Source organism: Protofrankia symbiont of Coriaria ruscifolia (assembly GCF_900634745.1).
In the GTDB taxonomy this organism is placed as follows: domain Bacteria; phylum Actinomycetota; class Actinomycetes; order Frankiales; family Frankiaceae; genus Protofrankia; species Protofrankia californiensis.
The window spans coordinates 1-57,671 of sequence record NZ_CAAAFR010000115.1 but is presented as its reverse complement, the minus strand read 5'-3'; the positions used below and the strand labels follow the sequence as shown (position 1 = coordinate 57,671).

43 protein-coding genes and 1 tRNA gene (1 of these 44 running past the window's edge) are annotated in these 57,671 nt (G+C 68.6%); 32 read left to right on the top strand and 12 right to left on the bottom strand.

Annotated features, from left to right (window positions below; translation table 11 throughout):
* The 3 genes in view from pdxS to CV1CTNOD_RS14110 are tightly spaced (at most 11 nt apart) and all read left to right on the top strand, a layout consistent with a single transcriptional unit that may run on beyond the window.
* Positions 1-872 carry the 3' portion of a pyridoxal 5'-phosphate synthase lyase subunit PdxS gene (pdxS, locus tag CV1CTNOD_RS14120; protein ID WP_131786557.1) on the top strand. Its footprint begins 106 nt before the window's first position, so 872 of the gene's 978 nt are visible here — the last part of the coding sequence; its start codon lies off the left edge, out of view; its stop codon occupies positions 870-872.
* Positions 873-883: 11 nt separating this feature from the next.
* On the top strand, positions 884-1,576 hold the full coding sequence (pdxT, locus tag CV1CTNOD_RS14115; RefSeq protein ID WP_242606680.1) for a pyridoxal 5'-phosphate synthase glutaminase subunit PdxT: 693 nt from the start codon (positions 884-886) through the stop codon (positions 1,574-1,576).
* On the top strand, positions 1,573-2,328 hold the full coding sequence (locus CV1CTNOD_RS14110; protein WP_131786556.1) for a YebC/PmpR family DNA-binding transcriptional regulator: 756 nt from the start codon (positions 1,573-1,575) through the stop codon (positions 2,326-2,328). The genes pdxT and CV1CTNOD_RS14110 overlap by 4 nt, the downstream gene beginning before the upstream one ends.
* A gap of 71 nt (positions 2,329-2,399) precedes the next feature.
* On the opposite strand, the gene CV1CTNOD_RS14105 is transcribed toward CV1CTNOD_RS14110, so the two are convergent.
* The gene (locus CV1CTNOD_RS14105) at positions 2,400-3,386 is read right to left on the bottom strand and encodes an alpha/beta hydrolase (RefSeq protein WP_207386435.1); all 987 of its coding nucleotides are present in this window, start codon (positions 3,384-3,386) and stop codon (positions 2,400-2,402) included.
* Between the two features lie 366 nt (positions 3,387-3,752).
* Here CV1CTNOD_RS14105 and ruvC point away from each other — a divergent pair, with 366 nt between their 5' ends.
* The 17 genes from ruvC (at position 3,753) to CV1CTNOD_RS14020 (ending at position 28,597) form a co-directional block, all read left to right on the top strand.
* Positions 3,753-4,286 (top strand): crossover junction endodeoxyribonuclease RuvC, encoded by a 534-nt coding sequence (gene ruvC, locus CV1CTNOD_RS14100; protein WP_131786555.1) that lies wholly within the window; start codon positions 3,753-3,755, stop codon positions 4,284-4,286.
* Positions 4,286-5,032 (top strand): Holliday junction branch migration protein RuvA, encoded by a 747-nt coding sequence (gene ruvA, locus CV1CTNOD_RS14095; protein ID WP_131786554.1) that lies wholly within the window; start codon positions 4,286-4,288, stop codon positions 5,030-5,032. The genes ruvC and ruvA overlap by 1 nt, the downstream gene beginning before the upstream one ends.
* A 9-nt stretch (positions 5,033-5,041) precedes the next feature.
* Positions 5,042-6,091, top strand: a complete 1,050-nt coding sequence (gene ruvB / locus CV1CTNOD_RS14090) for a Holliday junction branch migration DNA helicase RuvB (protein ID WP_131786553.1) — start codon at positions 5,042-5,044, stop codon at positions 6,089-6,091.
* A 73-nt stretch (positions 6,092-6,164) separates the two neighbouring features.
* A complete protein-coding gene (gene yajC, locus CV1CTNOD_RS14085) occupies positions 6,165-6,734 on the top strand; it encodes a preprotein translocase subunit YajC (RefSeq protein ID WP_131786552.1) in 570 nt (189 codons plus the stop codon).
* A gap of 248 nt (positions 6,735-6,982) precedes the next feature.
* A complete protein-coding gene (secD, locus tag CV1CTNOD_RS14080; RefSeq protein WP_431607115.1) occupies positions 6,983-8,968 on the top strand; it encodes a protein translocase subunit SecD in 1,986 nt (661 codons plus the stop codon).
* Between the two features lie 2 nt (positions 8,969-8,970).
* The gene (gene secF, locus CV1CTNOD_RS14075; protein ID WP_131786550.1) at positions 8,971-10,215 is read left to right on the top strand and encodes a protein translocase subunit SecF; all 1,245 of its coding nucleotides are present in this window, start codon (positions 8,971-8,973) and stop codon (positions 10,213-10,215) included.
* The gene (locus tag CV1CTNOD_RS14070; protein WP_431607114.1) at positions 10,212-10,820 is read left to right on the top strand and encodes an adenine phosphoribosyltransferase; all 609 of its coding nucleotides are present in this window, start codon (positions 10,212-10,214) and stop codon (positions 10,818-10,820) included. The genes secF and CV1CTNOD_RS14070 overlap by 4 nt, the downstream gene beginning before the upstream one ends.
* A gap of 141 nt (positions 10,821-10,961) precedes the next feature.
* Positions 10,962-13,754: a RelA/SpoT family protein gene (locus CV1CTNOD_RS14065; RefSeq protein WP_242606679.1), complete on the top strand. Its 2,793-nt coding sequence runs from the start codon at positions 10,962-10,964 to the stop codon at positions 13,752-13,754.
* 172 nt (positions 13,755-13,926) lie between these two features.
* Positions 13,927-16,299 carry a RelA/SpoT family protein gene (locus tag CV1CTNOD_RS14060; RefSeq protein ID WP_131786549.1) on the top strand — a complete coding sequence of 791 codons (2,373 nt, stop codon included), beginning with the start codon at positions 13,927-13,929 and terminating at the stop codon, positions 16,297-16,299.
* Positions 16,300-16,803: 504 nt separating this feature from the next.
* Complete coding sequence (locus tag CV1CTNOD_RS14055; protein WP_131786548.1) at positions 16,804-17,778, top strand: TauD/TfdA dioxygenase family protein; 975 nt, start codon at positions 16,804-16,806, stop codon at positions 17,776-17,778.
* Between the two features lie 349 nt (positions 17,779-18,127).
* Positions 18,128-19,366, top strand: a complete 1,239-nt coding sequence (locus tag CV1CTNOD_RS14050) for an ROK family protein (protein ID WP_131786547.1) — start codon at positions 18,128-18,130, stop codon at positions 19,364-19,366.
* A 341-nt stretch (positions 19,367-19,707) separates the two neighbouring features.
* Positions 19,708-20,781 (top strand): ABC transporter substrate-binding protein, encoded by a 1,074-nt coding sequence (locus CV1CTNOD_RS14045; protein ID WP_131786546.1) that lies wholly within the window; start codon positions 19,708-19,710, stop codon positions 20,779-20,781.
* Positions 20,778-21,656, top strand: a complete 879-nt coding sequence (locus tag CV1CTNOD_RS14040) for an ABC transporter permease (RefSeq protein ID WP_131786545.1) — start codon at positions 20,778-20,780, stop codon at positions 21,654-21,656. The genes CV1CTNOD_RS14045 and CV1CTNOD_RS14040 overlap by 4 nt, the downstream gene beginning before the upstream one ends.
* On the top strand, positions 21,632-22,393 hold the full coding sequence (locus CV1CTNOD_RS14035; protein ID WP_131786544.1) for an ABC transporter ATP-binding protein: 762 nt from the start codon (positions 21,632-21,634) through the stop codon (positions 22,391-22,393). The genes CV1CTNOD_RS14040 and CV1CTNOD_RS14035 overlap by 25 nt, the downstream gene beginning before the upstream one ends.
* Entirely contained in the window at positions 22,390-23,748 is a 1,359-nt protein-coding gene (locus tag CV1CTNOD_RS14030; protein ID WP_131786543.1) for an LLM class flavin-dependent oxidoreductase, read from the top strand. Before CV1CTNOD_RS14035 ends, CV1CTNOD_RS14030 begins: the two co-directional genes overlap by 4 nt.
* The gene (locus tag CV1CTNOD_RS14025; protein WP_207386432.1) at positions 23,745-27,572 is read left to right on the top strand and encodes an ABC transporter ATP-binding protein; all 3,828 of its coding nucleotides are present in this window, start codon (positions 23,745-23,747) and stop codon (positions 27,570-27,572) included. Before CV1CTNOD_RS14030 ends, CV1CTNOD_RS14025 begins: the two co-directional genes overlap by 4 nt.
* Entirely contained in the window at positions 27,569-28,597 is a 1,029-nt protein-coding gene (locus CV1CTNOD_RS14020; protein WP_131786542.1) for an aldo/keto reductase, read from the top strand. The genes CV1CTNOD_RS14025 and CV1CTNOD_RS14020 overlap by 4 nt, the downstream gene beginning before the upstream one ends.
* Positions 28,598-28,762: 165 nt before the next feature.
* Here CV1CTNOD_RS14020 and CV1CTNOD_RS14015 read toward each other — a convergent pair whose 3' ends face one another.
* Positions 28,763-30,118, bottom strand: coding sequence for a helix-turn-helix domain-containing protein (locus tag CV1CTNOD_RS14015; RefSeq protein WP_242606678.1), 1,356 nt, complete (start codon positions 30,116-30,118; stop codon positions 28,763-28,765).
* 360 nt (positions 30,119-30,478) lie between these two features.
* Between CV1CTNOD_RS14015 and CV1CTNOD_RS14010 the strand changes: the two genes are divergently transcribed.
* Complete coding sequence (locus CV1CTNOD_RS14010) at positions 30,479-32,320, top strand: DEAD/DEAH box helicase (protein ID WP_131786540.1); 1,842 nt, start codon at positions 30,479-30,481, stop codon at positions 32,318-32,320.
* Between the two features lie 121 nt (positions 32,321-32,441).
* On the opposite strand, the gene CV1CTNOD_RS14005 is transcribed toward CV1CTNOD_RS14010, so the two are convergent.
* The 3 genes from CV1CTNOD_RS14005 to CV1CTNOD_RS25755 all read right to left on the bottom strand — a co-directional run bounded on the left by CV1CTNOD_RS14005 (position 32,442) and on the right by CV1CTNOD_RS25755 (position 34,940).
* Entirely contained in the window at positions 32,442-33,275 is an 834-nt protein-coding gene (locus tag CV1CTNOD_RS14005; protein ID WP_131786539.1) for a peptidylprolyl isomerase, read from the bottom strand.
* A 194-nt stretch (positions 33,276-33,469) separates the two neighbouring features.
* Entirely contained in the window at positions 33,470-33,775 is a 306-nt protein-coding gene (locus tag CV1CTNOD_RS14000) for a hypothetical protein (protein WP_131786538.1), read from the bottom strand.
* Between the two features lie 670 nt (positions 33,776-34,445).
* Complete coding sequence (locus CV1CTNOD_RS25755) at positions 34,446-34,940, bottom strand: hypothetical protein (protein WP_207386431.1); 495 nt, start codon at positions 34,938-34,940, stop codon at positions 34,446-34,448.
* Between the two features lie 390 nt (positions 34,941-35,330).
* Between CV1CTNOD_RS25755 and CV1CTNOD_RS13990 the strand changes: the two genes are divergently transcribed.
* The 3 genes from CV1CTNOD_RS13990 to CV1CTNOD_RS13980 all read left to right on the top strand — a co-directional run bounded on the left by CV1CTNOD_RS13990 (position 35,331) and on the right by CV1CTNOD_RS13980 (position 41,739).
* The gene (locus CV1CTNOD_RS13990; RefSeq protein ID WP_131786537.1) at positions 35,331-39,842 is read left to right on the top strand and encodes a cation-translocating P-type ATPase; all 4,512 of its coding nucleotides are present in this window, start codon (positions 35,331-35,333) and stop codon (positions 39,840-39,842) included.
* Between the two features lie 102 nt (positions 39,843-39,944).
* Complete coding sequence (locus CV1CTNOD_RS13985) at positions 39,945-41,054, top strand: hypothetical protein (RefSeq protein WP_131786536.1); 1,110 nt, start codon at positions 39,945-39,947, stop codon at positions 41,052-41,054.
* Positions 41,055-41,157: 103 nt separating this feature from the next.
* Positions 41,158-41,739 (top strand): TerD family protein, encoded by a 582-nt coding sequence (locus CV1CTNOD_RS13980; RefSeq protein WP_131786535.1) that lies wholly within the window; start codon positions 41,158-41,160, stop codon positions 41,737-41,739.
* 143 nt (positions 41,740-41,882) lie between these two features.
* Here CV1CTNOD_RS13980 and CV1CTNOD_RS13975 read toward each other — a convergent pair whose 3' ends face one another.
* The 3 genes from CV1CTNOD_RS13975 to CV1CTNOD_RS13965 form a co-directional block, all read right to left on the bottom strand.
* Positions 41,883-43,685, bottom strand: a complete 1,803-nt coding sequence (locus tag CV1CTNOD_RS13975; RefSeq protein WP_131786534.1) for an enoyl-CoA hydratase-related protein — start codon at positions 43,683-43,685, stop codon at positions 41,883-41,885.
* A gap of 150 nt (positions 43,686-43,835) precedes the next feature.
* Positions 43,836-44,816: an MHYT domain-containing protein gene (locus CV1CTNOD_RS13970; protein ID WP_131786533.1), complete on the bottom strand. Its 981-nt coding sequence runs from the start codon at positions 44,814-44,816 to the stop codon at positions 43,836-43,838.
* Between the two features lie 338 nt (positions 44,817-45,154).
* Positions 45,155-45,430 (bottom strand): type II toxin-antitoxin system RelE family toxin, encoded by a 276-nt coding sequence (locus CV1CTNOD_RS13965; RefSeq protein ID WP_165485508.1) that lies wholly within the window; start codon positions 45,428-45,430, stop codon positions 45,155-45,157.
* Between the two features lie 326 nt (positions 45,431-45,756).
* Between CV1CTNOD_RS13965 and CV1CTNOD_RS13960 the strand changes: the two genes are divergently transcribed.
* A complete protein-coding gene (locus CV1CTNOD_RS13960; RefSeq protein WP_131767231.1) occupies positions 45,757-46,143 on the top strand; it encodes a CoA-binding protein in 387 nt (128 codons plus the stop codon).
* Positions 46,144-46,193: 50 nt separating this feature from the next.
* On the opposite strand, the gene CV1CTNOD_RS13955 is transcribed toward CV1CTNOD_RS13960, so the two are convergent.
* A complete protein-coding gene (locus CV1CTNOD_RS13955) occupies positions 46,194-47,699 on the bottom strand; it encodes a hypothetical protein (protein ID WP_131786531.1) in 1,506 nt (501 codons plus the stop codon).
* A 332-nt stretch (positions 47,700-48,031) separates the two neighbouring features.
* Here CV1CTNOD_RS13955 and CV1CTNOD_RS27380 point away from each other — a divergent pair, with 332 nt between their 5' ends.
* Complete coding sequence (locus tag CV1CTNOD_RS27380) at positions 48,032-48,391, top strand: DUF5999 family protein (protein WP_131786530.1); 360 nt, start codon at positions 48,032-48,034, stop codon at positions 48,389-48,391.
* Positions 48,392-48,618: 227 nt separating this feature from the next.
* Here the strand turns inward: CV1CTNOD_RS27380 and CV1CTNOD_RS13945 are convergent, their stop codons facing one another.
* Positions 48,619-49,488 (bottom strand): hypothetical protein, encoded by an 870-nt coding sequence (locus CV1CTNOD_RS13945; protein ID WP_131786529.1) that lies wholly within the window; start codon positions 49,486-49,488, stop codon positions 48,619-48,621.
* A 351-nt stretch (positions 49,489-49,839) separates the two neighbouring features.
* Here CV1CTNOD_RS13945 and CV1CTNOD_RS13940 point away from each other — a divergent pair, with 351 nt between their 5' ends.
* Entirely contained in the window at positions 49,840-50,643 is an 804-nt protein-coding gene (locus tag CV1CTNOD_RS13940; RefSeq protein ID WP_131786528.1) for a pirin family protein, read from the top strand.
* A 168-nt stretch (positions 50,644-50,811) separates the two neighbouring features.
* Here CV1CTNOD_RS13940 and aceE read toward each other — a convergent pair whose 3' ends face one another.
* Positions 50,812-53,568 carry a pyruvate dehydrogenase (acetyl-transferring), homodimeric type gene (gene aceE / locus CV1CTNOD_RS13935; RefSeq protein WP_131786527.1) on the bottom strand — a complete coding sequence of 919 codons (2,757 nt, stop codon included), beginning with the start codon at positions 53,566-53,568 and terminating at the stop codon, positions 50,812-50,814.
* A gap of 382 nt (positions 53,569-53,950) precedes the next feature.
* Here aceE and CV1CTNOD_RS13930 point away from each other — a divergent pair, with 382 nt between their 5' ends.
* A complete protein-coding gene (locus tag CV1CTNOD_RS13930) occupies positions 53,951-54,355 on the top strand; it encodes a YjbQ family protein (protein ID WP_131786526.1) in 405 nt (134 codons plus the stop codon).
* 187 nt (positions 54,356-54,542) lie between these two features.
* Complete coding sequence (locus CV1CTNOD_RS13925) at positions 54,543-54,980, top strand: DUF3052 domain-containing protein (protein ID WP_131767176.1); 438 nt, start codon at positions 54,543-54,545, stop codon at positions 54,978-54,980.
* A 149-nt stretch (positions 54,981-55,129) separates the two neighbouring features.
* Here CV1CTNOD_RS13925 and CV1CTNOD_RS13920 read toward each other — a convergent pair whose 3' ends face one another.
* Positions 55,130-55,723: a DUF4234 domain-containing protein gene (locus CV1CTNOD_RS13920; RefSeq protein WP_131786525.1), complete on the bottom strand. Its 594-nt coding sequence runs from the start codon at positions 55,721-55,723 to the stop codon at positions 55,130-55,132.
* Between the two features lie 528 nt (positions 55,724-56,251).
* Between CV1CTNOD_RS13920 and CV1CTNOD_RS13915 the strand changes: the two genes are divergently transcribed.
* The 3 genes from CV1CTNOD_RS13915 to CV1CTNOD_RS13905 all read left to right on the top strand — a co-directional run bounded on the left by CV1CTNOD_RS13915 (position 56,252) and on the right by CV1CTNOD_RS13905 (position 57,381).
* The gene (locus CV1CTNOD_RS13915; RefSeq protein ID WP_131786524.1) at positions 56,252-56,710 is read left to right on the top strand and encodes a peroxiredoxin; all 459 of its coding nucleotides are present in this window, start codon (positions 56,252-56,254) and stop codon (positions 56,708-56,710) included.
* Positions 56,711-56,747: 37 nt separating this feature from the next.
* Entirely contained in the window at positions 56,748-57,116 is a 369-nt protein-coding gene (locus CV1CTNOD_RS13910) for a hypothetical protein (protein ID WP_131786523.1), read from the top strand.
* 193 nt (positions 57,117-57,309) lie between these two features.
* Positions 57,310-57,381 (top strand) — tRNA-Val (locus tag CV1CTNOD_RS13905).
* The last annotated feature ends 290 nt before the right edge of the window (positions 57,382-57,671 follow it).

The window sequence follows — 57,671 nt, the reverse complement described above, 5'->3', positions numbered from 1 at the left end:
GAACGGCCCGTGTCAAGCGGGGCATGGCGGAGATGCTCAAGGGTGGTGTGATCATGGATGTGGTCACGGCCGACCAGGCGCGGATCGCCGAGGACGCCGGCGCGGTCGCCGTGATGGCCCTGGAGCGGGTTCCCGCCGACATCCGCGCCCAGGGCGGGGTTGCCCGGATGAGCGACCCGGAGATGATCACATCGATCATCGAGGCGGTATCGATCCCGGTGATGGCCAAGGCGCGCATCGGCCACTTCGTCGAGGCCCAGGTGCTCCAGGAGCTGGGGGTCGACTACGTCGACGAGTCCGAGGTCCTCACTCCGGCCGACCCGCACCACCACATCGACAAGTGGCGGTTCACCGTCCCGTTCGTATGCGGCGCGACCAACCTGGGGGAGGCGCTGCGCCGGATCGGCGAGGGCGCAGCCATGATCCGGTCGAAGGGTGAGGCGGGCACCGGCGAGGTGTCCAACGCGGTCGTGCACATGCGCACGATCAGGGCGGAGATCGCACGCTTGTCCGTACTGGCCCCCGACGAGCTCTTCGCGGCGGCCAAGGAGCTGCGCGCCCCGTACGAGCTGGTTGCCGAGGTGGCGCGGCTCGGCGCGCTCCCGGTCGTGCTGTTCACCGCCGGCGGCATCGCCACCCCCGCGGACGCCGCCCTGATGATGCAACTGGGAGCGGACGGGGTGTTCGTCGGCTCGGGCATCTTCAAATCCGGTGATCCGGCGCGGCGCGCCCGAGCGATCGTCGAGGCCACCACCATGTACACCCACGCCGACGTCATCGCGAAGGTCTCCCGCGGCCTCGGCGAGGCCATGGTCGGTATCAACGTCGGCGAGCTCGCGCCCACGGACCGCTTCGCCGACCGCGGATGGTGAACGACCCCGGGATGGCTCTGTCACAGGCCGAGGCGCCGGCACAGGTTGCCGCCTCGGTACAGGCGTCGGCAGCGACAGCCGGCACGGTGCGGCTGGGTGTGCTGGCTCTGCAGGGCGACGTCCGCGAGCATTCCCGGGCACTGGCCGCGGCCGGTGCCCGGGTTGTCGAGGTGCGCCGGGTGTGCGATCTGGACGCCGTGGACGGGCTGGTGCTGCCCGGCGGCGAATCCACTACGATCGGCCGGTTGCTGCGGGTGTTCGAGCTCCTGGAGCCGCTGCGTGACGCGATCGCGGCCGGGCTGCCGGTGTTCGGTTCGTGCGCTGGCATGATCCTGCTGGCCAGGGACGTCCTGGACGGCCGGCCCGGTCAGCCGCTGCTGGGCGGGCTGGACGTGGTCGTGCGGCGCAACGCCTTCGGTCGCCAGGTCGACTCGTTCGAGGCGGAGATCGACGTCACCGGTGTCGCCGGCGGTCCGGTCCGGGCGGTCTTCATCCGGGCGCCGTGGGTGGAGAAGATCGGGGACGAGGTCGAGGTGCTCGGTAGGGTCGGTGACAGGATTGTCGCGGTCCGCCAGGACAATGTGCTGGCAACCGCGTTCCATCCGGAGCTCACCGGCGATACGCGTATACACCAGCTGTTCGTCAGCATGGTGGAGGGCATCCGTGGAAGGCAGGGGCTGGGACAGGTGAGGGGCACGGCATGAGCGGTCACTCCAAGTGGGCGACCACCAAACACAAGAAAGCTGTCATCGACGCGCGCCGCGGGAAGCTGTTCGCGAAATTGATCAAGACGGTCGAGGTGGCGGCCAAGACCGGTGGTGGGGACCCGGCCGGGAACCCGACGCTTGCGGACGCCATCGCCAAGGCGAAGTCGCAGTCGGTTCCCAACGACAACATCGACCGCGCTGTGAAGCGGGGATCGGGCGAGCTTGCCGGCGGGGCCAACTACGAGGAGATCACCTACGAGGCGTACGCGCCGAACGGGGTGGCCGTGCTCGTCGAGTGCCTGACCGACAACCGCAACCGGGCCGCCTCCGACGTCCGTGTGGCCATCACCCGCAACGGCGGCAGCGTCGCCGATCCCGGCTCGGTGTCATACCTGTTCAACCGTAAGGGCGTCGTCCTCGTCGCAAAGACGCCTGGGCTCGGTGAGGACGACGTCCTGACCGCGGTTCTCGACGCCGGTGCGGAGGAGGTCGACGACCTGGGCGACGCCTTCGAGGTCGTCTCGGAGGCGACGGACCTCAACGCGGTGCGCCTCGCGGCTGCCGGGGCGGGGCTCACGGTGTCCTCAGCGGACCTTTCCTGGTTGCCCAGTGTCAGCGTGCCGCTGGAGGAGGAGACTGCGCGCAAGGTCCTCAAGCTCGTCGAGGCGCTCGAGGACCTCGACGACGTCCAGAACGTCTGGTTCAACGCTGACATCTCCGATGAGATCATGGAGCTGGTGTCGGCCTGACCGCGTTCTCGGCGCCGCTGTGGTTCTCGGTGGCCACGTGGTTCTCGGCATCACCGTGTTCTCGGGTGTGGTCAGTCCGTGGCCCGGTCGCGGATGCATTCCTCGGCAAAGGACAGCGCCCGCAGATGGTAGGAGCGAGCCGCCCACCCCAGGCTGAGGTTATGGCCCGCTCCGCGCTGCCGGACCAGTTCGAAGTGGGGCGCGGCGCTGAACGCGGCACGGATCTCGGCCTCCATCGTCTCGCCGACATCCCACCAGTACTCGTGGTCGGCAAGCGTCCAGCGGACCGGCACCCGCACCCGTGGGCCCAGCAGGGGCAGCATCTGCGGCCACCTCGTGGCATCGGATGCCTCACCGACCGGCACGGGGACCGCCGGTGCCACGCCCAGGAGGAACGTGCCGGACGGGTAAAGGTGCTCCGGCCCCCAGAACAGCTTGCGGGCCGCGATGGCGCGCTGCCTGTGGGTCTCAGCCACGCTGCCGCCGGTGACGCTGAGCTGCAGCGACCACAGATCGTCACGGTATCGTGCCGCCACCCCGGAGACGTCGATTCCGAGCAGGCTGCTGCCGCGCTCGTCCGCGGCGAGTGACACCGACAGCATCGTGCCGAACGAATGGCCGATCAGGAACAGGCCCGCTCCCACGGCGTGGGACGCCGCGAAGGTCTCCAGCGCCCGCCAGGTGATGGCGGTCTGTGCGGCCAGCGTCTGCTGGGCTGGCTCCAGACCCGCCGAGGCGCCGTAGCCGGGACGGTCCAGCGCCAGCACGCTGAATCCCAGGGTCGCGCCGATGGTCAGCAGGGACAGGTCCGGGTGCGCGCGGCCGTGGAAGTAGGACGCGCGCATCCCCCCACCAGGCAGGCCGACGACGACGGCCCGCGGCTCACCGTCGGGTTCGGCCAGCAGCCCGGACAGCTCCACGTCGCCGGCATCGAGGCGGACGTGCCGCGCGCGGATCGGCCCGTGCGCACGCGGCGGTTGCCCGCTCCCATGTTCGGCTGCCGATCCGGCTGCCGATCCGGTCGCCGCTTCGGCGCCGGTCGCGGCATCGGAGCCCATGCGTGGACCTCTTTCCCGGCAGGGCGCCGACAGTCTCCTCAGTGCGCCAACGGTCACCTCACCATATGCCGATCTGTGCTGGGCCGATGGCCGGCTGTGGCATTCCGAAGCGCCGGTTGATTCCGCCCTTGAGCTGCGAGGGGTTTGCCGGGCGGGCGTGTCGCTACACTCGAACAGGCGTTCAGACGTGTCACAATCGTGGCGAACCGCCAGGAGGGCCAGTTCTTCGGGCCACTGGAGGGCCGAAGACTGCGCGATCATGTTTTTCGCGTCGCCGGGAGGCCTAAATCCTCAGGCCACTTGGCGGTCACGATGTCCGACGGATGGTCGGGCTGTTGGTCAACGAGCTGGTTGGGGAGGGTGCCGGTGTTGGTGCTGGGGGTCGATCCGGGGCTTACCCGTTGCGGTCTCGGGGTCGTCGACGGCGGGCCGGGCCGGCAGACGTCCCTGGTCGAGGTCGGTGTGCTGCGCACTCCTGCTACCGACGACGTCGCCTCCCGGTTGTGGGCGCTCGAACGCGGCCTCGGCGAGTGGATCGACCGGCACAACCCCGATGCGGTCGCGGTCGAGCGGGTGTTCAGCCAGGCCAACGTCCGGACGGTCATGGGTACCGCCCAGGCCGGGGCGGTGGCGATCGTCACTGCGGCACGCCGTGGTCTACCGGTCGCACTGTATACCCCTAGTGAGGTAAAAGCTGCGGTCAGTGGCAGCGGTCGGGCGGACAAGGCTCAGGTCACCTTCATGGTGAGCCGCCTGCTGAAGCTGTCCGACCCGCCGCGCCCGGCTGATGCCGCCGACGCCCTGGCCCTTGCTCTCTGTCACTTGTCGCGGGGGCCGGCGCTCGCCAGGATGCGGGCGGCCGTCAGGCAGGCCCCTGCGGTCCCCGGCGGGAGCCTCTGATGATCGCGTCCGTGTCCGGGACGGTTGCCGCCCTGTCCCCCGAAGCCGCCGTCGTCGAGGTGGGTGGGGTCGGTCTGCTCGTCCAGTGCACCCCTGCGACCCTCGCCCGGCTACGGGTCGGGCAGGACGCGCGGTTGGTCACCACGCTGGTCGTCCGGGAGACCGAGCTGACCCTCTACGGTTTTGCCGACGCCGACGAGCGCGACGTCTTCGAGACCCTGCAGGGAGCCTCTGGGGTCGGTCCCAGGCTTGCCCAGGCCGTGCTCGGCGTCCACAGCCCGGACGGCGTGCGCCGTGCGGTCGCGGGGGAGGACCTCACAGCCCTGACGAAGGTGCCTGGTATCGGTCGTAAGGGCGCGCAGCGCATCATCCTCGATCTCAAGGACCGGCTCGGGCCTCCCGCGCCCGCTGCGGGGGATGGCGGCCCTGCCACGGGCGGGGTTACCGGCGGCGATGGCGTCGTGCCGCCCGCGGGCGCCGGCGTCACCGTCGCCGAGCAGGTCCGCCTCGCGCTGCTCGGGCTCGGCTACACCGCGCGGGAGGCCGATGACGCCTTGGCCGCGGTCTGGACCGGTAACGGGCCCGGCGGTAACGGGCATGACCGCCGTGCGGACCAGGACGCTCATGGTGACCCGGAGGCCGCCGCCGGTGCCGGCACCGGCGGCGGTGGCGCCGGCCGAGACGAGGCGCCGGATCCCGTGGGTGTGCTACTGCGCCGGGCCTTGGCCGCCCTGCGACCCCGGTAAGGGCAGCCGATGGATGCCGAGGGTCTGGTCTCGCCGGTGGCCGAGCCGCAGGAGCGTGCCTTCGAGGCCGGCCTGCGTCCGGGGACGTTGGCGGAGTTCGTCGGCCAGCAGAAGGTCCGCGAGCAGCTCACGATCATGCTTGAGGGGGCACGGGCCCGCGAGAGCCCACCCGACCACGTCCTGCTGTCCGGGCCGCCGGGGCTCGGCAAGACCAGCCTTGCCATGATCATTTCCCGGGAGATGGCGGTTCCGCTGCGGATGACCAGCGGACCGGCGGTCGAACGGGCGGGAGATCTCGTGGCGATCCTCACCGCGCTCGCCCCGGGCGAGGTGCTGTTCCTCGACGAGATCCATCGCATCGCACGCCCGGCCGAGGAGCTGCTGTACGCCGCGATGGAGGACTTCCGGGTCGATGTCGTGCTCGGCAAGGGCCCCGGCGCCACCGCGATCCCGTTGGACATCGCCCCGTTCACCCTTGTCGGTGCGACCACGCGCTCCGGTCTTCTCACCGGACCGTTGCGCGACCGTTTCGGTTTCACCGCCCACATGGACTTCTACGACACCGGCGAACTGATCGACGTGCTGGTCCGCTCGGCGGGGCTGCTCGGCGTGCGCCTCACCGGTGATGGCGCGGCAGAGGTCGCCGGCAGGTCACGCGGGACTCCCCGGATCGCCAACCGGCTGCTGCGGCGGGTGCGTGACTACGCCGAGGTGCGGGCGGACGGGGTCGTCACCCGCGAGGTCGCCCAGGCTGCTCTTCGCATCTACGACGTCGACACGCTCGGCCTGGACCGCCTCGACCGGGCGGTGCTGGAGGCGCTGGTGCGCCGCTTCAACGGTGGACCGGTGGGTCTGGCGACCCTGGCGGTGGCGGTGGGGGAGGAACCGGACACGGTCGAGGAGGTGGCCGAGCCGTTCCTGGTACGCGCCGGCCTGCTCGCCCGGACCCCCCGGGGACGCATCGCCACCCCGGCCGCCTTCACCCACCTCGGTCTCGATCCGGTCGAGGGCATCCTGGGACGCTCGCAGGTTCCGATCCCCCCCGTCGACGGCGACTGAGCGCAATCTTGTGGGGCCTGGCGTCGAGGCCCCGCGGCCGGTACGTACCATCGGCCGCACAACATGGGAGGACATGGACGTGCAGGTAATCGTGGTCGCCCAGGAGGCGGCCCAGAACGGCGGCGGTGGTGGGCTCGGCGGGTTCTTTCCCCTGCTTCTCATCCTGGCGCTCGTCTTCTTCTTTATCGTGACCCAGCGACGCCGCCAGCGGGCCCAGCATCAGATCCTGACCTCGCTCGTTCCGGGGACGCTGGTCGTGACCACCGCGGGGCTGTATGCGACGGTGGTCGAGGTCGAAGACGGTGACGTGTTGTTGGAAGTGGCACCGGACGTGGTCTGCCGGTTCACCCGTGCCGCGGTCGCTCGGATCGTCTCCCCGCCGGCGGCGGACGGGCCGCATGACGGCGACCACGACCACGATGGTGACCACGATGGTGACGAGGCGGACGATCACCTCCATGAGCACGACACCGAGGACGGTGGAGCAGCTCATGACCACGTTTCGGACACAGCGCCCGTCGACACGACCAAGAGTGTCGACACGACCAAGCGCAGGGACGCCACCGGCAGCCAGGAGCGGCCGGACGCCGGGAAGCCCGGGGAACCCGATGACCCGGCCTCGGGGCGGGGGAGGGAAGGCTGACCGGCGTCGGTTCCGACCGGCTCTCGTTTTCGTCCTGTTCGACGAATAGGCGAATATCAGCGCTACGAACGTGGTATCGGAACGCCTCCGGCATGACACTCGTTCCGATACCTTGGGCGCGGTCGGCACCGTCGCGCCGTGACGGTTGCTCCACACCGGTTTCTCCGGTCGTGGACGGATCGCCGTCCATCGGGTAGGTCCACCAGGAAGCAACGTGAGCGCGACGGCGCGTGACGAAGGGATATCCGTTGGCACGAGGGTCAGGGCGACGGCGTAAGGCCGCGAGCCCCGCCTGGTCCCGGATCGGGCTTCTCTTCGGGATCATTGCGCTGCTTTACTCCACCATGGCGCTGACATCCACCTGGACGCCGAAGCTCGGCCTGGACCTGCAGGGCGGGACGAGTGTGATCCTCACGCCCCGGTCGACCGAGCCTGGCAAGGGCGTTGACAGCGGTGCCGTCAACAAGGCCGTCGACATCATCCGGGAGCGGGTCAACGGGCTCGGTGTCGCCGAGGCCGAGGTCAAGCGCAACAACACCCAGATCGAGATCTCGGTTCCCGGTCGCGGTCGCAACGATGTCGTCGAACTGGTCGGGCAGACCGCCGAGCTGCGTTTCCGCCAGGTCTACACCTCCGCGGCCGCCGCCCCGGCCCCGGCGGCCGCACCGACAGCCCCGGCGGCCGCACCGGCCACACCGACGGCCCCGACAGCAACACCGACGGTTCCGGCGGCCGCCGCCCCGGCCTCTTCACCCGGGCCTGGCGCGTCTTCACCCGGGCCTGGCACGTCCGCGAGCCTGCCCGCCGTCACCGCTCCGTCGGTGTCCACCACGACCCGGTCGGACGTGGTCGGTGCCGGCCTGCTCGCTCAGGCAGCGCGGACAGCCCCGGCCGGATCGGCCGCACCGGCCGCACCGGCACCGCCGGCGACTGCCGTGGTACCGCCGGCGACGGCGGACCAGCCCGCGCCGGCCAGCGCCGATACGCCGCCGGCTGATGTCACCGGCAGGTTCGAAAGCCTGACCTGCGCACCGTCGGACGTTCGCAGCCGGGTGGCCAGCACCGATCGGCCGACGGACTGGGTGGCCTCCTGCGATCGTTCCGGCACCGTCAAGTACCTGCTGATGCCCGCGACGGTGGTCGGTACCGATGTGAAGTCGGCGACGGCCGGGCTTGCGAGCTCGGGTGGAACCACGTCGGTGAGCACCGGCGAGTGGGTCGTCAACGTCAGTTTCACCGGTGGTGGGCAGGCGAAGTTCACCGCTCTGACCGAGAAGACGATCGGCAAGCAGGTAGCGATCGTGCTGGACGGGGTGGTGCAGTCGGCTCCGAGCACCAACGACCGTATTGCCGGTGATGCTCAGATATCGGGCTCGTTCACCCAGTCCAGCGCTCAGGACCTCGCCAACGTGCTGCGCTACGGTGCCCTGCCGCTTGCCTTCGAGCAATCCAGCGCCGAGTCGATCTCCCCGACCCTGGGTCAGGACTCGCTCAACGCCGGCCTGCTAGCCGGTGTCATCGGCCTTGCGCTGGTGACGCTCTACTCGTTCATGTACTACCGGGCCCTCGGGATAGTGGTGCTCAGCTCGCTGGCGGTGAGCGGACTGCTGGTGTACGCCTCTGTCGTGCTCCTGGGTAAATGGATCGGGTTCACCCTCACGTTGGCCGGGATCGCCGGTCTGATCGTGTCCATCGGCGTCACCGCGGACTCGTTCGTCGTCTACTTCGAACGCATCAAGGACGAGGTTCGCCAGAACCGCAGCGTGCGCGTGGCGGTCGACCGTGCCTGGCCGCCGGCCCGGCGGACCATGTTGTCCGCGGACACGGTCTCCTTCCTCGCCGCCGCGGTGCTCTACGTCCTTTCGGTCGGATCCGTCCGGGGATTCGCCTTCACCCTCGGGCTGTCCACCCTGGTAGACGTACTGATCATGTTCGTCTTCACCAAACCGGCCGTCTGGCTGCTCGTGCGCAGGTCGTTCTTTGCCACCAGCCGTTTCTCCGGCCTCACCATGGCGGCGGTTCGTGGCCAGTCGAGTGGGACCGCCCCCCCTTCCGCGCCGCGTCTGACCAAACGGGAGAAGGCCGGGGTTGCCCCGGGCCGGGCCGGGGCCAACAGGGCTTCGGCAACAGAGGCGGACACCTCCGGGTCCGACCAGGATTCGCCTGATCTTCATTCGTCGCGCGACCCGCGGCCGTCATGGTCGGGTCCGTCCGGCACGGCGCAGGGGGAGTAGAGATGTCCTGGGCCAGCCGGCTCTACCGCAGTGAGTCCTATGTCGACTTCGTCGGCCGCCGCCGGATCTGGTATGTCGCCTCCGGCGTCCTGCTGGCCGTCTGCATCGCCAGCATGCTGATCCGGGGTTTCTCCCTGGGGATCGACTTCAAGGGCGGTGCGCTGTTCCAGTTCCCGTCCGGGGGCAGGTCGGTTGTCGAGGCCGAGGCGACCTTGTCCTCGATCGGGGTCAACCCGGCCGACTCGGTCATCCAGGAGCTCGACACATCCCACCAGTTGCGGGTGCAGACCCCGACCCTCTCCGGTGCGCAGGCCAGTTCGCTCCAGGACGCCATCGAGAAGCGTTTCGAGGTTGCCCCGACCGACATCGACATCTCGACGGTGGGCGCGTCGTGGGGGTCGACCATCACCAGCAAGGCACTGCAGGGGCTCGCGGTGTTCCTGGTGCTGGTAATGGTCTACCTGTCGGTCCGGTTCGAGTGGAAGATGGCGGTTGCCGCCATGGCCGCTCTCATCCATGACCTCGTTGTCACGATGGGTGTCTACTCGCTGGTCGGTTTCCAGGTCACCCCGTCCACGGTGATCGCTCTGCTGGCCATTCTCGGGTTCTCCCTCTACGACACGGTTGTCGTCTTCGACCGGGTCCGGGAGAACACCGCCGGCATGGGCACGACCAGCCGACGCACCTACGCGGAGGCCACCAACGACGCGTTGAACGAGACCTTGATGCGTTCGCTCAACACCTCGTTCATCGCGCTCGTACCGGTCGCCTCGCTGCTGTTCGTCGGTGCCGGTCTGCTCGGCGCCGGCACCCTGGAGGATCTCGCCCTCGCCCAGTTCGTGGGTATCGCCTCGGGCACTTATTCGTCGCTGTTCTTCGCCACTCCGGTGCTGGTGGATCTGAAGAAGAACGAGCCGGCGGTCAAGGCGCTGGACCAGCGGGTGGCCCGGGCGCGGGCGGTGGCCGCCCGCGAGCCCGTCAGGCAGTCCCGACGCGCGGCAGCGGTTGCCGGTGGTCGTGCATCTGACACTGTGGCTGTGGCGGCCGGTCGGGGGCCGGGGAGTGGATTTCCCGATGCCGCGACCACCACCACAGACGCTGATGATCGTGGACGTGAGGAGTCTGCCAGCGGCCGTGAACCGGCTGTCGCCGGCGCCCGGCCGGGACGACCCGGTGCGGCGCGCCGTCCGGCACCGGCCCGGCGTTCTGGCCGCAAAGGTCGTCCCAGCGGTAAAAAGCGGCGGTGACGACCATCGAACCAACCGAAACGACCAGCGGAGCGGCAGGTGCCGGAGCCGCCGGCGCCCTCGGCGCCACGGCACGCGGCACCACCGCCGCGGACGTGCTGCGCGCCCATATCCGGGATGTCACCGACTTCCCCCAGCCCGGGGTGGTCTTCAAGGACATCACGCCGTTGCTGGTGACACCGGCCGCCTTCACGGTGGTCATCAACGAGTTGGCCGCGACCGCGGGCGGCTATGGTGCCACCGTCGTGGCGGCCATCGAAGCACGTGGCTTCCTGCTGGCGGCCCCGGTCGCCTACCGCACGGGTGTAGGCGTCGTGCCCATCCGCAAGCAGGGCAAGCTTCCCGGTGAGACGGTCAGCCGCACCTACGACCTGGAGTACGGCACCGCCACACTGGAGGTGCAGGCCGACGCGTTCCGGCCGGGTGACCGGGTGCTGCTCGTCGACGACGTGCTGGCCACGGGCGGTACGGCGGCCGCCGCGGCCGAACTGGTCCGCCAGTCCGGCGCGGAGGTCGTCGGTCTCGCCGTGCTCATGGAACTGACGTTCCTGTCGGGACGTGACCGGCTTGCGCCACTCGAGATCTCATCGATCATGGAAGTTTGATCCTAGAGGTTTGGTGCTCCCGGGCTCGGTGACCTCGGTTGTGGCGACCCCGGCCGTGTGACCTTTGTGTGATCCACGGGTATTGGCCGGGGTTGCGGAAGGAGAACGGCTCACGGAAGCGTTAGCCTTCAGGGGTCCGACATGAAGCAGGAGCGGCTTGTGCCCGAGGCAGCCCCGGTGACGACCGGAGTGTCCGAGCCTGGCGCGACGACCGTTCGGGAGTCGTCGGTGGCAGGCGAATACGCCGTGCTCGCCTGCGGGGATGGCCGCGGGCGTCCGCCCGCCGACGCACCGTCGCCGGAGGCTGGGTCAGGATGTACGCCGCAGGCCGTGCCCTCAGGACGCGACACGGTGGCCGACGGTGCGCCGCGGCCGGCCGTTGCCCAGCCGGCCGCTACGCAGTCGGTTTCCCAGTCGCCACCAGCTGTTTTCTCGGCTCCGTCGGCTCCGTCGGCTCCGTCGGCTCCGTCCGGTCGGCCGGCCCCGTCCTCTCCGTCGGCCGCACCGACCCGCCAGCCCGGACTCCTCATCGACCACGGGGAGTCCGGCCCCGGCCCCGGCGACGGTTCGCCGGTGGTTCCGCGGCTGGGGCACGAGTCGCCACCGCTGCCGCGCCGGGTCCGCGGGCGTTTCCCCAGGCTCGCGTCACACCGGGCCACCCCGCCATCACTGCTGGATCCGGTGCTGCGCGGTCTGCTCGCGAACCATCCCCGGGCCGACGTCGGCCCGGTGCACCACGCTTTCGAGACCGCGGCGGGGGTGCATGCCGGTCAGGTCCGCCTGTCCGGCCATCCCTATGTCACCCATCCCGTCGCGGTCGCGAGCATCCTTGCTGATCTCGGTATGGACACGCCGACCCTGTGCGCCGCACTCCTGCACGGCACCGTCGGCCAGACCGGCATGACGCTCGAACGGATCCGGGAGGAGTTCGGCGAGCACGTCGCGCTGGTTCTCGACGCGGTGATGAAACTGCACCGGGTGAAGGTCGGCGAGGGTGCCCAGGCGGAGACGATCCGGCGCATGGTGGTCGCGATGGCCCGCGACCCCAGGGCTCTTGTGATCAAGCTTGCCGCCCGCCTGCACAACATGCGGACGCTGCGCTTCCTGCCCGAACACAAACAGGAACGCAAGGCCCGGGAGACCCTGGAGATCTACGCCCCGCTGGCCCACCGGCTCGGGATGAACTCGCTCAAGTGGGAGCTGGAGGACCTCGCCTTCGCGACCCTCTACCCGAAGCGGTACGACGAGATCGTCCGGCTGGTGGCCGATCGTGCGCCGAGCCGGGACACCTACATCACCACGGTGGTGACGCAGGTGCAGGCGCATCTGGGCGAGGCCAGGATCAAGGCTGTCGTCACCGGCCGGCCCAAGCACTACTACTCGATCTACCAGAAGATGGTGGTCCGCGGCCGGTCGTTCGACGACATCCACGACCTGGTCGGGATCCGCGTGCTGGTCGACTCCCTGCGTGACTGTTATGCGTCCCTGGGCACCATCCACGCGAACTGGAAGCCGATCCCGGGCCGGTTCAAGGACTACATCGCGATGCCCAAGTTCAACATGTACCAGTCGCTGCACACGACGGTGATCGGGCCCGAGGGCAAGCCCGTCGAGTTGCAGATCCGGACACACGCGATGCACAACCGGGCCGAGTACGGGATCGCGGCGCACTGGAAGTACAAGGAGGACGGTGTCGGCGCACGGCCCTCCGGGGAGGCCAGGGCAGGTGCGTTCGGGCTCGCCGACGGCGCGTCCAGGGCGGGTGGTTCCCGGGGCGGCGGCCGGTCCCGGCGGGACTCCTCCGGCAACGACCAGACCGCGTGGCTTCGCCAGATCCTCGACTGGCAGCGGGAAGCCGCCGAACCCGGTGAGTTCCTCGACAGTCTGCGGTTCGACCTGCACACCGACGAGGTCTTCGTCTTCACCCCCAAAGGGGACGTGATCGCGCTGCCGGAGGGGGCGACCCCGGTCGACTTCGCCTACGCCGTCCACACCGACGTGGGCAACCAGTGCGTGGGGGCGCGTGTCAACGGCAGGCTCGCCGCACTGGACACCACGCTGGACAATGGGGACACCGTCGAGGTCTTCACCTCCCGGGCGCATTCGGCGGGCCCGAGTGAGGACTGGCTGACCTTCGTCCGGTCGTCCCGGGCCCGTACGAAGATCCGCCAGTGGCATGCCCGGGAACGGCGTGAGGACGCCATCGTCGCCGGACGGGACGCGATCGCCCGGATGATGCGTCGCCACGGTCTGCCGCTGACCCGTCTGATGAGCGGCGACGTGCTGCCCAGCCTGGCCAGGGACCTGCGCTACCCGGACGTCTCCGCGCTGTACGCCGCGATCGGCGAGAAGAACATCAGCGCGCAGCACGTCGTGGGTCGCCTGCTGGCCGCTCTGGGGGGGCCGGAGGGTGCGGCCGAGGACGTCGCCGAGACCGCACTGCCCACCCGCGCGCTGCAGCGGTCGGTCGGCGATCCAGGGGTGATCGTCGGCGGCTCCGAGGACGTGTGGTCGAAGCTTGCCCGCTGTTGCACGCCCATGCCCGGGGATCCGATCATCGGATTCGTCACCCGGGGGAAGGGCGTGTCGGTCCATCGCCACGACTGCCCGAATCTGGCGACTCTGCGCAATGGGACCCGTGATCGGACGGTGCCGGTCGAGTGGGCCGCGTCCTCAGGATCGGTGTTCCTCGTCGTCATCCAGGTCGAGGCGACCGACCGCGCCCGCCTGCTGTCCGATGTCACCCGGGTGTTGACCAATCACCACGTCAACATCCTCTCGGCGTCCGTGACGACGACCAAGGATCAACGTGCGGTCAGCCGGTTCACCTTCGAGATGGGGGACGCCAAGCATCTCGGGCACATCCGGGACGCTGTGCGGTCGATCGACGGCGTGCACGACTGCTACAGGGTCACCTCCGGCACGAGGTGCTGACCATGCTGACGTGGTGGGGGGATCCGGCGGTTTCCACCGGGGGGAGCCGCCGGCCGCACCCGCGTCGCCGATGTCGCCGTGGCGGGAGATCGTCACCGGCGGGCGGCGGGGCTGCGGGACTGTTCCGCGCCGGGACGTATCGACGCGCTGGGACGTATCGAGGGGGAGCGCTATGGACGCTGAGATCGTAGGTGCCGGGATGCAGGGCGCGGCATTGCCCGCGCGGATGGATCGGTCCAGCGAGGGGCATGCCGGCGGGGGGGACGACGCTTCGCGGACTCTCGCCGCCGCGTGGCTGGCCGGCAGCCGCCTGGCTCATCTTGCCCGCCGGGTGGCAGCGGCCCGAAGTTCGCCCTCGGTACCACCCGTGTTGCGGGACATCATCGAGAAGCACTGCCTGCACCATCCCAAGGCCGACGTCGCCCTTGTCGTCCACGCCTACGAGGTCGCCAACCGCCAGCATGCCGGCCAGATGCGACACAGCGGCGATCCGTACATCACCCACCCGTTGGCGGTCACGGAGATTCTCGCCGAACTCGGGGTGGACACCACCACGATCGTCGCGGCGCTCCTGCACGACACCGTCGAGGACACCGGCTACACCCTGGAGGCCGCCGCGGCGGACTTCAGCCCGGAGGTCGCCAACCTCGTCGACGGGGTGACCAAACTCGACAAGATGCGCTTCGGGGACGCGGCCGAGGCCGAGACGCTGCGGAAACTGATCGTTGCGCTGGCCAAGGACTACCGGGTGCTGCTCATCAAGATCGCCGACCGTCTGCACAACATGCGGACCCTCGGCTTCAAGTCACCACCCAAGCAGGCACGCATCGCCCGGGTGACGCTGGAGATCCTTGCGCCGCTGGCGCACCGGCTCGGCGTGAACGTCATCAAAAGGGAGCTGGAGGACCGTGCGTTCGCCGTCCTGTATCCCGACGAGCACATGCGGATCAGGTCGGTGGTCGAGACCTTCACGGCCGCGGAGCGCGAGTCCGGCCAGCTTGCCTCGGTCGTCGACGCGCTCGCGAGCGGTCTGGCCGAGGCGCGGATCGACGCCAGGGTCTCGGCCCGGACGAGTCACCTCTTCTCGATCTACAAGCGGGCGCAGGAGCGTGGCTTCGAGGCGCGGGACTACAACGACATCGTCCGCGTCCTGGTTCTCGTCGACTCGATTACTGATTGTTATGAAGCGCTCGGGGAGGTACACGCCCTCTGGCGACCGGCGCCGGGAAGACTGCGCGACTTCGTGGCCACGCCCAAGTTCAACATGTACCAGTCCCTGCACACCACCGTCATGGACCCGGCCGGCAAGCCCGTCGACATCCAGATCCGCACGGACGCGATGCACCGGCTGGCCGAGACGGGGATCATCGCAAGGCCGGTCGGACCGTCCGCGGACGGCGCCCGGCTGGAGGGTCTGGCATGGTTGCACAGTCTTCTCGACTGGGAAGGCGATGCCAAGGACCCCGGCGAGTTCCTGGAGTCGCTGTCGGCGGACCTCGAGTCCGACGAGGTGCTCACCTTCACCCCCAAGGGCCGGGTCATCGCGCTGCCTGCCAGGTCCACGCCGGTCGACCTCGCCTATGCCGTCCATACCGAGCTCGGGCATCGGGCCATCGGTGCGCGGGTCAACGGCCGGCTGGTCCCGTTGCACACCCGACTGCGCAACGGCGACGTGGTGGAGATCCTGCGTTCCGGGCTCGCGACAGCCGGCCCCTCCGAGGACTGGCTGGACTTCGTCAAGACCTCCAGGGCCAGGGTGCGGATCCGTCGCGGGTTGACCAGACAGCGGCGGGACGCCAACACCCAGCAGCCGGATGCGCAGTATCCGGATGTTCGATATCCGGATGCCCGACATGGCGACGCCCCGGAGTCCGGCATGCGCCATCTCGACCCGCAGCATCCGGACACCGGCGCCGACGTTGTCCCGGACACCGCCGTCCCGGACACCGCCGTGGACGCCTCCCGCCAGCCCGGATCCGTCGTTCACTGCGCCCCTGTACCGGTCCTGTCGGCCCTGTCCGCTCCGCCGGCTCCGACGGCCCACTCCAGGCGGAGCCGGCGACGTTCACGGGACGCGGACGAGGCGCAGACCTGGGCGGGGACGGCCGCCGTCGACGGCCGCAGTAGCGTTCCGGTCCGTCTTGCCCGGTGTTGCCTCCCCCTGCCCGGGGACGACGTCGTCGGGTTCACCACCACGCACAGCCCTGCCGTGTCCGTCCACCGGTCGCAGTGCGTGAACGCCGCAAGTGATCGGCATCGGGTCGTGGTGACGTCCTGGCTCCCTCCGGTGGAAGGCACGTTTCCCGCCGAGATCGTGGTCGAGGCGTTCGACCGCTACGGGCTGCTCGCAGACATCACCGAAATGTTGTCGGACGTGTCGGCCACGGTCCGTTCCGCGTCCTCGATCACCTCCGAGGACCGGGTGGCACGTGCCCGTTTCACGGTCGAGGTCGCCGGGCCAGCGCAGTTGGACGCGCTGCTCGCGGCCGTGCGGACGGTCGGTGGCGTGTACGACTGTTACCGTGCCGGTGGGACGCCCAGCTGATCCTGTCACAGCCCCGTTCTCGCCCTTTGCGAACTGACGCTTTGTGAAGTGGTGATGATCTTTTCTCTGGGCGATCCAGTGACTTGCCTGGATTTTTCGTTGAAGTGACGGACCCATCCCCTTGATCGCCGTACCTTCACTATCGTCTTGGCCCGGGGCCCCTTGTCGATCTTTGATTGGCAGGGTTCGGCGTACGTCGACGGCCCACCGGCCTCGGCAGCGGGAGATGGCACTGGCGCATCCATGACCTGTGCTCGGATGGGGCAAGCGTGCGGGCAGATCCCAACGGGCCGCGGCGGTGCGGTCACGCCGGATCCCACAGTGCAAATCGAATTATTTCAAGAAGTCACAATGTTGACCGACGGAAAGCTGTTGTTGGACTATGAGGTGGCGGCCCACGGTATCGGATGCCATATTCGGCAATGCTGGGAACGATCGGCCGCCGCAATGGGTCGGCATATGCTAACCCATTTCATTGCCGAGCACAGGAGGAGATCGGCAACCATGACTTTGACCGAGGAATCGCCGACAAGCACGATAACCGTCCATCCGGTCGCCGGCCACATCGGTGCCGAAATCACCGGCGTGGACATCGCCCAGCCGCTGGACGAAGAGGCCGTCGCCGCGATCAAGAGCGCTCTGCACCGCTACAAGGTGGTGTTCTTTCGCGAGCAGAATCTCGACCATGCCCAGCAGATCGCCTTCGGCCGGCGGTTCGGTGAGCTCACGTATGCCCACCCGCATGACGATGCACCGCCCGAGGAGTACCCGGAGATCTTCACCGTCGACCCGCGGCGCTACGAGGACCGCTACGGCAAGGACTTCCGTGAGGAGACGCGTCGACGCCAGTACAGCTACTTCACCGGTTGGCACACTGATGTCACGGCCGCGGTGAACCCGCCGGCGGGATCGATCCTGCGGGCGGAGATCGTGCCGACAGTCGGCGGAGACACGCAGTGGACTAATCTGGTGGCGGCATATCAGGGGCTGTCCGAGCCGGTCCAACGGTTCGTGGACACGTTGCGCGCCGAGCATCGCTACGGCGGCAGTGAGCGCCCGGTTGGCGACAGCATCTACGCGCGACGGGTGAATGACAATCTGCTGGTTTCCGTGCACCCGGTGGTTCGCGTGCACCCGGTGACCGGGGAGAAAGGGCTGTTCGTCAACCCTGGGTTCACCAGCCACGTCGTCGGGCTCACGGCCAGGGAGAGCCGCGCCGTGCTGGATCTGCTCTACGCGGAGATCACCCGACCCGAGTACACCGTGCGGTTCCGCTGGGAGCCGGGCAGTGTCGCGTTCTGGGACAACCGTGCCACCGCGCATCTCGCGCCGCGTGACATCGAGCATCTGCATGTCGAGCGCAGGCTGCACCGTGTCACGCTGATCGGTGATCGACCGGTCGGCCCGGACGGGCGCGAGTCCGAGCTGATCGCCGGCCGGCCGTTCACCGCCGATCACCAGGTGGTGGTCGGCGTCTGAGGCGCGCACGCGCAGCACCTGCCCCTGAGCGGACCATCGCGATCCTCCGCCCACCGGGCACGGTCCCGCCGCGACCATGCCTGTCCGTCCCAGAACATGTGGTCGCGCGGGGGCGGCTACGTTCTCACATCGTGAGCGGTGCGCAGGGACTCTGGAAAATGGGACTGGTTTCTGCGAACATGCCCTCTATGACTTCCCAGGCAGCGGGCTTCCGGTCACGCCGCCACGTTGACCTCCGGCGGCAGGCAGCCGCGCTGTGTTCGCCTTCGGCGTGAGGTTATGTCGACGCTGACGCGTCGGCCATGCCCGGCAGCAGATGCCCGGCTCGCCCGCTCCGGAGGAAAACCCCATGTACCGCAACGGTGGTACGCCACTAAGGCGCCTGCGCGCGCAAAGCTCGCCCGCCAGTGGCGTGCGAAGGAGCTCCAACGCGGGCGTGGTGTTGCGCGCGGTGCTCGACCACGGTCCGATCGCGCGCAGCACGATAGCCAGACTCACAGGGCTGTCCCCCGCCTCGGTCACCGGCCACACCGCTGAGCTCATCAGGCTCGGTCTGCTCAAGGAAATGCTGGAGATGACGGCGCCGAACGGGGTCGGCCGACCCCATGTGCCGGTGGATCTCGACACGGATCATCACATCGTCTGTGGTGTGCACATCGCCGTACCACACGCCACGGTCGCGCTGCTCGACCTGCGTGGCCGGGTCATCGTGCAGCATCGGGAACCCCACGCGGGTGCCAGCCCGTTGCGGGTGCTGGAAAGGGCGGCATCGGTATTGTGGGCGTTACTGGCCGAGCATGCCGGCGACCGGGTTCCGCTCGGTCTCGGTGCGGCCAGCGGCGGATGGGTCGACCAGACCACCGGGATGCTCGTGGAGCACCCGCTGCTCGGTTGGCACGACGTGCCGTTGCGGGACATACTGGCCGACCAGACTGGGCTTCTGGTGCAAGTGGACGCGCACTCCCGGGCGCTGGTGCACGCGGAGCGGCTGTTCGGCCAGCACCGGGCCAGGGCGAGCATCATGCATCTGTTCGTCGGTAACGTGGTGGACGCGGCTTTCGCGACCGGTGACACCGTGCACCACGGCCCCCGGTCAGCGGCTGGCGCGATCGCCCATCTGCCGGTCGAGGGCAGCACGGAACTATGCTCGTGTGGTCGTTCCGGTTGCCTGCAGGCAACCGTGTCGGAACGGACGTTGGCGCGGCGCGCCGCCGACGCGGCCATCATCGCCGAACCGTCCTTGCCCGCGTTGTTGCGGCTCGCCCAGGACGGTGATCGTGCCGCGATGCGCCTGTTCCTCGATCGGGCGCGGTGCCTTGGTCGGGCGGCGGCACAGCTCATCGACGTGTTCAACCCCGAGGTGCTGGTCGTCGTGGAGCAGGGGGTCAGCCATCTGCCCGGATGCCTGGTCGAACTCCGGAACGAGGTGAGTGCCCGCTCCTGGGTGTGCAAGGACCCGGAGCAGACGGTGGTGGCGACCAGTTTCCCCGGCCACGCGCTCGCCACATCGGCCGGCGCGGTGATGCTCGACATGCTCCATCGTGATCCGTTGGGACCGATATCCGATCGGCTTTGCCGAGCCTCGTGACGCAGGCAGCGTAAATCCAGTTAATTCACGATCGCGCAATGTTGACTAGATGGATGCCGGTTGGCGAGGATTGTTCCATGAACAGCCCGGAAAGGTTTTCGGTGCCCGGCGGGGCGTCGGAGCCCCGTGAGCGCCGTGCCGTCACCGTGTGTTCCCCGCGGAATCGCGCCTGCTGTCCTTGTTGTTGCCGCTGATGATCAGCGGGGGCCGAGCGGCCGCCCAGAAATCTCCTGACACCTGCTGCCGGTGACCGTTTGTTTCACGGCGTGCGCGCAGCTGTGTCATTTTTCCGTGTAATTGTCGTCCTGCCGTTCGAGTCAGCCCACAGCCAAGGAATTCTGATGCCCGCTGGAACCCTTTCTCCACCGACGGTCCGCCGCCGCGCCGTACTGGCCGCGCTCACCGGTGCCGGCATGATCGTGCTGGCCGCGTGCGGCTCCGATGCCGGTGCCGGCCCGCGACTGACCGCCGACGCGGCCATTCCTGACACCGTTCCCGCTGGCACGTCACTGTCCATCGCGGTGCATACCGCCGAGATCCAACTCAAGACGACGGGGAAGATCTCCGAGCTTCCGTTCACCGTGTCGGAGTGGCCGACGGTCGCTGCGGGCCCCGACGTCATCCAGGCATTTCGCGCGAACGCGGTGGACGTCGCCACCAACGCCGGCATCCCCCCCATCCAGGCGCATGCCACCGGGCTGGACGCCAAGATCGTCGCGGTGCAGCTGAAGACCACGCCGACCTACAAGCTGGCCACCGCACCTGGTTCGGCCATCACCGAGCTGTCCGACCTACGCGGCAAAAAGATCGCCTTCGCCGCGGGTCAGGCACAGGGCGTCGTGGTGCTGCGCACGCTGCAGGAGCTCGGGCTGGAGAAGAAGGACGTCCAGCTCATCGAACTGAACAGCCCACAGTTCCTCACCGCGTTGCAGTCCAGACAGGTGGACGTCGCGCCACTCGGCGAGCCGACGCTGACCAAGTACCTCAACCAGTACGGGAAGGACGGTGCGCGGGCGGTCGTGACGCCGGCGGTGGACGCGCTGACCATCTTGTGGGCACCCGCGCGGGTGCTCGCCGACCCGGCGAAGGCCGCGGCCGTCAAGGCGTTCATCCCGTACTGGGCCAGGGCCCAGGTGTGGGCATGGGAGAACAAGGACAAGTGGATCGACGCCTACTACGTCAAGGACCAGCAGGTCAGCGCCGCGGACGGTAGACGCATCGTGGAATCCAGCCCCAAGCCGAGCTTCCCGACCAGCTGGGACGCGGCGATCAAGTGGGAACAGGAGACCATCGACGTGGTGTCCAAGTGGGGCTACTTCGGCAAGCCGTTCAACGCCGCGGACGTGTTCGACCGCAGGTTCGAGGGTGTCGCCGCCGCGGCCGTGCCCGCCGACTACCGAATCGCTCAGTCATGACCAGCACCACGCATGAGGTACCAAAGACCGTGACGATCGATGCTGCCGTCGTCACCACGGTGACCGAGGTCGGGCGGAGCGTGCGGCTCGCCCATGGCCGCAGGCGGCTCGGCCTGGGCAAGCCGATCCCGTTCGGCCGGCTACTCGGTGTGCTGCTACTGATCGGCATATGGTCGCTGGTGTCGGCGACCGGTCTGGTGGATCCCCGCAAGCTGTCCGAACCGTGGACGGTGTTGCAGACCGGGATCGATCTGATCGCCAATGGCCAGTTGCAGGACAACATCGCAGCCTCGCTGCACCGTGCCGTGCTGGGCTTCGCCTTCGGTGTCGCCGTCGGTACCGGGCTGGCGCTGATATCGGGGCTCAGCCGGATCGGTGAGGCGCTCGTCGACGGCCCGGTCCAGGTGAAGCGGGCGATTCCCTCGCTCGCCCTGATTCCTCTGATGATCCTGTGGCTCGGTATCGGTGAGACCTTCAAGGTCGCAGTGATCGCGATCGTGGTCGCGATCGCCATGTACATCCAGACGCATGCCGCCCTGACCGCGATCGACAGCCGCTACGTCGAGCTCGCCGAGGTCCTCGGGCTGTCCCGGTGGAACTTCATCCGCAAGGTGGTCATCCCCGGTGCGCAGCCCGGCTTCTTCCTCGGCCTGCGGCTGGCGGTGACCGCATCCTGGCTCACGCTGGTCGTGGTCGAGAGCGTCAACGCGGTGAACGGCCTCGGCAAGATGATGTTCAAAGCGCAGGACTACGGCCAGTCAGATGTGATCATGGTCGGCCTGGTGGTCTACGGGTTGTTCGGGTTCGTCTCCGACGCGGCGATCCGGATCATCGAGAGGCGGGTGCTGTCGTGGCGACGGACACTGGCCGGCTGACCGCCACCGCCGGCACGGTTCGAGTCTCCTCCCTGGTCCGCCGGTTCGGCGAGCATGTCGTGCTGGACGATCTGGACCTGGAGATCGCGCGCGGCGAATTCGTGGCCCTGCTGGGGCAGAGCGGTTCCGGCAAGAGCACGTTGCTGCGCGCCTTGGCCGAGCTTGACTACGACGTGATGGGTTCGGGTGAACTGAGCGTGCCCGCCCGGGTGTCCGTCGCCTTCCAGGATTCCCGGCTGCTGCCGTGGCTTCGGGTGTTGGACAACGTGCTGCTCGGCCTCGGCCGCGGCGATGCGCGCAAGCTCGGCAAGGAGGCGCTGGCCGAGGTGGGGCTCGCCGGCCGCGAGCGGGCCTGGCCCAACGAACTATCCGGCGGCGAGCAGCAGCGGGTGGCGCTGGCCAGGTCGCTGGTGCGGGAACCCGAGCTTCTGCTCGCTGACGAGCCGTTCGGCGCGCTCGACGCGCTGACCAGGATCAAGATGCACGGCCTGCTGCGCGACCTGTTCCAGCGACACCGGCCTGCGGTGCTGTTGGTGACCCATGACGTGGACGAGGCGATCGAGCTGGCCGACCGGGTGCTGGTGCTGGAGAACGGCCGGATCGTGCTGGACCGCCAGGTCGATCTGCCGGCTCCGCGGACGCACCGTGACCCACGCTTTCAGGAGTTTCGCGACCTGCTGCTCAGCGCGCTCGGCGTGGCCGTGCAGATACCGCCGGAACAGAGGAGACGATCATGACCAGCGGGACCAGCCGCAGGCTGCACCTGAACGCCTTCCTGATGAGTGTCGGCCACCACGAGGCGGCCTGGCGGCTGCCGCAGAGCAACCCGTTGGCGCACATCGATGTCGAGCATTACCGCAATCTCGCGAGGATCGCCGAGCGCGGCAAGCTGGACTCGCTGTTCCTCGCCGACAGCCCGGTCCAGATGGGCAGCCCGGGACGACGACCGAGCGGGCGGCTGGAGCCGACGCTGCTGCTCACCGCGCTGGCCGCGGTGACCGATCACATCGGACTGATCGCGACCGCCTCGACGTCCTACAACGAGCCGTACAACCTGGCCCGCCGGTTCGCCTCGCTGGACCACATCAGCGGCGGCCGAGCCGGGTGGAACATCGTCACCACGGCTGGCGTCGAGGCCGCGCTGAACTTCGGCCTCGACGACCTGCCGGCTCACCGTGACCGCTACGAGCGTGCGGCGGAGTTCCTTGAGGTGTCGACGAAGTTGTGGGACAGCTGGGCCGACAACGCCATCGTCGCCGACAAGGAACGCGGAGTGCACGCGGACGCCGACCGGGTGCAGGTGATCGACCATGTGGGCAAGTACTTCAAGGTGCGAGGTCCGTTGAACGTGCCGCGCTCGCCCCAGGCCTATCCGCTGCTGGTGCAGGCCGGGTCCTCCGAGGACGGTAGGAACTTCGCCGCCCGCTGGGCCGAGGCGGTGTTCACCGCCCAGCAGACCCTGGAAGAAGGCAAGGCCTTCTACGCCGACCTGAAGGACCGGGTGGCGCGCGGCGGGCGTGACCCGGACACGGTGAAGATCCTGCCCGGCATCGTGCCGGTAATCGCCGACACCGAGCGGGAGGCGCACGAACTGGACGCTGAGTTGAACCGGTTGATCATCCCCGAGTATGCCAAGCGGCAACTGGCGGAGCGGTTCAAGCTCTCTCCGGACGAGCTGGACCTGGACAGCGAGCTGCCGGAGAACCTGCCTACCGAGGACGAGATCGAGGGTGCCAAGAGCCGCTTCACGCTGATCGTCGCCCTGGCCCGCCGGGAGCGGCTGACCGTCCGCCAACTGATCGGGCGGCTCGGCGGCGGTCGCGGGCACCGCACGTTCGCCGGCACACCCGTGCAGGTGGCCGACGCCATCCAGTACTGGTTCGACAACGGCGCGGCAGACGGATTCAACATCATGCCCGCGGTTCTCCCGTCCGGGCTGGAGTCCTTCGTGGACAAGGTCGTGCCGATCCTGCAGGAGCGGGGCCTGTTCCGGACCGAGTACGAGACGACCACGCTGCGCCAGCACTACGGGCTGGCCCGCCCGGCGAACCAGTTCGCTACAGGCGACCGCGGACTGGCAGCCGCTCTGTGACGACTCTGTCGCCGGCATCTGAGACAGCAACGGCGGCCAGCGCACCGAAACCGGGATCGGGAGCGGGAGCAGGTTGGCTGCGCCGGCTGCTGGGCTACTGCCTGCGGCACCGGCGCAACCTGCTGTTGTCCTACGGCGCCGCCGTGGTCGCCGCCGTCGCCACCGCGGTACTGCCACTGATCGTGCGCCACGTGGTGGACGACGTGGCCGCCGGTGTGCGGGGCACGCTCGTGGGGTGGGTGGCGGTACTCGTCGGCCTCGCGGCGATTCGGTTCGGCGCCGGGTACCTGCGCCGCTACCGGTCCGGCAGGGTGTCCCTCGGCGTGCAGTACGACCTGCGCAACGACGTGTTCGACACGTTGCTACGGCTGGACGGCGCCAAGCAGGACGACCTGCGGACCGGGCAGGTGGTCAGCCGCTCGATCTCGGACATCACGCTGATCCAGATGCTGCTGCAGATGCTGCCGAACGTCACCGGCAACCTGCTGATGTTCGTGGTCTCTCTCATGGTCATGGCGGTGCTGTCGCCGCCGTTGACGGTGATCGCGCTTGCTGTCGGCCCCACGCTGTGGTTCATCGCCTACCGCAGCCGGCGCGACCTGTTCCCGGCCAACTGGCATGCCCAGCAGCAGGCCGCAGAGATCGCCGCCGGAGTGGAGGCCGCGGTCACCGGTGTACGTGTGGTCAAGGGTTTCGGGCAGGAGGAACGCGAACTATCCGAGCTGGAGACCAGGGCGAGGACGCTGTTCGCCTCCCGGCTGCGCGTGGCCAGGCTCACCAGCCGGTACAACCCCGCGCTGCAGGCGGTTCCCGCGCTCGGCCAAGTGCTCGTGCTGGCTCTCGGCGGCTGGCTCGCCCTGCACCGGCACATCTCGCTCGGCACCTTCGTGGCGTTCACCACCTACCTCGCCGCGTTCGTCAGCCCGGTGCGCCAACTGGCCACCCTGCTCACCGTCAGCCAGGAGGCCAGGGCGAGCGTCGAACGGGTGATGGAGATCATCGACGAGCGTCCGGGCACCGTCGACGCACCGAACGCCGTCGAGCTGCCGGACGAGCCGCTGTCGGTCGAACTGGACCGGACGGTGTTCGGCTACGCCGGCGCGGATCCCCTGCTGCGCGGGCTGACCCTGCGGATCGCGCCGGGGGAGACCGTGGCGCTGGTCGGCGCGGCCGGGTCGGGCAAGTCGACGGTCGCGTTGCTGCTGGCACGGTTCTACGACGTCTCACAGGGCTCCGTGCGGCTCGGTGGCACGGATGTCCGCGACCTCACGACCGCCTCGCTGCGCTCCCGGCTCGCCATCGTCTTCGAGGACAGCTTCCTGCTGTCGGACACCGTACGCGCCAACATCGCCTACGGCCGGCCGGAAGCCACCGACTCCCAGGTGCGCCAGGCCGCCCGGGCCGCACACGCGGAGGCGTTCGTCGACGCCCTGCCGCACGGGTTCGACACCGTGGTCGGCGAGCAGGGGCTGACCCTGTCCGGAGGACAACGGCAACGAATCGCGCTGGCCCGTGCGCTGCTGATGGACCCGAGGCTGCTGATCCTCGACGACGCGACGTCCGCCGTGGACGCCCGGGTGGAGGCGGCGATCCAGACCACCCTGCGTACGGTGACCAGGCAGTGCACCACGCTGGTCATCGCGCACCGGACCTCCACCCTCGCGCTCGCCGATCGGATCGCGGTGCTCGACGGCGGACGTGTGGTGGACATCGGTACCCGCGCCGAGCTCGACGCCCGATGCCCGCTGTTCCGCTCCCTCCTGTCCGTTCCGAACACGCCGAGCCTGGACCAGAAGGTGGCCGCGGAGCCTGCTCGCCCGAACGGGATCACGCCGTCGCTGTGGCCCCGCCGGCACCAGGCAGGGCCGGTGGGCAGTCTGGACGTACGCACCGCGGCTGCGTTCGCCACGGCCGCGGCCGGCGCGGGCGGCCCGTCACGTGGCGGGGCCGGCGGCGGCCTGCTGTCCTCGGCGCCGCCGAGCATCGAAATGATCGAGCGGATCGCCGAGTTGCCGGAGTTCGACGACGACCCGGACGTACCGACCGACCGTACCCGTGCCGGGGACCTCTCGTTCAGTCTCGGCAGGCTGCTGCGGCCGTTCCTGCCGCCGCTCCTGCTCGGGCTGCTCCTGGTGGCGCTGGACGCGGTCACCCAGATCGCGGTGCCGTCGCTGGTCCGAGTCGGCGTCGACCGCGGTGTCGCCCGCGGTGCGGGCGGAACACTGCTGCTGGCGGCCGCAGCCGCCGGGATCGTGGTACTGATCGGCTGGGGGATCTCGGTGGCGCAGGTCCGGGTGACCGGCCGGACCGGGGAGCGGCTGCTCTACACACTGCGGGTGAAGACCTACGCCCAACTGCAGCGGCTCGGCCTGGACTACTACGAGCGCGAACTCGGCGGTCGGATCATGACCAGGATGACCACTGACGTGGACGCTCTGTCGAACTTCCTGCAGACCGGGCTCGCCACCGCAGTGGTCAGCGTGCTGACCGTACTCGGCGTACTCGTCGCCCTGCTCGCGATCGACGCCGGCCTGGCCCTGGTACTGGTGGCGGTGCTGCCGGTGCTGGTCGTGGCCACAATGGTGTTCCGGTCGAAGTCGGTGCCCGCCTACACCGAGGCCCGCGAGCGGATCAGTATCGTCAACGCCTACCTGCAGGAGAACGTGGCAGGGATCCGGGTGACCCAGGCATTTCGCCGGGAGCGCTACAACAGCGTGGAGTTCGCTCGGCGGGCGCAGGCGTTCCGCGACTCCAGGCTGCGCGCGCAGCGGTACATGGCGATCTACTTCCCGTTCGTGGAGTTCCTGTCCGCGGTCTCCACCGGGCTGGTGCTGATGATCGGCTCCCGCCAGGTGCTGGCCGGCACACTGACCACCGGCACACTGATCGCGTTCGTGCTCTACATCGAACTGTTCTTCTCACCGGTACAGCAGATGTCCCAGGCGTTCGACGGCTACCAGCAGGCAGCGGTCGGGATGAGCAGACTGCGCAGCCTGATGCGCACCCCCACCATGACTCCGGCTGCCTCCCACCCGCTCCCGGTGCGCGGTGTGCGCGGTCGGATCGAGTTCGATGGCGTGTCCTTCGCCTACCACGCCGGGGATCAGGAGGCGCTGCGCGGGATCGACCTGTGCATCGATGCGGGTGAGACCGTCGCCCTGGTAGGCCAGACCGGCGCCGGGAAATCGACCGTGGTGAAGCTCCTCGCCCGGTTCTACGACCCGACCTCGGGCGCGGTCCGGGTGGACGGCAGGGACATCCGGGACCTCGATCTGGCCGGTTACCGCAGCCGGCTCGGCCTGGTGCCGCAGGAGTCGCACCTGTTCGGGGCCACCGTGCGGGACGCGGTGGCCTACGGCAGGCCGGATGCCACGGACGCCGAGGTGGAGGCCGCTGCGCGGGCGGTCGGCGCGCACGATGTGGTGGCCAGGCTACCGCTGGGTTACCTGCAGCCGATCGGCGAACACGGCCGCAACCTCTCGGCGGGCCAGCGCCAGCTGCTCGCGCTGGCCCGCGCGGAGCTGGTCGATCCGGACATCCTGCTGCTGGACGAGGCGACCGCCTCGCTGGACCTGGCCACCGAGGAGAGCGTGCGGCTGGCCACCGACGCGCTCACCCGGCAGCGCACCACGCTGGTGGTCGCGCACCGGTTGACCACTGCGGCGCGCGCGGACCGGGTGGTGGTGCTCGACGGTGGCCGGATCGCCGAGGTCGGCGCGCACGAGGAGCTGCTCGCGGCGGGTGGGCACTACCGCAGGTTGTGGGACGCGTTCGTCGGTGCGGTCCCGAGAAGTAAATCCGTCCAACTGGAGAGGGCGACATGAGCTACCGTGATTTCGGCCGTACCGGTGTGAAGGTGAGTCCGCTGGCGCTCGGCGCGATGAACTTCGGTGCGCGTGCCAATACCGATCATGAGGACAGCATCCGGATCATCCAGCAGGCCCTTGACTCGGGTATCAACCTCATCGACACCGCGGACGTGTACTCGCAGGGCGAGTCCGAGAGGATCGTGGGCAAGGCGCTGGCCGGGGGCAGGCGGGAGGACGTCGTGCTGGCCACCAAGTTCCACGGCCAGATAGGCGACGAGCCCAACCACTTCGGCAACTCCCGGCGCTGGATAGCCCGGGCCGTCGAGGACAGCCTGCGCCGGCTGCAGACCGATTGGATCGACATCTACCAGGTGCATCGGCCGGAACCGGACACCGACTTCGATGACACCCTCGGCGCGTTGAGCGATCTGGTCCACCAGGGCAAGATCCGCTACATCGGCACGTCCACCTACCCGCCGTCGGAGATCGTGGAAGGGCAGTGGATCGCGCAGCGGCGTGGCCGGGAGCGGGTGGTCAGTGAGCAGCCGCCGTACTCGATCCTGGCACGCGGCGCGGAGCGCGAGGTGCTGCCGGTGGCGCAACGCTACGGCCTCGCGGTGATCCCCTGGGGCCCGTTGGCTGGTGGATGGCTCTCCGGCGCCTACCGCAAGGGCGCGGTACAACCGGCGTCCAGCCGTGTGGAGCGTCAGCCCGAGCGATACGACATCGCCGATCCGGCCAACGCGGCCAAGCTGGCGGCGGCCGAGGCCCTCGCCACGCTGGCCGGCGAGGCCGGGCTCTCGCTGATCCACCTGGCACTGGCGTTCGTGCTGGAACATCCCGCGGTGACCTCAGTGATCATCGGACCGCGTACCCGCGAGCACCTGGAGAGTCAGCTGGGTGCAGAAAAGATCAAATTGTCCGGCGACGTGCTGGACCGGATCGACGAGATCGTCCCGCCGGGTGTCACGCTGGCCGCACGGGACGCCGGCTACGTCCCGCCGGCCATCAAGCAGGCATCACTGCGCCGCCGAGGTTGACGCGCAAGACCGGCAGGCTGGAATCAGCGCATCAGTGCCGATGCGGATTCCTGCTGGGCCGTATGGTTGGACTGCTCGGCCCGATCCGGAGCACTTACCGATGATCCACGGGCCTGTCCCGGACGCTCTTATGTGTTGATCGCTCTGATCCAGGGATTCAGGGAGTCAGGTCAGGACCCGCAACTGTTCGTCGAGATCGCGTACCGCCTGTGTGTCACGCCAGGGCGACAGGTGATCACGGATGTGCAGGATGCGGGTCAGTCCGAGCGAGAAGTCCGTCTGTGCCACGATCGCCAGGGCGTCGGCGACAAGCTGGCAGGCCTGTTCGATTTCCCGTTGCTGAATGTGTACCTCGGCAACAGCGCCCAGCAGCAGGGAACGCTTCTTGGTGGTGGTCGGGCTGGTTGTACGCAGCCCCTCGAAAGCGATCGCGCGCGCCGCGTCCGGACGGTGCAGGCGGGTGAAGGTGGTGACCTTCATCCCGTCGAGGCGGGAACGGTCGAAAAACTGCGTCCACACGCGGTCACCGTCCGGCGCGGCTCGGTCAAAAGCTTCGGCAGCGCGATCGAGCGCATGCAGTGCCGCGTTGCTGTCCCCCCGGTGAGCCTGTTCCTCCGCCTCCCGAGCGGCCAGCCATGCGCGGGTCATCATGCTGTCGCTGTGCGCGGCGTGGCGCTGGGCCTCGGCCAGCAGTGCGCAGGCTTTGTCCGGCCGTCCGTTCATGCTCGGCTGAAAGCTTTCATATCCGAGCACGCATGCCAGCAGGGCATCGTCGTCGGCTTCCCGGGCGGCTTCGGCCGCAACGCGGTAGTAGGCAAGCGCATGGGAATTGTCGTGCATGTCGAAGGCGAGCCAGCCGGCCAGGGCGGCGGTCTCACCGGCCGTGACGACCAGGGCGCGGCGCATCGCTGATCGCGGTGAGGTTTCCAGGAGCCGGCTGAGTGTGCCCAGATGCGCGGTCACCCGTTCCATCAGCCTGTGGGCCGGCACCCTTTCTTCCAACCCGAACAAGCCGGCGGTGTGAACGGACAGATCGTCGACGACTGACGGCGTGGCAACAACCTGCCGGCGCAGCGCCGCGGAAAGCCGCTCCCATGGTTGAGCGTCAGGCGCAGTGGCCGTGGCACCTCCGGCCACCGTGACCACCCGGAGAAAAGAACGCCGTTCCACACTCGATTGTGATAACCCGTAATCGCATTCCGTACCGGACCCGGCTGCGGTGTTACCGGCGGCATCGTCGTCAATGAACCCGAGTTCCCCGGAGGTCCGCTGAAAGAGAGCGCCCAGGAGTCGTTGGTAACGAAGGCTGGGCTTCTTGTCGCCTTTCTCCCATTTGCAGACCATGTTGCCGGTGACGCCTGCCTCGCGTCCTTCGCGGCTGACGGCGAAGCCGCGGAGCTCCATGGCCAGTTGTTCCTGCGACCAGCCCCGCTCCTCCCGACAGTTTCGCAGGCGCGTGTTGGGGATACGTACGGGTGGATGGGAAACGGCAGCCGTAAGGGCCCTGTCCGCTGGAATCATCGTCTGCCTTTCCTCGTCCACCAGCCCGAATCGCCGCCTGACAAAACAGTTTATCCCGGCGTCGTGGCCGCCGGCTGTCGCGCCGCCCCACCGCCGGTGGCCGCCGGCGGTCGCCGCAGCCCGCCGGTCGCCGTTCGTCGAATGTGTACGGATGACGGGGAGAACCGCGCGTGGCCTCCCGCCAGGTACACACCAGGGAAGCTCGCGGGCCCGTGCCAGCACACACGTATATGGATTCCAGCACATTCGGTGATGTCATGTGTTGTCAGTCATGCCCTGTGGGCATGAATGCTATGGCCTTGAGCGCGCTGGGTAAGCGCCTGCGACGACCTGTGCGAGGGAGCCCGTAGAGTCTGTCCTGTGAGTGCAGGCCCCCTCGGTAACGCTTCAGCGTCCTCAGCGAATCGCCGTCCGTTACGAGCCTGGCAGGAGGCCGCCCTCGCGGTCTACCGGGCCCGGGCGGGCGTCGGCGCACGTGACTTCCTGGCCGTCGCCACTCCTGGTGCGGGCAAGACGACCTTTGCGTTGTGCGTCGCGTCCGATCTGCTGCGCGAGGGCGTGGTGCGCGCGGTCACGGTGGTGGCGCCGACCGAGCACCTGAAACGGCAGTGGGCTGACGCGGCGGCGCTGTCCGGTATCGCCCTCGACCCGGACTTCCGCAACACCGCCGGGGCCACGTCCTCGGACTACACCGGCGTCGTGCTCACCTACGCGCAGGTGGCAGCGCATCCCGCATTGCACCGGCTGCGCTGTGAACGCCGTCGCACCCTGGTGATCCTCGACGAGATCCACCATGCCGGCGACGCCCTGTCGTGGGGTGACGCCGTCCGGGAGGCGTTCACCCCGGCGACCCGGCGTCTCGCGCTCACCGGCACACCTTTTCGCTCGGACGTCAATCCCATCCCGTTTGTCACCTACCTTCCCGGCCCGGACGGTGTGACGCGCAGTGTCGCGGACTCCTCCTACGGCTACTCCGACGCGCTACGTGACGCTGTGGTGCGTCCCGTGCTGTTCCTGGCCTACTCCGGGGAGATGACCTGGCGGACGAGTGCCGGGCACGAACTGTCGGCCCGGCTCGGTGAGCCGTTGAACAACGAGCAGACCGCCGCCGCATGGCGCACCGCGCTCGACGCCCGCGGCGACTGGATCCCCGCGGTCCTCGCCGCCGCGGACACCCGGCTGTCGCAGGTCCGAGCCGGCGGGGTGCCCGACGCGGGCGGGCTGGTGATCGCCACCGACCATGCCAACGCCCGTGCCTACGCCGGGATCCTGCGCCGGGTCGGCGGCACCGAGCCGGTGGTGGTGCTCTCCGACGACCCCTCCGCCAGCTCGAAGATCGCAGCGTTCCGGGAGTCGCGGGGACGGTGGATGGTCGCCGTCCGGATGGTCAGCGAGGGCGTGGACATCCCACGCCTGGCGGTCGGGGTTTATGCCACCTCCGTGGCGACGCCGCTGTTCTTCGCCCAGGCGGTCGGCCGGTTCGTCCGTGGCCGGGGCCGCGCGGAAACCGCCTCGGTCTTCCTGCCCAGCGTCCCGACGCTGCTGGCGCTCGCCGGCGAGATGGAGATCCAGCGTGACCACGCGCTGGACAAGCCCCTGCGCGAACCGGACGCCTTCGACGACGCCGCACTACGCGAGGCCAACCGGCGACGGGACATCCCCGACCTGCCGGAGCAGTCGTTCACCGCGCTGGGTTCCTCGGCGCATCTCGACCGGATCATCTTCGACGGCGGCGAGTTCGGCACGCAGGCGGCGGCCGGTTCCGCCGAGGAGGAGGACTTCCTGGGACTGCCCGGCCTGCTCGAACCGGACCAGGTCGCCGTCCTGCTCAAACAGCGGGAGGCCGCCCAGCTCGCCGCCCGGCGCAAGCAGGAGCGTGGCGAGGCCCGCGGGGTCTCCTCCGGCCGGACGGCTCAGGGCGCCTCCGGGCAGGCGGTCCCCGCGGCCCGGGCCGCCGCAGAGGAGGGCCTGGACGCGGACTCCGCGGAAAGCCGCCCGACCCACGAGGTGATCGCCGAGCTCCGGCGGGAGCTGAACCGGCTGGTTGCAGCCCACCACCACCGCACCGGCCGCTCGCACGGGATGATCCACGGTGAGCTGCGGCGGACATGCGGCGGCCCGGCGACCGCTCAGGCCAGCGCGGCACAACTACGCGCGCGTATCGACACCGTCCGCCGGTGGGAGAAACCCAACCACGGATAGCCCAACCACGGAAGAAAAGAGGCGTCACATCCTTCGGGCTTGGCCGGGAGGTAGCTTGATCGGAAGGCGGGTTGGCTGCGAGACGGCTTCGCTGTGATGCCGACGGTAGGAGCGTCCGTTGTCAGGCGCCCTGGGTGAGGGTGAGGGAGGTGATCTGGGGTTTGGTCACCGGAGCGCCGTCGGGAGCGCCGCCTTCGACGCCGGGGGAGGTGAGGGCGTCGAGGACGTTCAGGCCCTCGGTCACCGTCCCGACAACCGTGTAGTTGGTGGCCAGCGCCTGCGCGCCGTCCTCGTTCGGGTCCCGGTAGTTGATGAAGAACTGGCTGCCGTTCGTGCCGGGGCCCGAGTTGGCCATGGCGACGACCCCGCGGGTGTACCTGGCGCCGTCGGTGTTCTCGTTGGCGTAGGCGAAGCCCGGACCACCCCTGCCGCTGCCCTCCGGGTCCCCGCACTGGAGCACGAAAATGTTCTGCGTGGTTTCACGATGACAGGAGGTGTTGTCGAAGTACTTGGCGTTCGCCATGGTGAGCAGGGCGTGGACGGTGCAGGGCGCCTTCGCCGCGTCCAGCGCGGCCTTGATCGTTCCCTTGTTCGTGGTTATGACCATGGTGGTGGGGGACCTGTCCACCGTGTCGGCTGCCGCGGGCAGGCTCACCGGCCTGGACGGTTCCCGCCCGTCCGCGGTGTAGGTGCAGGGACCGACCTGTGTCGAGGCGGCCGGGGTCGTCGCCGGGGGAGAGCCCGACGCCGAGGGTGACGCGGCCAGGGTGGTGTCGTCGTCGCCGCTGACCAGCAGTGCGGCGGTGGCACCACCGGCCAGCAGGATCAGGGCGCCGGCACAGACGACCGCGATTACCCTGCGCTGTCGGCGCCGCGCGGCGGCTCGGCGTTCGGCCTGCCGGGCGGCTCTGGCCGCGGCAAGATCGCGTTGTCGCCGCGTCCTGGACGTCACCACCTGTCGGCCTCCCTGTCATCGGTCCGGGTGCGCAGAGCCGCTCCGCGCCGGCGAGCGCCCGGTCAAGGGAAGTGTAGGTAGTCATGGTCCGCCCGCTGCCGCCGCATCGGTATCGATATCGGTATCGTGCCGGGTCCGGCTGTGCGGAAGCTGTGCGTAACCTTCAGAAGACGTTAAGCGTTCCGGTGGGGAGGTCACCGCACTACCGTGGCACCGTCACGCTTTCGTGGCGGTCGCACCGTGCGCCGTCGCTCGCTTCGTTCAGGCCGGCGCGACGCATCCGTCATCCCTTCGGCTGTCGGGGTCCGGGGGACGTCCAACCTGTCGGCCAGGCGCGCGACGGTAACCGTTGCAAGCTGGGACTCGCGTCGCGCCGCCTCGCGCAGGTCAGCCAGGTTGGCGTTGGTCGGAGTGCGCACCGCTCTGCGATGGAGGACCACCCGCTGCTCGCTTACGAGCAGCCAGTCCTCCAGGGCGGAGCGCCGAGGCAGTAGCGCCAACCGCGCCCGTTGTGCGATTCGAGCACGAGGCCGGTGTGTCATGGCGATCCACTTCTTCCTTCCGCCAGAGGGCCACAAAAGCAGCGCGATCATGTTTTTCTCGCCCTGCCGGAGGTCCAGATCCCCGGGTCGCCGGAGGGCCAAAGGCGGCGCGATCATGATTTCGTGCTGCCAGCGGCCCAAAGCCCCTGGATCGCTGCCAGGGGTACCGGCGACGTCCGGCAGGTGGGCCTCTCACGCGGCAGGTAGGCGCCCCGCACGCAGGTCCTGCGTTCCGCCCGGCCTGTCGTGTGCGTATCCCTGTTGTTCACTTTACCGATACCTGTTGGACCAATGTCCTTTCCATGTGAGATACCTGTACCGCCGAGCCTGTACCACCGAAGGTGACAGCGGCGATCACCTTTAGGTGATCATCTGTGAGGAGCGTTCAGTGTCGGAGATCGTGTTGGCCCTGGTGGCTGAACTCGTCAGTACCGCGGTCGTTGTGCTGATCTCGTCGGTGTTCCGGCGGTGGCGGACATCGGCTGCCCGTACGGTCTGAGCGCCCGTTCCAGCGCTTTTTCCAAGATCTTCAGCCTGGCGCCGCCGTTGCTCACCGACAGTTGCCGGCAGTCATCGGCCCCGGTTGGGGAGCTGGTGACTGCCGCTGGTTCATGTGGCTGTCACTGGCTTATGTTGTCGCAGACTGTTGCGATTTCGTCCGGGCTGCAGAAGCTCCGGCGCGGCTGCGCTGGGCGACATAGGTACCGGCTCCGATCGCCGCCGCGATCGGCCATTCGACGACCTCGGTGACGGCGAGCACACCCAGACCCACGTAGAAAGCGGTCTGGGCCGGTGATGGCAGTCTGATCGGGCCCACCTTCATGCTTGTGCCCGGGGCACGAGGGATCTCGACGCGCGCTGTGGCAAACGGTGTCCGCAGCGTCGCCGTGTGGGGTCCTCTTTCTTCGCCCGCGCTCTCCTGCTCGCCTTCGGCCTCGCCGCGGACCCGGCCGTTACCAGTGGCCTTGCCCGCCTGACCGGCCTGCGACTCCTCCCGCTGTTCTGCCGTGCTCCCGTCTTCGCCCCTTTCATCCGGTCTGTCCCGGCGCCCTTTCGCGCTCTTGGCTTCCTCTCTTTCTTCTTTTTCTTCATCCCGTACATGATCATTTGTCTTGGCAGGCATCGGACCTCCCTCCGCTATCCAGGTCACCATCCCCAAAGGCAAACCCCGGGTAAACAAAAGATCTCGGAATCGGTTCCAAAAGATTTCTCGGAGGTGGGCTGTGTGCTTTGTGTCAATGTCTTGTCTCTCTGTGAAGCGTTCGTGACGTACTCGCTCTCCCGTCGGCGGGTACCCGAGTACCTGCCAGGGCATCCGAGCACCTGTTAGACGGCATCGGCTGCCGGGTACCGGCTGTCGGGTGGGTGCCTGCCGGGTACCGGCCGGTGGTGGATGCGCAGCCCGGCCATGACCTGCGGTGCCAGCTGCGACCGTTGCCGTTCGGGCGCCAGGCCGTCCAGTGATCGATTTCGGCCGCCCGGTGATCGATGAGACCGATGAGGAGGTCCGCCGATGCACCTGCCGAGTCCCCTGTCGGGGGCGCGACGTGTTCTGGCCGAAGGACGCCTCCTGGGTGACATGGGGCTGGTGTCGATGGCCGGACCGCTGCTGGAGCGGATGGAGCCCACCACCGCCGGCGATGACCGGTTGGCCCGTCCCTGCGCCAGTCTCAGGGTGCGCGGTGCCAGCGGGCTGTCGACAGCGTCGCGTCGCCGGCTGCTGGAACAGGAACTGCAGCGCCAGCCCGGAGTGCTGTGGGCCCGGGTCAACGCGCCGTTGGGACGGGTCCTGGTCGGTCTTGGCGAGCCGTACCCGCGGGCGAGTGAACTGACGGCGGTTGCCGAGCGGGTCGTACAACAGGCCGACGGCGGAGCTGGTGACGACCAGGCCGCGGCGGACGCTGGCCCGCGGCCCAGGGTTGCCGACCTGCCGGATTCGGCAGCTCCGGTGCTGCGCGCGGCTGTCGCGCTCGCCGCGGACGGGATCGCCTTCACCGTGGCGTCGGTGGGTCGTATCGCCCGCTGGACGCCGTTTCCGGTGGAGCTCGCCTCGCTTGTCACGGTCGTCGACACCCAGCCGCGGCTGCGGGGGGTCGTCGAGAAGGCGATCGGGCCGCAACGGGCGGACGTCGTCCTGGCCGTGGCCAACGCGACCGCGATGGGGCTGGCCGGCAGCCACACCGGTCTCGGCGTGGACGCGGTCTACCGGGCACATGCCCTCGCCGCCGCACGGGCCCGCCGGGACGCCTTCGCCGCCGTCGGCGACGAGCTCATGGGGGATCCCGACCGGGCCGGCGCCGGGCCGGTGGCCGTCGAGCGGCCCCGGCCGCGTCCGAGCGGGCCGGTGGAACGCTACGCGGACGTGGCCGGGGCGGGTGTGCTGGCAACCTTCGGTGCCACGGCCGCCCTGACGGGGGACCCGCGACGGGCCGTCGCCTCCGCGCTGGCCATGCTCCCGCGTCCCGCCCGGCTGGGCAGAGAAGGATTCTGCAACCATCTCACCCGCGTCCTGGCGCGCCGGGGAGCGCAGGTGATGCACCCCGAGGCGCTGCGGCTGCTGGACCGGGTCGACACGGTCGTGGTCGACTCCGACGTCCTGTTCGGCGCGGCGCTCACCGTCGGTGAGGTCATCCCGTTGGCCGGTGCCGACGCAAGCGAGGTGGCCGTCCGGGCGTACGCGTTGTTCCGGTCGGCCGATCCGGCCGCGACGGTCGAGGGGGACGGCTGGACGCTCGCTCCGATCGAGCGGCTGGTCGGTGACGACGGTCCGGGCAGCGCGCAATGGCGGCGGCTGCGGGCAGCGGGGATCCGTACGGTTCTCGGCCTCGCGCAGGGCACGAGGTTGACGGCGGTGGTGACGGCGGTGCCCGAGCGGGCGGAGGGCAGCGAGGCGCTGCTGGCCTCCTGCCGTCGCAGCGGGCTGACGGTGCGGGTGGCCGACGGCGAGGACTGCCCGGACGACGGGTTCGGCTTTGGGGTGATCCCGGGCGGACGCCGGCTGGTGGCCGCCGTCGGCGACCTGCAGGCGGCGGGCGCCGGCGTGCTGGTCGTCTCGCGCCGGCGCGCCGCGGTGGGCAACGCCGACTGCGGTGTCGGGGTCGAGGGCCATGACGGTGCGCTGTCCTGGGGAGCCGACGTCCTCGTCGGGAAGGACCTGCTGGCTGCCGCGATGATGGTCGAGGCGGTCGCCGCGGGGTGCCGGGTGAGCCGGCACGCGGTGCGGCTCGCTCAGATCGGCTCCGGTGCCGGCGCGCTGGTCGCGCTGACCGGTTTCGGTCCGCAACGGGCCTCCCGGTCGATGCTCATGGTGACCGGGGCCAGCGCCCTGTCGTTCGGTGACGGGATCTGGGCGGCCCGCGAGCTTGACCGGCGTCCGCCGCCGCCGAGCATCCCGCGCACGCCCTGGCATGTGCTGCCGGCGCGGCGCGTCCTCGACCAGCTGGGCAGTTCCCCGGACGGATTGGCCAGCGTCGAGGCCGCATCGCGGCGTACCGACGACGTCTCGGTGGGCGCGGTCGCGCCCGGTCTGGTCGGTGCGATCGCCCGGGAGCTGGCAAGTCCGCTGACGCCGATCCTGCTGGGTGGGGCGGCCCTGTCGGCCGCCAGCGGCTCGGTGCTGGACGCGGGTCTGGTGGTCAGCGTGGCCGTCATGTCGGCGCTGGTGGGCGCGGTGCAGCAGCGGCGGGCCGACCGTGACCTGGCCCGTCTGTTCGCCCAGTCCGCGGTCAGGGCGCGGGTGCGCCGGGACGGCGGTGACGTCGAGCTCACCGCGCAGGAACTGGTCTCCGGCGACGTGATCTCGATCGGTTCGGGGGACGTCGTTCCCGCCGACGCCCGGCTGCTGTCGGCGACCAGCCTGGAGATCGACGAGTCGTCGCTGACCGGGGAGTCCCTTCCGGTGACGAAGTCGCCGCGTCCGGTTGCCGCCAGCTATGTCGCGGAACGTTCCTCGATGGTGTACGAGGGAACCACCGTCGTCGCCGGCTCCGCGACGGCTGTTGTTGTGGCGACGGGTCTCGCGACCGAGGCGGGCCGCAGCATGGCCGCGGCCGTCGGTCCGGCCAAGGCTGTCGGTGTCGAGGCCCGGCTCACGGCGATCACCGAGTTCACCGTGCCGGTGGCGCTCGGCGCGGCCGCAACCCTGCTCGCCTCGGGGCTCATCCGTGGCCTGCCCGCCCGCAACACGCTGAGCGCGGGGGTGGCGCTAGCTGTCGCCGCGGTGCCCGAGGGTCTGCCGTTTCTCGCCACGGCCGCGCAGCTGTCCGCGGCCAGGCGGCTGTCCGGCCGCGGGGCACTGGTGCGCAACCCGCGGACCATCGAGACGCTCGGGCGGGTGGACGTGCTGTGCTTCGACAAGACCGGCACGCTCACGAGAGGCAAGATCCGGCTGGGCGCGGTGTCGGATGGTGCCCACACCGCCGCCGTCGGCGATCTGCAGGAGCGGCAGCGTCGCGTGGTCGCCGCCGGTCTGCGAGCCACCCCGGTGCACACCCGCGGGCGCAAGCTGCCCCATCCCACCGACCGGGCGATGACCAAGGGTGCTGCCGCCGCGGGCATCCGCCGTGACCACGGCCTGGATTCCTGGTCGGATGTGGCCTCACTGCCGTTCGAACCGGGCCGCGCCTACCACGCGTCCCTCGGGCGTGCCGGTGGAACGGTGCTGCTCAGTGTCAAGGGCGCACCCGAGACGGTCCTGCCCCGGTGCGCTCGCTGGCGAACCGCCCGTGGCAGCGTGCCGCTGGACAGCCGCAGCCGGGCGAGTCTGGCCCGCGAGCACCTCGCGCTGGGCGGGCGGGGATACCGGGTGCTCGCCGTCGCCGATCGGTCGATGCCCGTCCGCAGCGAGCAGCTGTCGGACGGCGATCTCGACGGCCTCACCTTCCTGGGTTTTCTCGGGATGTCGGATCCGGTCCGGGCCGGCGCCGGGCCGTCGTTGGTCCAGCTGCACGACGCCGGCGTCCAGACCGTGATGATCACCGGTGACCATCCGGCCACCGCGCAGACGATCGCCGCCGAGCTGGGGGTCATCGACGGCGGCCGGGTGGTGACCGGCATGGAGATCGACGCGCTGGACGACGACGCGCTCGACGCGCTGCTGCCCGAGGTGTCGGTGGTTGCCCGCGGCACACCGGCACACAAGGTGCGCGTGGTGGAGTCGTACAAGCGGCTGGGCAAGGTGGTCGCGATGACCGGTGACGGCGCCAACGACGCGCCCGCGATCCGGCTCGCCGACGTGGGGATCGCGCTGGGCAAACGTGGTACCCCGTCCGCCCGGGCCGCCGCCGACGTGGTGGTCACCGACGACCGGTTGGAGACGATCCTCGACGTTCTGGTCGAGGGCCGGTCGATGTGGGCCTCGGTGCGCCAGGCACTGGGTATCTTCGTGGGCGGCAACCTGGGCGAGATCGCCTTCACCCTCCTCGGCGCGGTCGTCACCGGTACCTCCCCGCTGTCGGCCCGGCAGCTGCTGCTGGTCAACCTGCTCACCGACCTCGCCCCCGGGCTCGCCGTCGCCCTGCGCCAGCCGGACCCCGACAAGACCGGCGAGCTTCTCGGGGAGGGTCCGGAGAGTTCCCTGGGCCGTGCGCTGGTCCGCCGGGAGGTCGTGGTGCGTGCGGTCGCGACCACCGCGGCCGCCGCCGGCGCGTGGATCGTCGCCCGTCCCTCCGGCCGGCGCAGGCACGCCGACACCGTGGGGCTGGTGGCACTGGTCGCAGCGCAGCTCGGTCAGACGCTGCTCGTCGGGGGGCGCTCCCGGTCGGTGCTGCTGAGCAGCCTCGGATCGGTGGCGGTGCTGACCGCGGTCGTCCAGACACCTGGCCTGAGCCAGTTCTTCGGCTGCACCCCCCTGGGGCCTTTCGGCTGGGCTGTCGCCGCCGTCGCTTCCATCGCTGGGACGCTGCTCTCGGTGATGCTGGAGCCGCTCGCCGCCCGGTTCATTCCTCCCGACAGTGACCCGAGGACCCGGGCTTCCGGCAGCATTGACGCTCAGGAAGCTGCTGGCAGCCTCGACGTTCCTGAATGAGATCGTCATTGGCGAGATCGTCATGTGGTTGTCGCTCTTCGTTACACGTCGACGAGCCAAAACTCCTGCGCGGGCAACTTTCGTCGACCTAAGCTCGATTCGATGGCGTGGATCGCGGGACGCGGCGACCCTGAGGGGGGTCGGCACCGATCGCCGTGGAGGCGGTCGGGCCGGATCCTTCCCATCCGGTGGGGGCGCATCATCGCGTTGACGGTGGCGCTGTCGGTGGCTGCCGGGCTGGGTGTGTGGTTGCGTTTTCGATCCGTCGGGTCGACCGGGCCGCAGCCGAACGCCGCTGTGACAGCGGTCGCGGGGCGCGCGCCGCAGGGCGGTGCCGGCAGTGACCACCGGCCGACGCCGACACCGACGCCCGCGTCCGGCGCGCAGCCGTCCGCAGGTGTCGGTGCCGCCGCGGGAGCGCCGGGGGTCGCTGGGGTCGTGGTCAGCCCGCCACAGCCTCCGCAGTCGCGGTCCGCTGTGGCGGCGGGCGAGACCGTGCGAACCTCTCCCAGCGACACCGCGGTGATGGCTGGGACGGACCTGGCTCTGTCGACAGGTGACGTCAACCTTGGGACGGTCAATTCCTCGGCAACAATGGAGCTCCGCGACACCGGCCGTCTTCCCGTCGACTTCCGGTTCGCCGCCACGCCATCCTGGCTGTCCGTCGCGCCGGCTTCCGGCACGATCGCGGCAGGCGGTCGCAGGACCGTCACCTTCACCCTCGACCGTTCCGCCGCGCCGGTCGGCGTGGTGGACACCTCGGTTGCCGTGGTTGCCGTCGCCACCCTCGGTGGCGCCAGGCAGGCCGGGGCGGTCCGGGTGACCGCGGTGGTGTCCGGCCCGCCGGCCATCGACTCGCTTACCGCCACCCCGGCCGTTGTGTATACAACGGGGTGTCCGTCCGCGTCCGGGCCGACCGTGTCCGTGGTGTCGGTGAAAGCGACCGATTCCACCGGCGTCTTCGGCGCGGAACTGGTCGCCCGGCTGCCCGACGGGAGAACGACCACCAGCTCCCTGAACCTGGGTGAGGCGTCCGGGCAGCAGTCGGTGTGGTCGGGGCCGGTCGGGCCGTCGGGGATCCCGGGGCCGATGTCGTTCACCGTCACCGTCACCGACATCGACGGGCTGCGCGCGCAGTCCACAGGTTCGCTTGAGGTCAGGTCCTGCCCGGTCGCGGCCACCGGGGCGCCGGCCGGCTCAGGCCCGGGCTGACGCCGGGGGCAGGGGCGTTCTCTCCGTCGGCGGATCGATAGGTCTTGCGGGCAGCGCACGGGTATGTGCACGGCCGTATCCCGAGCGGTCTAGGCTTTCCCGCATGGCATCGGTGTCGCTGTCCAAGGGCGGCAATGTATCGCTCAGTAAGGTCGCCCCGAATCTGCGCGCGGTGACCGTCGGCCTCGGCTGGCAGGTGCGCCAGACCTCCGGCGTCGACTACGACCTCGACGCGAGCGCGATCCTCGTCGACGACCGGGGCAAGGTTCTCTCCGATCAGTACTTCGTGTTCTTCAACAACCTGGTCAGCCCGGACGGGGCGGTGAAGCACCTGGGTGACAACCTCGTCGGTGGCGGCGGCGGGGACGACGAGCAGATCACGGTCGAACTGTCCGCGCTCACGCCGCAGGCGTCCAAGGTTGTCTTCGCGGTGTCGATCTATGATGCCGACGTCCGCCGGCAGACCTTCGGCCAGGTGCGCAACGCCTTCATCAGGGTGATCGACTCGACGACCGGTACGGAAATCGCCCGGTACGACCTCACCGAGGACGCATCCACGGAGACCGCGATGATTTTCGGGGAGCTCTACCGGTACTCCAGTGAGTGGAAGTTCCGCGCGGTGGGACAGGGATACACCACGGGCCTGCGGGGAATCGCCCTCGACTTCGGCGTCAACGTCTCCTGACCGCTGCCGTCTCCTGACCGCTGGTGCCGGTCAGGACCCCACAGCGGTCGGCAGACCAGTGGGGATGCATCCGCAGATGACTACGGATGCATCCCCACTGGTTTCTATTTTTCTGTTCGTTTTCCGGCCTGGCTGCGGTGGTCTCAGGTGGTCGGGGCAGGCGTCAGGATCTCGGGGGACTGCGCGCCGATCGTGGTGATCGAAGTGTCGGGAACGGACGACGCCTGGACGTCGACCCGCCACGCCACGGAATGCCGGTGAAGAGCAATGTTCTGGGGGGTGGCCGCGGCCTTTTCCTTGAAGACGAATGCGCGGCGCAGATCGGCGTGGCGGTTCTCGGTGAAGAAGTTGACGGCCATCCGGCTCAGCTCACGGGTGCGGTAGACCTCAAGGGGTATCTCGGCCTCGTCGGCGGCGAGCCGTGAGGTCTTGGCGTCCAGCGCTTCCTGCCAGCCTGCGCCGGCCAACTCGTCGGCGAGGGCCAGCAGGGCGTTGTCGTAGTCCTGCGGATCGTGTGGGAGCAGCCGGTCCACCAGACCCATGTCGGCTGCTTCCGCGTCACCGACGGGAAGGCAGTCGGTGGTCAGCGCCGTCGCGACGTCCTTGCCGACCCGCCGTGGCAGTGTGTACGTCCAGTATTCGGATCCGTACAGGCCCATGTTGTCGTAGTGCGGGTTGAGCACCACGCCGATACGGGCGGCGACCAGATCTGCACCGAGTGCGAACATGACGCCCCCGGCGCCGGCGTTGCCCGAGACGCCCGCGACCACGAGCTGGTTGGTGCAGGTGATGACGGCCTGGCACAGGTCGTCCATCGCGTCGATGTTCACCCAGGCGGCGGTTGCGGGCCGGTCGGCCGCCTCGATCACGTTCAGGTGGATGCCGTTGGAGAAGAAGGTGTTACCGCCGCGCAGCACGATCACATGGGTGTCCTGTTGGCTTGCCCAGGTGAACGCGGCGAGCAGCCGGCGACAGTGCTCCGTGGACATGGCGCCGTTGTAGAAGTCGAAACTGATCCACCCGACGGGGCCGTGGCGGTGGTAGCGTACGTCCCGGCCGGCGTCCGGGTCGGGGATCTCCGACGTCGCCGCCGGCAGCGGCTGGACGTGATCGGGTATCACCAGGTTGGCTGGGAGCTTGGGCTGGCCGGCACGGCGGAGGTGCCCGATCCATACCGCTCCGTCGACGGTGGGTACCAGTACGGCGCCGTCCCGCCGGGACAGCAGCGTGTTCTCGCACTCGCCGTTGCGGGCCTGCGCGGGGACGGGGAGCGCGACGACCGGACTGGCGTCGAAGGCGCGTAGCTGCTCGCCGAACAGCAGACATGGGGCGCCCGGCGAGCCGTCCGACGCCGCCACCTTGCGCAGGACGTCACTGGTGGTGTCGATGTCCCAGTCGATGCGCCGGTCGTCGGCGCGGGTGGACGGCCGCAATCTGCCGCGCAGCCGGTGCGCCGGGATGCTGTCGAGCGGGGTGGGCAGGAACCCGACGACCTGTGCCTTGTCGACCACGTCGTGGATGACGGCCACGGCCGCGTCGGTGACCGGCCCGTTGTAGAGCGCCGACTTGCTGATGCCGGGCGGGACGGCGAACTCCCGGGTCGACCAGATCGGCCCGGCGTCCATCTCGGCGAGGGCCTGCAAAGCCGTGACGCCCCAGGTCGACGCTCCCTCCAGGATGGCCCAGTCCAGCGAGGACGGGCCGCGGTCGCCGACCGGCCCCGGGTGGATGATGATCGTCCGTCGAGTCGTCCAGATGTCGTCCGGTACCCGCTCACGCAGGAACGGACATATGATCAGATGAGGATCGGACAGCCGCACGGCGTCGCGTATCGCCTCCGGGCTGAGCGCGAGCTCGACTGTCACACGGTGACCCGAACGCCGTAACTCGATCCATGCCCGCTGGGTGAGTCCGTTGAACGCGGAAGTGAGTAGAAGAATCCTCATCTTCTTTCCTTGTCGGAAGTCAGATCGAAAGCTCGAATGGACTTTCGGGCGAATCTTTTTCTCGTTGTCGGCGATGTGGGATGTGAATCCGTAGGCTGGCTCCGCGACGGGCGGTAGCCCCTGTCATAGTGATCATCACCGGCGGGCGCGTTATCGTTCCGGACGGTGTGACGCGCGGTGGTTGTGCCTGACCAGAACGGGCTCGTCGGGATCAGCAGCCGAGGAGTGCGGGAAGGAGGGGATGGCTACCTGCACGGCACCGGCACCGGCACCGGCAGCCGGCTGGTGTGAGCGCACCGCACTGTGCAGTACGGGACTGCTGTCAGCACGGGAGCGGTCGGCCCGGGCCGGCTGCTCCGCTCGGAGGGCGGCGAGGTGAGGATGATCGGGCATGGAACTGCCGATCCCTCCGGTCGCGGCGAAGATGATGAACATCAGAACAATGGATGCGGCGAAGGTCGTGATGGCCCCCATGGCGAAGGGGTCGACGCCATGCGGTCGTGGCAGGGTCGGGTCGGCGGTGACTCGAGTGGCCGCCATGCCCGTGTAGTGCATTCCGCACACTGCGACCGCCATGATTACCGATGCGACGGCGCGCCTGGGGGTACCACCGATGTGGAACGCGATCCAGAAGGCGGCTGTCGAGGCTACGACGGCGATGAGAACGGACAGGCCGACCAGCGGCATTACGTAGCTGATCGTTCCTCTGGTGTGCATCGCGTACATGCCGGTGTAGTGCATGGCGACGACACCGGCTCCCGCGATCACCCCGCCGACGAGCAGCCGCGGGATGCTGTCGGGATCGGCGGCCACCACTGTCAGCCCGAGCCCGGCCACGATCACAGCAATGATCATCGACAGACCGGTGATCGTCTCGTTGAACGCGATCCCCGGCTCGATGCGGTAGGCGATCATCCCGAGGAAGTGCATCGACCAGATCGCGCATCCGCCCAGCGCCACCGCCGTGAGAGTCATCCACGCCAGTCGGCTGATGCCGGTGGCCGTACGTAGGTGGACCGCGCACGCCAGTGCCGCGAACGAACCGAACACGGCCAGCAGAAAGGACAGCAGAACGAACACTGGATCGTACGAGGCATGCAGATGCTCTGCCGCGGCACTGACCGATCTCATCCGACCCCCAGGAGTCCACACATGGCACTCAGGGGGCTGCTGAACGACGGCGTTCGGTCAGCAGTCCCCCTAGTCTTCCGGTGGGGCAACCATAGCCAAACCTGTGGTAACCCGAGTGACCGGCCTCACTTGCTAATCAGTTAACTAATTAAATTTTTTTATCGATCTCCGGTATCAAGAGGAATTTTTACGGATAAAGTACCCAAGGTCGGAATATTTTAATTTGACAACTGGATATTAACTTTGGGTAACGATTCTGGCACGGGTGGCTCGGAACGACGGCCGCAGGTCCGCAGTGACGTACGGGCTCGGCGGACGGCGGCTGCTACGAGGCATGGCTACGAGGCGCGACGGGTCGGATCACGGCGTTGCGCGACAACCATGACACGGACGGACAGCGTGTTCGCGTCCACCTGGTAGAGGATCCGCCAGGACGGGCCGGTCGCCTCCCACATCGTGGAACGCGACTCCGGCAGGGGCGTGCCCGCCTTGCGCGGGTCGTTGCGCAGCGGACCGTTGAGGAATCGGCGGATTTCACCGGCGGTACGGTCGGGTAGCCGTTGCAGGTCGCGCTCTGCCGACGCCGAGACAGTCACCTCGTGTCGGGTGCTCATGCGGCCCCGCCGCTCATCTGAGTGTTCGATGAGCACGGGGCCAGCGCGCATGTCCGGTTCTTCACATCGTGATCGTAGAAGTCCCCGTTGCCAGCCGCCGGAGTTTTCGGTTGCGTGGGGGGGAAGGGCAGAGCCGGTCCGTTTCCCACCGGAACCCGTGACAGTGCGACGGACACGGCGTCAAGGCTACCCATGTCACGCCTGGTGATAGCGCAACCACTGGTTTTCGGCCGGTTGCGGGATGTCCGGTGCTCGCGGGATGACCGTGCCGGCGCCGCTGGTTGGTACTGAGCGTGCGCTACGGAGACGACGAGATCATCCGGCGAATGCTTGCCGACACGGCGGTCTGGGCGATAGTGGGGCTGTCGGAGAACACCTCCCGAGTCGCCTACTCCATCGCGGGCTATCTGCGCGCGCACGGTAAACGGACTATTCCGGTTCATCCTTCCCGGCCCGTGGTCGCAGGCGAACGGGGTTACGCCACGCTGACCGACATCCCGTTCCCGGTGGACGTGGTGGATCTGTTCCTCCGGTCGGAGCTGGTCGCCCCGGTGGTCGACGACGCGATCGCCATCCGTGCCGGGGGGATCTGGATGCAGCTCGGTGTCCGCGACGACGACGCCGCGCAACGGGCGGAGAAGGCCGGACTACCTGTCGTCATGGATACCTGCCCTCGCATGGAAGCACCCCGCCTGCTCGGCTGGGCTCGCTGATCACCTGCGTCTGACCGCCTGCGCGGCCGGACAGCCCATGCCTCGCGACGTCAGCGACGGCGAAGATGTCGAGGCCGGTGGACGGGTCGGGCGCGGGCGAGCGTGGTCCGATGCCAGCCCAATGCCGCGGCCGGGGGAAGCAGTACCAGCGTCGGCAGCAGGTAACGGTAGTCGAAACACACCGTGGCTGACGGGATCACCAGCAGGGCCATGCCCGCTGTCACCAGCAACGCGCAGTCCGTGCGGATCCGATCGTCTCCGGCCCGATCGTCTCCGGCAGGGCCGCTTCCGGCCTGCCCGTCCCCGGCCCGCCTGCCCGTGAGCAGGACCGCAACGGCACCGAGGGCCACCATGGCGCCCAGCGCCGGCCCCGGGGTGAAGCCGTAGCGCTGGTAGGCCCGCAGGAACGCGGCAGGCCCGGGAGCGACCTGCCGGGCGACCTGCGCACCGTTGAAGGTCATCAGCGGTGCGTTGTTGTTCCAGTAGGCCGGTACCGCCTCGGCGGGGAACTGCCAGGTGCCGACATGCCAGTCACGTGGTCCCACCCATCGGCCGGGGGTGAAGAAATGGGCTACCTCGCCCGTCACCATCCGCGCGTAGTCCACCGGCTGGCGCAGGATGACCTGGTGGGCGAACTCGGCCAGCACGGCATCCTTTCTGTCGTCGGGAACACTGACGGTGAAGCGGGGACTGTTGTGGTTCCACACGTAGTAGTTCGGCCCGGGCCGTTCGGCCGTTGGATGCGGTGAACACAGCTGACGGGCGTCCAGGCTCAGATCCAGTCGCGTGCAGTCAGCGATGGGCGCCACCCGGCCGTAGAGCCAGTACGTGTCGCCCCCGGTCAGCGCGTAGGTGCCGTGCGCGGAATGGAACCAGACGGCGTAGCCCGCCAGCGGTGCGGCCAGCATGCCGGTGAACACGACCGACCGTGACCAGCCGAGCCGCCGCACCAGCACCCAGACCAGCGCGAGCAGTCCCAGGACGATCCCCACCGTGCGGACCAGCGATGCCAGCGCCAGGCAGCCGCCGGCAAGCCCGCAGGCCTGTACGGACGGTCTCGGTGCCCACAGGAGGGCCACCGCACCCGCGACGACCAGCGCCTCGAACAGCGTCTCCGCCATAACGAAGTGTTCGATGTTCACCTGGTAGGCGTCCAGCAGCACCGGTGCCGCCGCCAGCGCCGCCACCGGAGGGGCTATGCCCCAGTGCGTCACCAGCGCGTAGAGGCAGATGCCGAGCAGCACGCCCGTGGTGTGTTGGACGGCTGGCACCACCCACAACCGGTGGGTGACGGACAACGCGCGCAACAGCAGTGGATAGCCCGCCGGCCGGACCGGATCGGGCACCAGGGGCTGTGCGAGCCGAAGGTAGGCCAGGGAGTCCCCGGAGAACTCCAGCGCCGGGCGATAGGCGATCATGGCCAGCACCCGCAGGACGACGGCCATGACGACGAGGACCGTGATCGGAGCGTGCCCGCCGACCGTCAGCCGGCGGACGAGGCCGAGCCGCGGGGCAGCCGGCCGGAGCAAACGCAGCCGGCGTCGGTCCCGATCCAACCGGGGGCCTCCTGATCGCGCCACGTGCGGCCCGCTGGCAACGTGGCCGGGTACACATCCGTAAAGGGTCCCGGGAAAACGTACCGGAGGGATTTTCCGACCATCGGTCGGCGTCGTTATATCCGATATCTGTCACCGGATACTTCCGAGCTGGTGGTACGAGAGCGCCGGCAGCCGCAAATCGAGACGCAAAGCGAGCAAATGGAGACGCAAGGCATGATGCGCCGGCTACGGCGGTCGTGTTGTCACGGCTGTGTCCCAGTCGCCCTACTACCACCACCCCCAAGAGCGCAGGTCGATGTGACGTCCGTTACGCGGAGGCGTAATCTTCTGTGACTGTGCGAGGAACATCGGTTTCTGGAGATCCATCGACAACGACGTCGGCGAGTTCACAGGCACCCACCGAGGTCCGCCAAACCGGCAGGGGGAGCTGTCCTCATCAGCCGCCGTGTCCGTCCGCCACCAGTCCCGACCGGGACGCCGCGCGGGTGACAAACCGGCACTGTGATCAGGGCTGGAGCTTGCTGTGCAACGGTGTGATCCTTTTCGATGACACCGGGGAGATTCTGCCGACGGGAGGCACCATCGAGCCGCGGCGGGTACCCCCGGGGACGACGAGCATGATCGGGAGCAGCATGGTTGCCGTTCGGCAGTCGATGGCCCTGCCCATACCGCGAGTCCGGACCGCGTGACGAACCGGCCGGCACGACCCGGCGCCCAACGGCCACCCGGCCGAAGAGCGCGCGAAGATGTTTTTCGCGCGCTCGGAGAGGCCCAAGGGATCTACCCTCGCCGAAGAGCGTACGGAGATACTTTTTCCCGTGCTCCGAGGCTCCTCGAGGAACCTATCTGGCCGAAGAGCACGCGAGGATAGTTTTTGCGTGCTCGGCGGCGCAGATCCCTCGGTTACTTCGGGGATCTACGTTCCCGGGGCCTGGCGATGCCGGTTGCTGTCGTAGCGCTCCTGGAGCGGAACCAGCGTGTGTAGCGGTGCGGTCAGGCTCGCGACGGTGTCGGGGTCGAGGATGTCCTGGACGAGCAGGGCACACGCGAGGTCCGCGCAGAGCTCCATGACCCGCTGGTCGGTGCCGACGTCCACGGAATCGATCATTTTGTTGCAGGACGGGCACAGGCGCCAGAACCCCTCGGCGGCGCTGCGGCGCACCAGCGTCCACACCCGGCGGCGTCCCGTGCGTACGGCGCTGTTGAACGCGATCTGCATCGCGTCACGGTGGGCGATCTCGTCCCGGGTGAGCGCGGCTACCAACAGGCGATCGTATGTCCGCAGGCTGTCCGCGTCGTGACAGCGCCGTGCCAGCACCGGCAGCGCGGCGAGGACACGCTTGACCTCGGATCCGAACGGACCGAGATCCGGTTCGTGCCCTCGGCTGCGGGGGTAGACGGTGCGCCATGGCCGCAGCAGTGCCGCATACTCCGACCGGGTGAGAATTGGTTTGGCGTATGCGGCCGCGATCGAGTCACGAACCGCCTTGAGGGCGGTCGCGGTGACGCTTGGATCAACCGTCACGTAGTCGTCGATGCCTGCGAGGTCGTCGGCGTAGATGGCTGACAGGGCGTCGAATGCGGCGAGGACCTCGATGACGAGCGGCGCATCCGGTGACAGTGCCTTGTCCCGTGCGGCGGCAAGCTGTGGCGTGTTGCGCCAGACCGAGGCGAGTTGGTTGAGTTCGGCGTCACTGGTGTGCACCAGTTGGGCGAGGATCGCGAGGATACCACGGAGATTGGGATGATTCTCGAGTCTGTCGATCCGGCGGAAACGCAGAATCATGCCGGTTTCCCCAGCTTCGCGCGGGCCATGTCACGGCTTCGTATTCCGATGATAACGCCGAGTAGTATTCCTGTCCGTGGCGACCCTGACATCTTTCGTGCCGGGCTGTCGGCAGCCGTCACATCGCCTCCTCACGAGGCCCTCGCGTCGCGCCTGGGGCTGGTTGGCCAAAGGCCCCGTTCTTCCTGGACATCCGACTGGGGATCATAGTGGTCGGGACGAATAGGTTGGACCATGGTCTCGGCAGCATGTACGTCGGATGAACCCTACGGCAACTGGCGCACCGATAGTAGCCGCAACGATGGTAGCCGGAGGACGCAGGCGAGCGACAGGAAAGGGATACGAGCGACTGTGACCGATATCTCGGCGTTGCGGGGGGCGGGGATTGCCGTCAGACGTGCGGACAGCCGGACGGTGACCCGAAATCACTGGCTGGACTCCCGTCACTCGTTCGCGTTCGGTCGTCACTATGATCCTGCCAACACCCATTTCGGCTTGCTACTGGTCACCAACGACGACCATGTCGCGCCTGGTGGTGGCTTTGACACCCACTCGCACCGTGACATGGAGATCGTGACATGGGTTCTGGACGGTGAACTTCTGCACACCGATTCCACCGGCACCCGTGGCGTCATCCGACCCGGGATCGCCCAGCGTATGAGCGCTGGTACGGGGATCCTGCACACGGAGACGAATGCGGTGGCGTCCCCCGGCGCCGCAGACACACCCGACATAGCGGGATGTGGGTGTGCCCCCGGCGATCCGGGCACCGTCCACTTCATCCAGATGTGGGTGGTCCCCGATCTCGCGGGAATCACTTCTAGTTACGCCCAGATGGATGTAACGGATGCCCTCGCCAGTGGCGAGCTGGTGGCGGTCGCCGGTGGCGAGGGCTCGAATGCCGCCATCGACATCCAGCAGCGCAACGCGGTCCTGCACGCGGCGCGGCTGCCTACCTCCGGCCGGGTGCAACTGCCGTCCGCGCCATGGGTGCATCTGTTCGTCACGCGCGGCCGCGTCACGGTGGAAGGCGCAGGTGAACTCGGTACCGGGGATGCCGCCCGGATCAGGGGCTGCGACGGACTTTCCGTGGTCTCCGAGGCCGGGCCGGCGGAGATCCTGGTGTGGGAGATGCACGCCGCACTCGGGCGGTAGAGGGGCAGCCGATCCGGGAGGTCCGGGAGGCCCGGACCCCCGGGTCGTCGGAGCAGACGCGCTGGAAGCAGGCACGGCGGCGGGTGGCGACCCTGACGTCGCCACCCGCCGCCGCCTGCCGCTGTCGGGAGTTCTACACCTCTGTCAGAAGCTTTACCGCCAGAAGTTTTACGCCTCCCGCAGGTTGTACCGGCGGATCGCGTCCTCGACGACCGCTGCCTTGACCGCACCGTGGCGGGTCAATGCCTCCAGGGTCGCCACCGCGATCGACTGGGCGTCGACGTGGAAGTGGCGGCGCAGCGCCACCCGGGTGTCCGAGCGTCCGTACCCGTCGGTACCCAGGGAGGAGTAGTCTTGGGGGATCCAGCGTGAGATCTGGTCCGGTACCGCACGCATCCAGTCACTTACGGCAATCACCGGTCCGGGTGTTCCCTGCAGGATCCGGGTCACGTACGGCCGGCGCTCCACCGAATCCGGGTTCAACAGGTTGTGTTCCTCGCAGCTGAGCGCTTCACGGCGCAGCTCGTTCCAGGAGGTCACCGACCACACGTCCGCCTGCACGCCGAAGTCGCTCGCGAGCAGCTCCTGGGCTTCGAGCGCCCATCGCATCCCGGTACCGCTCGCCAGCAGCTGCGCGTGGTGCGGCTCGGTGTCCGAGCCGGTTTCGGCCGGTGACCGTACCGGCAGACCTGTCTCGGCGAACGGCCGGAACAAGTACATACCGGCGAGTATCTGCGCGGGATCGATCCCGGCGGGCTCGGCCGGCTGCGGGAACGGCTCGTTGTAGACGGTCAGATAGTAGAAGACGTTCTCGTTGCGTTCGCCGTACATACGGTCGAGGCCGTCCCGGACGATATGGGAGACCTCGAAGGCGAATGCCGGGTCATAGGCCACGCATGCCGGATTCGTCGAGGCGAGAAGCAGGGAATGGCCGTCCTGGTGCTGGAGTCCCTCACCATTGAGGGTCGTGCGGCCCGCGGTGGCGCCGAGCAGGAAGCCACGACCGAGCTGGTCGCCGAATGACCACATCTGGTCGCCGGTCCGCTGGAATCCGAACATCGAGTAGAACACGTACACCGGTATCATGTGTACGCCGTGGGTGGCATATGCGGTGCCCGCGGCGATGACTGATCCCATCGAACCGGCCTCGTTGATGCCCTCGTGCAGCATCTGGCCGGACTCGGACTCCTGGTAGGAAAGCAGGAGCTCACGGTCCACGGCCTCGTAACGCTGTCCGTGCGGCGAGTAGATCTTGGCGGTCGGGAACATGGCGTCCATGCCGAAGGTGCGTGCTTCGTCGGGAATGACCGGAACGAACCGGGAGCCTATTTCCTTCGTCTTTATCAGGTCCTTGAGAAGACGGACGAAGGCCATGGTGGTGGCCACCGGCTGCTTGCCCGAACCCCGACGCAGGTCCTCGAAGATTGACGCCGGTGGCTGCGGGAGGGGCCGGGCGCGGACGACCCTTCGTGGCAGCGTCCCGTCCAATGTGGCCCGACGTTCCCGCATGTACTGGATCTCTTCCGAATCCGGGCCGGGATGGAAGTAGGGCGGCAGGCCGCTCTCCAGTTCGGAGTCGGGAATCTCCAGGTAGAGCCGGTCGCGAAACTCCTTGAGATCGGCCTTGGAGAGCTTCTTCATCTGGTGCGTCGCGTTGCGCGCCTCAAAGTCCTTGCCCAGGGTCCAGCCCTTGATGGTGTGGGCGAGGATGACGGTGGGCTGACCGGCGTGCTCGGTCGCCGCCTTGTAGGCGGCGTACAGTTTGCGGTAGTCGTGCCCGCCGCGGGAGAGTTTGCGCAGATCGTCGTCAGAAAGATCCTTGACCATACGACGCAGTCGTGCGTCCGCGCCGAAGAAATGCTCACGAATATACGCGCCGGACGACGTCGTATAGGTTTGGAACTGGCCGTCCGGTGTCGTGTTCATCCGGTGGACGAGTACCCCGTCGGTGTCCTTGGCGAGCAGCGGGTCCCAGTCGCGGCCCCAGACCACCTTGATGACGTTCCAGCCGGCGCCGCGGAACAGCGACTCCAGCTCCTGCATGATTTTTCCGTTGCCGCGGACGGGCCCGTCGAGGCGCTGCAGGTTGCAGTTCACGACGAAGATGAGGTTGTCGAGCTCCTCCCGCGCGGCGATGCCGAGCGCGCCGATCGACTCGGGCTCGTCCATCTCGCCGTCACCCAGGAAGGCCCACACCCGGCTACCGGACGTGTCCTTGATCCGGCGGTTCAGCAGATAGCGGTTGAACCGGGCCTGGTAGATGGCGTGGATCGGCCCGAGGCCCATCGAGACGGTCGGGAACTCCCAGAAATCGGGCATGAGACGGGGATGTGGGTAGGAGGACAGCCCGCCGGGCTCGCCCTCCCGGCGGAACGCGTCGAGCTGGCCCGCGGTCAGCCGGCCCTCGAGAAAAGCACGAGCGTAGATACCCGGTGAGGCATGGCCCTGAATGAATATCTGATCGCCTGAATCGCAGCCGGGCCCGCCGGTCAGGTTGTCCTTGCCGCGGAAGAAGTGGTTGAATCCCACCTCGTAGAGAGCGGCACTGGAGGCGTATGTCGCAATATGTCCGCCGACACCGTATTCGGGTCGGTTTGCCCGGCTCACCATGATGGCCGCGTTCCAGCGGACATAGGCCCGGATGCGCCGTTCGATGTGCTCGTCCCCGGGGAACCACGGTTCCCGCTCCGGCGGGATGGTGTTGATGAAATCGGTGCTAGTGAGTCCGGGCACTCCGACGGCCTTCTCCCGGGCCCGTTCCAGCAGCTTCAACATGAGGAATCGGGCCCGGCCGCGGCCCTGCTCGTCGATCACCGCGTCCAGGGACTCCAGCCATTCGCCGGTTTCGGACGGGTCGATGTCCGGCAACTGGCTGGGAAGTCCGTCGGTGATGACCGAGAACCTCCTGCCGCTGTCCTTTGCCACGTGTTCTCCCTGACGTCACTTGGTCGTTGTTCACATGTTTCGTCGCGAGTGGGTCCCCTTCTATCGTGCTCTGCGCGGGGAGGCTCGTCACGCTTCCCGACGTTACTTGTGGCCTAGGCGGCCGAAGAGTACGCGATCATGATTTTTCTCGCCCGCCGGGAGGTCCCGAGGAACCTGGGCATGGGGTGGGCGGCCCTGGGCGGAAGCTGTCGCCGGCCCGCTGAACCCGGTTGCCGGGTTGTCAGGTTGACAGCGGCCGGGTTGTGAGCTGGCCGTGTTGCCGGCGTGGCTGAGGGCGGGCCGGGTGGCAGGTCCGGTGAAGCCGCGGCCCGACGCGGGACACCCGGCCGGGGAATAATGGCATTCGGGGAGAGGGCGGAGCATGGAGACGACCACGGTGTCCGTACACACCGGCGAGACCGAATGTGTTCGTGATCTCACCGGGCACGCCCGTCGATTCGTGGCGGGGCGCGGGAACGGGCTGCTGTCGGTGTTCGTCCCGCACGCGACCGCCGGGGTCGCCCTGCTCGAGCTCGGTTCGGGCAGTGATGCCGATCTGATTGCCACACTCGGTGAGTTGCTGCCGGCGGATGGTCGCTGGCGTCATGCCCACGGTTCGGCAGGCCACGGGCGGTCGCACGTCCTTCCGGCCCTGATCGCCCCGTCACTGACCGTGCCGGTCCTCGACGGTCGTCTGCTCCTCGGGACATGGCAGTCGATCGCACTCGTGGATCTCAACGTGGACAATCCCGAACGCACTGTTCGACTCTCGTTTCTGTCCGGATGAGCCGGTACGGGTGACACCTTTGTCCACAACTACCGGCGTGGCACTTGCGCTGCCCCGGGGTGCTCCGGTGGACTAGGTCCACGGTGGTGCGCGCAGCAGGCGGATCGAACAACCCGCCGTGCCGTACAGCCGGTACTCGCAGGCAGCGTGCCCGCGGGTAGCTGACATGAGTAGGAGGTTGTTGAGGGTGAGTCCGACCGCGGCGAACGCCGAGGGTCAGCGGCGTGCGGAACGTCTGGGCATTACGCCCGGGGTACTGGTTCAGTCGCTCAACGAAGATAACGACATCGCCCATGATCTTCTCGACGCTGTCACCTCGGCCAGCGGAACGGAACTCGTCCCGGAGGACTCCGACGATGTGGTCGACGTCGTGCTGCTGTGGTGGCGGGACGACGACGGCGACCTTGTCGAAGCACTCATCGACGCGCGCCGCCAGCTGTCGGAGTCCGGTGTGATCTGGCTGCTGACACCGAAGGCCGGCAGGGCGGGCCACGTGGAGCCCAGTGACGTTCTGGAGGCCGTGCCGGTTGTCGGTCTGGTGCAGACAAGCACCGTGAGCGTCGCCACGGAGTGGGCCGGCATGCGGCTTGCCGCACCCAAGTCCCAGCGGGTCCGGCACCGGTAGGCGCAAGGCGGGTTCCCATGGCCGCCGTGAGCCGCTCACCGCCGGCATCCCTCCTGGGATCTCGACGCCGGGTTCGCGGGCGTCGAGATCCCAGGTATGGACGCTGCCCGGTCGAGCAGGTGTCCGGTTCTCGTCTCGGGGAGGCTCGGTCAGGCGTACAGGGGTACTTGCTGTCCTTCCACCGCACCTGGATAGCGGTCCCAAATCTTGTTGATCTCGTACTGGAGATACAGCGCGCCACCGCCGACGAGCCAGATGACGAACGCGACGCCGGTGCTCAGTTCGGGTATGCCGGCCGCCCGCTGGGCTCGGCGCGCGCGGGCACCCAGCCGCCACACGGCCACGAACGGTGGCACGATCAGGAACGCTCCCAGCGTCACCGCGAGTACCGACAGGGCGGGGTTGACCTCGATCCGCCGGTCGTAGCCGTTGAGTTCCTTGTTGGTCTTGTAGATCCACACGATGCCGTAGATACCAAGGGTGATCAGAGGCAGACCGAGCCAGGACGCGAAGGGATTGCGCCGTCTGCCGCGAACGCCTGCGCCCACCGGTTGTGGATAACCGGCGGGAACGGGGGTGCCCGGCGTGGGGTATCCGCCCCCGAACCCGGGCTGACCCTGGTACCCGGGGCCGCTGTGGGGATCTCCGTACGGGGGCTGGCCGTACTGGCCCCCACCCTGGGTGCCGTATGGTTGCTGTCCGTAACCAGGCTGGCCGTACGGACCGAAATTCTGGTCGGTCACCGCGCTCCCTATGTTGTGTATACCGCTGTTTCGTACACCGCCGGCGGATGTGCCGGTCTTGGCTGATCAGAGTAGTTCCGGCAGGTCACCCCCGTCGTCGTGAGGACGCTCCCGCGCTGAGGGAATCCCCGTGCCCGGCTCTTCGGAACGTCCAACCCGGCCGGGGCGCCCCGTGCCGGGGGATGTCGAGTGTGAGGTCCGATCATGTCCGGCCGGATACCCCGACCTCATGTTCAGCCGGACCTCATGTTCAGCCGGATGCCCCGGTAAAGCAGGCGGGACCGAGGTGGCGGAGCTGCATCCGGGTCGGCCAGACGGGGCAAATGTTACCGGCCGGGACATCTGGACAGCAGTCCTCGGACACCTCGGTGCCGCACGATTGCCAGGACGCCACGGGTAAGAGCGCCCGGCACGCGCAACTGCCGGCACGAGAGAGCCTGATGCAGGCGTTGATCAGATGGCATGCTGGGAACGGGTGGCTAGCCGCCCCTTGTCCGAATACACGGTTGCCGTCGAGAGGATGTGCCAGTGGCCGTCGATGTGGGCAGCATTGCCCCCGACTTCACCCTGCGTGATCAGAACAACGAGGAGGTCACGCTTTCGGAGTTCCGTGGGCGTCGTAACGTCGTGCTCCTGTTCTACCCCCTCGCTTTCACCGGTATCTGCCAGGGTGAGCTCTGCGCGGTCCGCGACGAGCTCTCGTCGTTCCAGAACGACGACGTGCAGGTGCTCGCGGTCTCGGTCGACTCGCCCTACGCCCACAAGGTGTGGGCTGACCGCGAGGGGTACGACTTCCCGTTGCTGGCCGACTTCTGGCCGCACGGCGAGGTGGCACGCAGCTACGGCGTCTTCGAAGAGACCAAGGGCTTTGCGGTGCGGGCGACCTTCATCATCAACAAGGAGGGCGTCGTCCACTGGAAGGTCGTCAACAGCCCCGGTGAGGCTCGGGATCACGCCGATTATCTCAAGGCGCTCGCCGCGCTGTAGGCTGCGCCAGCCGTTTCACGTCCCATCAGGTTGTAAGATGCCGTGCTTTCGTTGTCACACCCGCCAGGCCGACCCCGCACGGGGAGCCAGCCCGTGGCGGCGGGCGGTCGTGTCGGGTGAGCAGGTTCTGTTCTGTCCGCAGTGCCAGCAGACAGTCGGCTGGTCGGAGGTTCTCGACCGCTGCGGCGGCTGCGGATCGACACACCTGGCCAAGGCCCTCGGCTCGATCTCGTGCAGGGACTGCGGCCGGGAGATCTCACCGGCCCCGCCCGGTCTCGATCTTCCGGCTCTCGGCTCGGCACTGTTGCCGGGGAATGCGCCCGCGCAGCCGGTGTCCGCATCCCCCGCACTGAGTGCCGAGGTCGAAGCTGCCCTCGCGCGGGTGCTGGGTCACAGCCTGAGGTGACCGATGACGTGAGCTGCTCGGCCCGCCCGACCGGCGGACGCGCCGAGCAGCTCACGTGAGAACCGGTGACGCACCTGGCGCGCAGTTCGGGCCGCACCCGTTCCCGACACTGGCTGCACCTGTTCCCACCATCGGTTTCCGCGACACCGGGTTCCCGCAACGGCGCGATGTTGCGTACGCTTACGAGCATCCCGGGCGCGTAGCTCAGCGGGAGAGCGCTCGCCTTACAAGCGAGTGGTCGCAGGTTCGATCCCTGCCGCGCCCACAATCCGCGACTGCGCGAACCGTTCGATCTTGAAGGACGTTGCCGGTTCGACGTGCGCGCTGTGACGTCGATGACGCGTGCCCGGTAGTTCTGCGGAGCCGTCATGCGGCTTTCGGTGGCCAGGACGGCGCGACGGCTTGAACCACCGGCATCGCAGCGTCCGACCGTGAGAATGGCCAGTCTTCAGACCAGGCCGCCGGCCGCGACGATCGACTGGCGGTTACCCACTGCGCACGGCCCCGACGAGGAAGACGATGATGTCGGCGATGTCGCGGGCCTCACCGACCTAG

Excerpts from the sequence above, each read along its gene's own strand:
- pdxT (WP_242606680.1), top strand. The coding sequence starts at position 884 with ATGGCTCTGTCACAGGCCGAGGCGCCGGCACAGGTTGCCGCCTCGGTA.
- CV1CTNOD_RS14110 (WP_131786556.1), top strand. The coding sequence starts at position 1,573 with ATGAGCGGTCACTCCAAGTGGGCGACCACCAAACACAAGAAAGCTGTC.
- CV1CTNOD_RS14105 (WP_207386435.1), bottom strand. The coding sequence starts at position 3,386 with ATGGGCTCCGATGCCGCGACCGGCGCCGAAGCGGCGACCGGATCGGCA.
- ruvA (WP_131786554.1), top strand. The coding sequence starts at position 4,286 with ATGATCGCGTCCGTGTCCGGGACGGTTGCCGCCCTGTCCCCCGAAGCC.
- ruvB (WP_131786553.1), top strand. The coding sequence starts at position 5,042 with ATGGATGCCGAGGGTCTGGTCTCGCCGGTGGCCGAGCCGCAGGAGCGT.
- yajC (WP_131786552.1), top strand. The coding sequence starts at position 6,165 with ATGGACGTGCAGGTAATCGTGGTCGCCCAGGAGGCGGCCCAGAACGGC.
- secF (WP_131786550.1), top strand. The coding sequence starts at position 8,971 with ATGTCCTGGGCCAGCCGGCTCTACCGCAGTGAGTCCTATGTCGACTTC.
- CV1CTNOD_RS14065 (WP_242606679.1), top strand. The coding sequence starts at position 10,962 with ATGAAGCAGGAGCGGCTTGTGCCCGAGGCAGCCCCGGTGACGACCGGA.
- CV1CTNOD_RS14060 (WP_131786549.1), top strand. The coding sequence starts at position 13,927 with ATGGACGCTGAGATCGTAGGTGCCGGGATGCAGGGCGCGGCATTGCCC.
- CV1CTNOD_RS14055 (WP_131786548.1), top strand. The coding sequence starts at position 16,804 with ATGACTTTGACCGAGGAATCGCCGACAAGCACGATAACCGTCCATCCG.
- CV1CTNOD_RS14050 (WP_131786547.1), top strand. The coding sequence starts at position 18,128 with ATGTACCGCAACGGTGGTACGCCACTAAGGCGCCTGCGCGCGCAAAGC.
- CV1CTNOD_RS14045 (WP_131786546.1), top strand. The coding sequence starts at position 19,708 with ATGCCCGCTGGAACCCTTTCTCCACCGACGGTCCGCCGCCGCGCCGTA.
- CV1CTNOD_RS14040 (WP_131786545.1), top strand. The coding sequence starts at position 20,778 with ATGACCAGCACCACGCATGAGGTACCAAAGACCGTGACGATCGATGCT.
- CV1CTNOD_RS14030 (WP_131786543.1), top strand. The coding sequence starts at position 22,390 with ATGACCAGCGGGACCAGCCGCAGGCTGCACCTGAACGCCTTCCTGATG.
- CV1CTNOD_RS14020 (WP_131786542.1), top strand. The coding sequence starts at position 27,569 with ATGAGCTACCGTGATTTCGGCCGTACCGGTGTGAAGGTGAGTCCGCTG.
- CV1CTNOD_RS14015 (WP_242606678.1), bottom strand. The coding sequence starts at position 30,118 with ATGATTCCAGCGGACAGGGCCCTTACGGCTGCCGTTTCCCATCCACCC.
- CV1CTNOD_RS25755 (WP_207386431.1), bottom strand. The coding sequence starts at position 34,940 with ATGCCTGCCAAGACAAATGATCATGTACGGGATGAAGAAAAAGAAGAA.
- CV1CTNOD_RS13990 (WP_131786537.1), top strand. The coding sequence starts at position 35,331 with ATGCACCTGCCGAGTCCCCTGTCGGGGGCGCGACGTGTTCTGGCCGAA.
- CV1CTNOD_RS13985 (WP_131786536.1), top strand. The coding sequence starts at position 39,945 with ATGGCGTGGATCGCGGGACGCGGCGACCCTGAGGGGGGTCGGCACCGA.
- CV1CTNOD_RS13980 (WP_131786535.1), top strand. The coding sequence starts at position 41,158 with ATGGCATCGGTGTCGCTGTCCAAGGGCGGCAATGTATCGCTCAGTAAG.
- CV1CTNOD_RS13975 (WP_131786534.1), bottom strand. The coding sequence starts at position 43,685 with ATGAGGATTCTTCTACTCACTTCCGCGTTCAACGGACTCACCCAGCGG.
- CV1CTNOD_RS13970 (WP_131786533.1), bottom strand. The coding sequence starts at position 44,816 with ATGAGATCGGTCAGTGCCGCGGCAGAGCATCTGCATGCCTCGTACGAT.
- CV1CTNOD_RS13965 (WP_165485508.1), bottom strand. The coding sequence starts at position 45,430 with ATGAGCACCCGACACGAGGTGACTGTCTCGGCGTCGGCAGAGCGCGAC.
- CV1CTNOD_RS13960 (WP_131767231.1), top strand. The coding sequence starts at position 45,757 with ATGCTTGCCGACACGGCGGTCTGGGCGATAGTGGGGCTGTCGGAGAAC.
- CV1CTNOD_RS13945 (WP_131786529.1), bottom strand. The coding sequence starts at position 49,488 with ATGATTCTGCGTTTCCGCCGGATCGACAGACTCGAGAATCATCCCAAT.
- CV1CTNOD_RS13930 (WP_131786526.1), top strand. The coding sequence starts at position 53,951 with ATGGAGACGACCACGGTGTCCGTACACACCGGCGAGACCGAATGTGTT.
- CV1CTNOD_RS13910 (WP_131786523.1), top strand. The coding sequence starts at position 56,748 with ATGCCGTGCTTTCGTTGTCACACCCGCCAGGCCGACCCCGCACGGGGA.